Source organism: Salinicola salarius (assembly GCF_002179555.1).
GTDB classification, from domain to species: domain Bacteria; phylum Pseudomonadota; class Gammaproteobacteria; order Pseudomonadales; family Halomonadaceae; genus Salinicola; species Salinicola salarius_A.
This window is the reverse complement of the sequence record NZ_NHOU01000004.1, coordinates 56,037-112,949: the sequence shown is the minus strand read 5'-3', so window position 1 is coordinate 112,949 and position 56,913 is coordinate 56,037. Positions and strand designations below refer to the sequence as shown.

General features: G+C 63.4%; 49 protein-coding genes and 2 pseudogenes. 23 read left to right on the top strand and 28 right to left on the bottom strand.

Annotation, left to right across the window (positions count from 1 at the left end):
• Positions 1-123: 123 nt before the first annotated feature.
• From CCD76_RS04975 to CCD76_RS04935, 8 genes and pseudogenes are all read right to left on the bottom strand, one after another.
• The gene (locus tag CCD76_RS04975) at positions 124-900 is read right to left on the bottom strand and encodes a FadR/GntR family transcriptional regulator (protein ID WP_087718426.1); all 777 of its coding nucleotides are present in this window, start codon (positions 898-900) and stop codon (positions 124-126) included.
• Between the two features lie 615 nt (positions 901-1,515).
• A pseudogene (locus tag CCD76_RS04965) lies at positions 1,516-1,844 on the bottom strand (transposase); the annotation flags it as partial.
• Between the two features lie 153 nt (positions 1,845-1,997).
• Positions 1,998-3,320, bottom strand: coding sequence for an aspartate aminotransferase family protein (locus CCD76_RS04960; RefSeq protein WP_087718425.1), 1,323 nt, complete (start codon positions 3,318-3,320; stop codon positions 1,998-2,000).
• Between the two features lie 177 nt (positions 3,321-3,497).
• A pseudogene (locus tag CCD76_RS04955) lies at positions 3,498-4,732 on the bottom strand (ISL3 family transposase).
• A 125-nt stretch (positions 4,733-4,857) separates the two neighbouring features.
• Positions 4,858-5,325: a GNAT family N-acetyltransferase gene (locus CCD76_RS04950; protein WP_087718424.1), complete on the bottom strand. Its 468-nt coding sequence runs from the start codon at positions 5,323-5,325 to the stop codon at positions 4,858-4,860.
• An 87-nt stretch (positions 5,326-5,412) separates the two neighbouring features.
• The gene (locus CCD76_RS04945; RefSeq protein WP_087718423.1) at positions 5,413-5,754 is read right to left on the bottom strand and encodes a zinc ribbon domain-containing protein YjdM; all 342 of its coding nucleotides are present in this window, start codon (positions 5,752-5,754) and stop codon (positions 5,413-5,415) included.
• 61 nt (positions 5,755-5,815) lie between these two features.
• The gene (cobA, locus tag CCD76_RS04940) at positions 5,816-6,715 is read right to left on the bottom strand and encodes a uroporphyrinogen-III C-methyltransferase (protein WP_256961114.1); all 900 of its coding nucleotides are present in this window, start codon (positions 6,713-6,715) and stop codon (positions 5,816-5,818) included.
• Positions 6,702-9,680, bottom strand: a complete 2,979-nt coding sequence (locus CCD76_RS04935; protein ID WP_087718422.1) for a molybdopterin-dependent oxidoreductase — start codon at positions 9,678-9,680, stop codon at positions 6,702-6,704. Before CCD76_RS04935 ends, cobA begins: the two co-directional genes overlap by 14 nt.
• 739 nt (positions 9,681-10,419) lie before the next feature.
• On the opposite strand from CCD76_RS04935, the gene CCD76_RS04930 reads away from it, so the two are divergent.
• From CCD76_RS04930 to nirD, 3 genes are read left to right on the top strand one after another with little or no spacing between them, the layout of a single operon-like run.
• A complete protein-coding gene (locus tag CCD76_RS04930; protein ID WP_087718421.1) occupies positions 10,420-11,760 on the top strand; it encodes an NAD(P)/FAD-dependent oxidoreductase in 1,341 nt (446 codons plus the stop codon).
• Positions 11,757-14,321, top strand: a complete 2,565-nt coding sequence (gene nirB / locus CCD76_RS04925; protein WP_087718420.1) for a nitrite reductase large subunit NirB — start codon at positions 11,757-11,759, stop codon at positions 14,319-14,321. Before CCD76_RS04930 ends, nirB begins: the two co-directional genes overlap by 4 nt.
• Positions 14,318-14,734: a nitrite reductase small subunit NirD gene (gene nirD / locus CCD76_RS04920; protein ID WP_087718419.1), complete on the top strand. Its 417-nt coding sequence runs from the start codon at positions 14,318-14,320 to the stop codon at positions 14,732-14,734. Before nirB ends, nirD begins: the two co-directional genes overlap by 4 nt.
• A 188-nt stretch (positions 14,735-14,922) precedes the next feature.
• Here the strand turns inward: nirD and CCD76_RS04915 are convergent, their stop codons facing one another.
• Positions 14,923-15,744, bottom strand: coding sequence for an ion transporter (locus CCD76_RS04915; RefSeq protein ID WP_087718418.1), 822 nt, complete (start codon positions 15,742-15,744; stop codon positions 14,923-14,925).
• 163 nt (positions 15,745-15,907) lie between these two features.
• A complete protein-coding gene (locus CCD76_RS04910; protein ID WP_087718417.1) occupies positions 15,908-16,624 on the bottom strand; it encodes a DUF3581 family protein in 717 nt (238 codons plus the stop codon).
• 128 nt (positions 16,625-16,752) lie between these two features.
• Here CCD76_RS04910 and CCD76_RS04905 point away from each other — a divergent pair, with 128 nt between their 5' ends.
• Positions 16,753-17,268, top strand: a complete 516-nt coding sequence (locus CCD76_RS04905) for a YchJ family protein (RefSeq protein WP_087718416.1) — start codon at positions 16,753-16,755, stop codon at positions 17,266-17,268.
• A 161-nt stretch (positions 17,269-17,429) separates the two neighbouring features.
• Positions 17,430-18,719, top strand: a complete 1,290-nt coding sequence (locus tag CCD76_RS04900) for a mechanosensitive ion channel family protein (RefSeq protein WP_179208848.1) — start codon at positions 17,430-17,432, stop codon at positions 18,717-18,719.
• A 15-nt stretch (positions 18,720-18,734) separates the two neighbouring features.
• Here CCD76_RS04900 and pdxR read toward each other — a convergent pair whose 3' ends face one another.
• Positions 18,735-20,180 carry a MocR-like pyridoxine biosynthesis transcription factor PdxR gene (gene pdxR / locus CCD76_RS04895; RefSeq protein ID WP_087718510.1) on the bottom strand — a complete coding sequence of 482 codons (1,446 nt, stop codon included), beginning with the start codon at positions 20,178-20,180 and terminating at the stop codon, positions 18,735-18,737.
• Positions 20,181-20,335: 155 nt separating this feature from the next.
• Between pdxR and CCD76_RS04890 the strand changes: the two genes are divergently transcribed.
• From CCD76_RS04890 to trhO, 6 genes are all read left to right on the top strand, one after another.
• A complete protein-coding gene (locus CCD76_RS04890) occupies positions 20,336-20,782 on the top strand; it encodes a GNAT family N-acetyltransferase (RefSeq protein WP_087718414.1) in 447 nt (148 codons plus the stop codon).
• 4 nt (positions 20,783-20,786) lie between these two features.
• On the top strand, positions 20,787-21,536 hold the full coding sequence (locus tag CCD76_RS04885; RefSeq protein ID WP_087718413.1) for a GNAT family N-acetyltransferase: 750 nt from the start codon (positions 20,787-20,789) through the stop codon (positions 21,534-21,536).
• A 2-nt stretch (positions 21,537-21,538) separates the two neighbouring features.
• Entirely contained in the window at positions 21,539-22,189 is a 651-nt protein-coding gene (locus tag CCD76_RS04880; protein WP_087718412.1) for an FMN-binding negative transcriptional regulator, read from the top strand.
• Positions 22,190-22,202: 13 nt separating this feature from the next.
• On the top strand, positions 22,203-22,673 hold the full coding sequence (locus CCD76_RS04875; RefSeq protein ID WP_087718411.1) for an OsmC family protein: 471 nt from the start codon (positions 22,203-22,205) through the stop codon (positions 22,671-22,673).
• A gap of 10 nt (positions 22,674-22,683) precedes the next feature.
• Positions 22,684-23,655, top strand: coding sequence for an ornithine cyclodeaminase family protein (locus CCD76_RS04870; RefSeq protein ID WP_087718410.1), 972 nt, complete (start codon positions 22,684-22,686; stop codon positions 23,653-23,655).
• A gap of 153 nt (positions 23,656-23,808) precedes the next feature.
• On the top strand, positions 23,809-24,759 hold the full coding sequence (trhO, locus tag CCD76_RS04865) for an oxygen-dependent tRNA uridine(34) hydroxylase TrhO (protein ID WP_218776959.1): 951 nt from the start codon (positions 23,809-23,811) through the stop codon (positions 24,757-24,759).
• Between the two features lie 125 nt (positions 24,760-24,884).
• On the opposite strand, the gene CCD76_RS04860 is transcribed toward trhO, so the two are convergent.
• Together CCD76_RS04860 and glnE are read right to left on the bottom strand one after the other, a co-directional pair.
• Positions 24,885-25,502: a YrbL family protein gene (locus CCD76_RS04860; RefSeq protein WP_071229814.1), complete on the bottom strand. Its 618-nt coding sequence runs from the start codon at positions 25,500-25,502 to the stop codon at positions 24,885-24,887.
• Between the two features lie 68 nt (positions 25,503-25,570).
• Positions 25,571-28,534, bottom strand: coding sequence for a bifunctional [glutamate--ammonia ligase]-adenylyl-L-tyrosine phosphorylase/[glutamate--ammonia-ligase] adenylyltransferase (gene glnE / locus CCD76_RS04855; protein ID WP_087718409.1), 2,964 nt, complete (start codon positions 28,532-28,534; stop codon positions 25,571-25,573).
• A gap of 272 nt (positions 28,535-28,806) precedes the next feature.
• Here glnE and CCD76_RS04850 point away from each other — a divergent pair, with 272 nt between their 5' ends.
• The 4 genes from CCD76_RS04850 to katG all read left to right on the top strand — a co-directional run bounded on the left by CCD76_RS04850 (position 28,807) and on the right by katG (position 34,285).
• Positions 28,807-29,787: a Bug family tripartite tricarboxylate transporter substrate binding protein gene (locus tag CCD76_RS04850; RefSeq protein ID WP_087718408.1), complete on the top strand. Its 981-nt coding sequence runs from the start codon at positions 28,807-28,809 to the stop codon at positions 29,785-29,787.
• Between the two features lie 72 nt (positions 29,788-29,859).
• Positions 29,860-30,408 (top strand): tripartite tricarboxylate transporter TctB family protein, encoded by a 549-nt coding sequence (locus tag CCD76_RS04845; protein ID WP_157956986.1) that lies wholly within the window; start codon positions 29,860-29,862, stop codon positions 30,406-30,408.
• A 2-nt stretch (positions 30,409-30,410) separates the two neighbouring features.
• On the top strand, positions 30,411-31,940 hold the full coding sequence (locus CCD76_RS04840; protein ID WP_087718407.1) for a tripartite tricarboxylate transporter permease: 1,530 nt from the start codon (positions 30,411-30,413) through the stop codon (positions 31,938-31,940).
• Positions 31,941-32,125: 185 nt separating this feature from the next.
• On the top strand, positions 32,126-34,285 hold the full coding sequence (katG, locus tag CCD76_RS04835; RefSeq protein ID WP_087718406.1) for a catalase/peroxidase HPI: 2,160 nt from the start codon (positions 32,126-32,128) through the stop codon (positions 34,283-34,285).
• 71 nt (positions 34,286-34,356) lie between these two features.
• Here the strand turns inward: katG and CCD76_RS04830 are convergent, their stop codons facing one another.
• The gene (locus CCD76_RS04830; protein WP_087718405.1) at positions 34,357-35,655 is read right to left on the bottom strand and encodes a carbohydrate porin; all 1,299 of its coding nucleotides are present in this window, start codon (positions 35,653-35,655) and stop codon (positions 34,357-34,359) included.
• Between the two features lie 193 nt (positions 35,656-35,848).
• Here CCD76_RS04830 and CCD76_RS04825 point away from each other — a divergent pair, with 193 nt between their 5' ends.
• On the top strand, positions 35,849-36,814 hold the full coding sequence (locus CCD76_RS04825) for a GlxA family transcriptional regulator (protein WP_087718404.1): 966 nt from the start codon (positions 35,849-35,851) through the stop codon (positions 36,812-36,814).
• Positions 36,811-38,010, top strand: a complete 1,200-nt coding sequence (locus CCD76_RS04820; protein ID WP_256961111.1) for an MFS transporter — start codon at positions 36,811-36,813, stop codon at positions 38,008-38,010. The genes CCD76_RS04825 and CCD76_RS04820 overlap by 4 nt, the downstream gene beginning before the upstream one ends.
• An 18-nt stretch (positions 38,011-38,028) precedes the next feature.
• On the opposite strand, the gene CCD76_RS04815 is transcribed toward CCD76_RS04820, so the two are convergent.
• Together CCD76_RS04815 and CCD76_RS04810 are read right to left on the bottom strand one after the other, a co-directional pair.
• Complete coding sequence (locus CCD76_RS04815) at positions 38,029-39,540, bottom strand: sodium:solute symporter family protein (RefSeq protein WP_087718403.1); 1,512 nt, start codon at positions 39,538-39,540, stop codon at positions 38,029-38,031.
• 3 nt (positions 39,541-39,543) lie between these two features.
• Entirely contained in the window at positions 39,544-39,777 is a 234-nt protein-coding gene (locus CCD76_RS04810; protein WP_087718402.1) for a hypothetical protein, read from the bottom strand.
• 118 nt (positions 39,778-39,895) lie between these two features.
• On the opposite strand from CCD76_RS04810, the gene nadC reads away from it, so the two are divergent.
• From nadC to CCD76_RS04790, 4 genes are all read left to right on the top strand, one after another.
• Complete coding sequence (nadC, locus tag CCD76_RS04805; protein ID WP_218776958.1) at positions 39,896-40,792, top strand: carboxylating nicotinate-nucleotide diphosphorylase; 897 nt, start codon at positions 39,896-39,898, stop codon at positions 40,790-40,792.
• A 4-nt stretch (positions 40,793-40,796) separates the two neighbouring features.
• Positions 40,797-41,951 carry an SIR2 family protein gene (locus CCD76_RS04800; protein ID WP_179208847.1) on the top strand — a complete coding sequence of 385 codons (1,155 nt, stop codon included), beginning with the start codon at positions 40,797-40,799 and terminating at the stop codon, positions 41,949-41,951.
• 149 nt (positions 41,952-42,100) lie between these two features.
• Entirely contained in the window at positions 42,101-43,072 is a 972-nt protein-coding gene (locus tag CCD76_RS04795; protein ID WP_087718506.1) for an XdhC family protein, read from the top strand.
• Positions 43,062-43,676 (top strand): nucleotidyltransferase family protein, encoded by a 615-nt coding sequence (locus CCD76_RS04790; protein WP_087718400.1) that lies wholly within the window; start codon positions 43,062-43,064, stop codon positions 43,674-43,676. Before CCD76_RS04795 ends, CCD76_RS04790 begins: the two co-directional genes overlap by 11 nt.
• Positions 43,677-43,736: 60 nt before the next feature.
• Here CCD76_RS04790 and CCD76_RS04785 read toward each other — a convergent pair whose 3' ends face one another.
• A complete protein-coding gene (locus tag CCD76_RS04785) occupies positions 43,737-44,114 on the bottom strand; it encodes a diacylglycerol kinase (protein ID WP_087718399.1) in 378 nt (125 codons plus the stop codon).
• A complete protein-coding gene (locus CCD76_RS19985; protein WP_179208846.1) occupies positions 44,111-44,266 on the bottom strand; it encodes a hypothetical protein in 156 nt (51 codons plus the stop codon). Before CCD76_RS19985 ends, CCD76_RS04785 begins: the two co-directional genes overlap by 4 nt.
• A 116-nt stretch (positions 44,267-44,382) precedes the next feature.
• Between CCD76_RS19985 and pip the strand changes: the two genes are divergently transcribed.
• Positions 44,383-45,339, top strand: a complete 957-nt coding sequence (gene pip / locus CCD76_RS04780; RefSeq protein WP_087718398.1) for a prolyl aminopeptidase — start codon at positions 44,383-44,385, stop codon at positions 45,337-45,339.
• 40 nt (positions 45,340-45,379) lie between these two features.
• On the opposite strand, the gene CCD76_RS04775 is transcribed toward pip, so the two are convergent.
• The 7 genes from CCD76_RS04775 to CCD76_RS04745 form a co-directional block, all read right to left on the bottom strand.
• Positions 45,380-46,570 (bottom strand): M20 family metallopeptidase, encoded by a 1,191-nt coding sequence (locus CCD76_RS04775; protein ID WP_218776957.1) that lies wholly within the window; start codon positions 46,568-46,570, stop codon positions 45,380-45,382.
• Complete coding sequence (locus CCD76_RS04770) at positions 46,558-47,976, bottom strand: M20 family metallopeptidase (RefSeq protein WP_087718397.1); 1,419 nt, start codon at positions 47,974-47,976, stop codon at positions 46,558-46,560. Before CCD76_RS04770 ends, CCD76_RS04775 begins: the two co-directional genes overlap by 13 nt.
• Before the next feature lie 58 nt (positions 47,977-48,034).
• A complete protein-coding gene (locus tag CCD76_RS04765; RefSeq protein WP_087718396.1) occupies positions 48,035-49,063 on the bottom strand; it encodes an ABC transporter ATP-binding protein in 1,029 nt (342 codons plus the stop codon).
• A complete protein-coding gene (locus tag CCD76_RS04760; RefSeq protein WP_256961110.1) occupies positions 49,060-50,061 on the bottom strand; it encodes an ABC transporter ATP-binding protein in 1,002 nt (333 codons plus the stop codon). The genes CCD76_RS04765 and CCD76_RS04760 overlap by 4 nt, the downstream gene beginning before the upstream one ends.
• Positions 50,061-50,996: an ABC transporter permease gene (locus CCD76_RS04755; RefSeq protein ID WP_087718395.1), complete on the bottom strand. Its 936-nt coding sequence runs from the start codon at positions 50,994-50,996 to the stop codon at positions 50,061-50,063. Before CCD76_RS04755 ends, CCD76_RS04760 begins: the two co-directional genes overlap by 1 nt.
• Before the next feature lie 10 nt (positions 50,997-51,006).
• The gene (locus tag CCD76_RS04750) at positions 51,007-51,924 is read right to left on the bottom strand and encodes an ABC transporter permease (protein ID WP_087718394.1); all 918 of its coding nucleotides are present in this window, start codon (positions 51,922-51,924) and stop codon (positions 51,007-51,009) included.
• A 76-nt stretch (positions 51,925-52,000) separates the two neighbouring features.
• Entirely contained in the window at positions 52,001-53,521 is a 1,521-nt protein-coding gene (locus tag CCD76_RS04745; RefSeq protein ID WP_087718393.1) for an ABC transporter substrate-binding protein, read from the bottom strand.
• 248 nt (positions 53,522-53,769) lie between these two features.
• Here CCD76_RS04745 and CCD76_RS04740 point away from each other — a divergent pair, with 248 nt between their 5' ends.
• Positions 53,770-54,684 (top strand): LysR family transcriptional regulator, encoded by a 915-nt coding sequence (locus tag CCD76_RS04740; RefSeq protein ID WP_087718392.1) that lies wholly within the window; start codon positions 53,770-53,772, stop codon positions 54,682-54,684.
• A 6-nt stretch (positions 54,685-54,690) separates the two neighbouring features.
• Here the strand turns inward: CCD76_RS04740 and CCD76_RS04735 are convergent, their stop codons facing one another.
• From CCD76_RS04735 to CCD76_RS04725, 3 genes are all read right to left on the bottom strand, one after another.
• A complete protein-coding gene (locus CCD76_RS04735) occupies positions 54,691-54,897 on the bottom strand; it encodes an SEC-C metal-binding domain-containing protein (RefSeq protein WP_087718503.1) in 207 nt (68 codons plus the stop codon).
• 89 nt (positions 54,898-54,986) lie between these two features.
• Positions 54,987-55,295: a cupin domain-containing protein gene (locus CCD76_RS04730; protein ID WP_087718391.1), complete on the bottom strand. Its 309-nt coding sequence runs from the start codon at positions 55,293-55,295 to the stop codon at positions 54,987-54,989.
• 68 nt (positions 55,296-55,363) lie between these two features.
• Positions 55,364-56,524 carry a glycerophosphodiester phosphodiesterase gene (locus CCD76_RS04725; RefSeq protein WP_087718390.1) on the bottom strand — a complete coding sequence of 387 codons (1,161 nt, stop codon included), beginning with the start codon at positions 56,522-56,524 and terminating at the stop codon, positions 55,364-55,366.
• Positions 56,525-56,913: the final 389 nt, after the last annotated feature.

The following is a 56,913-nucleotide window of genomic DNA, read 5'->3' as shown; positions in this document are numbered from 1 at the left end:
ACCATGTGGCGTGGTGACAAAATCTGAACAGCCTCCTATATACAAATACTCATGGATTTTTTGCCACGTATTTCACGTAGCTACATTACGTTTTCATTGCTAATGAAACGGGTCTCCCCATATTCAATATAGTTCTCTGTCCAAAGCATCATTGACCAGAAACTGGTCAGCAACCACACCCTCCAGCGCCGTCAAATGGGTTTCGGCATCGCACATATGCTCGTTCATGATCTGCCGTACAAGCTGGCTATCCTCAGCCACAAGCGCATCGAGAAGTGCGACATGATAGTCAATATTGGCTTGATCAAATATAAAGCGTTCAGGTACGTAAGCTTTCTTCAGGATCACGAGATCCCTGAGAAAATCGTTTAAGAACTGGCCCATAAATCGCAAGAGAGGATTGGGGCAATATTCGGCCAGAGTATTATGAAAATCCAGCTCAAGTACGCGGTGCTGTCGCTGCAGTTCCTCACCTTCGTGTGGTAGGCGGCAACGCGCAATATTTTCCTTTAGATGACTGATGGCTTCATCATTGAGTCGCCCCACGACCGATGACGCGATCTCAACTTCTACGACGCGGCGTAACTGATAAACCTGACTACCGTCGACTCGCTGAAAATGCAGGAAATTGCGAAGTGCGCGTGAGACTGGCTCGCTGGTGGCTTCATTGATGATGGCGCCACCACCTGGGCCAGTCTTGAGTATGACAAGCCCCTCTACTTCGAGCGCATGCAGAGCCTCTCGAATCGTTGCTTTGGCGCACTCATAGCGCTCCATGAGGGCCTTTTCATTGGGTAGACGGTCACCTGGCTTTAGGTTCTCCCTGACAATCCAACGCTTGACGTCCTCGCAGATCAGGTCAGCGATTTTTTGCCGCTTGTTTGTGTACATCTGTACCATTTTTATGAACCTAATCTATAATAATAGTTATAATAAATTTATAGGCGCTCCTCCTCCAACCTGTCAAGAAAGAAATTGGTCTGAGCTTAAATTGAGGTCAGGCGTGATACGGCGGAAAAATGGTTAAGTGCCTGATCTGTAGGTTTTGCTCATCGCCCGCCTTGAGGTCTCTGCACGCCCCTCAGTGTCAGGATAAGTGTCGTGCCCTCTGATACCTGTTCCTATAAACCGACCAAGGGGCGAAAGGAGACACTCATTCCTCGTTACTCCGAGGAGCGTCGGCAAGCCGTGGTAGCCAAGCTGCTGCCTCCCCAGCAAGCCGTTGTCACCGCCCGTCCAGTTGCTCAGGGTGTAGGCGAGAAAATAGGCCATCTGGGTCAGAGCCAACGTCAGCATCACGAAGTAGATGCTCTTGCGGCGAATGCATAGCAGGCCGACTAGAAAGGCCAGCACGGCCCCTACGCTCAACGCTAGTAAAAGGGCGCTGACCAAGCCCAACTGCCAGTGGAGCATGCCCAATGCACTGCAACGCCGTTAGCGGTTGATATCCTTGCGATATTTGCAGAACCAATTCATCAGATGCTACAGGTGCCAAGAGACCAAACAGCGCTCGATTCAGGCCAGCGTGACCATGGCGTGGTAACTTTTCGCCAGCTTGTCGTAGCGAGTACAGAGTCGCCGCTTTTCCTTCATCCAGCCAAATAGACGCTCTATCACATTGCGATGCCGATAACGCGGGCGTTCGAACAGGCGTGGTATTCCTGGCTTGGGGATCTTGGCCGTCAGGCCGCCTCGGCTTCGCCCAAGGGCATGGTCTAACTGTTCCTGAGAGCCTTTTACCGCCACCAGCAGCAGAGCGAGTTGCTCGAATCAAAATGGAATTGCAACCAAGTATCAAGGCCCATATAGCTATCTTCTCGAAGCTTCAGGTGAAGGCGTGACAGGTGTAGTGCGGCTTCGACATCTTTCGTAAGCGCATGCTGCTACCTAATTTGAAGCCGGATCGGGCTTTCCCGACCCGGCATTATTGATGGCTGATGCTAACGAGTGCTTTGATATCAGGATGGGAGGAAGCCCACTAAGCCCTGACTCATAGCTTATCTTCTGAGATTGCCGAGGGAGTCATTGATGATAGACAAGCCTTGCTCTGCTTCTTGGGCGGTAATCACGCAAGGCGGCACAACGTGAATTCGATTGGCAACGACAAAGGGCAGTAATCCACTCTCCACCATGGCAGCTTTGAGCTGCCCCACTGCCTTAGCGTTTAGTGGCTGCCTGCTTTCGCGGTCCTCTACCAGTTCAATTGCCTGGAAAACGCCCATCCCACGTACTTCGCCTACGATATCGTGACGTTCGGCAATTTGTTTTAAACCAGGTGCCAAGACATTAGCGCCAATATGTGCTGCGTTGTCGACGATGCTTTCTTCTTCCATCGCATCAAGCGTTGCACATATGGCTGCCATCGCCAGTGGATGGCCGGAATAGGTTAGCCCGCCGAAGAAAAAGTTTTCCTCAAAATGACGCGAGGTCTTTTCAGAGACGATGACACCGCCAGCCGGGACATAACCCGAATTTACGCCTTTAGCGAATGTAATCAGGTCGGGCACCACGTCAAAGTGATCCAATGCCAGCCATTTTCCGGTGCGGCCAAATCCTGCCATGACTTCATCGAAGACAAGTACGATGCCGAATTCATCAGCAAGGGCTCTTACGCCATCCAGGTAGCCCTTGGGCGGAACCAGAATACCTGCGGTGCCCGGGATCGTTTCCAGCAGGATGGCAGCTATGGAACCGGCACCTTCAGACTCAATGGTCCGGCGTAAGTGCTGTAGGGCGCGCGCTCCCTCTTCCTCTTCACTCTGTGCCCAGAAATCACTGCGATAGAGGAAGGGGTTAAAGAAATGAACGTGACCACGGGCATACTCGTTGGGTACGCGGCGGAAGTCGCCCGTCGCTGCAATGGCTGAGCCCGTACCGCCATGATACGAGCGGTAAGCCGACAGCACCTTTGTCCGGCCAGTAACGGCACGCGCCATGCGAATAGCGTTCTCATTCGCATCTGCACCGCCGTTGGTGAAGAAGACCTTATCGAAGCCTGCCGGTGCGCGAGCAAGTATCTTTTCAGCAGCCAGGCCGCGAGCGTAGTTGGCATGCGAAGGGGCCACCGTAGCCAACTCGTCTAGCTGTGCCTTGATGCCAGCAATTACTTTCGGGTGCTGGTGGCCAATATTGGTGTTGATCAGTTGGCTTGAAAAGTCGAGATATTCCCGCCCTTCATAATCCCACAGCCGACAGCCACTGCCGCTCTTGATAACTAGTGGGTCCAGCGAGCCCTGTGCAGACCAAGAGTGAAATACGCCTTTCCGGTCTAGCTGCTTGATATGCTGATTACTAAGCGTTTCTTTAGAAAAAATTGTCATTTCCGCCACCTCATGTTTCTAGCGCAGTGTGCATTGGTTAGCTGTTCAGGACGGCTGTGAGTCCAGCATGCCATCAGCGAAAGGGTGAACAGTTTTGCTATAGATGGTCAGTGTATGGTGGCCTCTGGGTGGCAATAAATTGGTTTATGCTTTTCTTGGCGTAACCGTTTGCTTAACTTACTGACTGATAAAAAAAGGTTCATCGCACTTTGCCGGGAACGCGGCCCGGATCTTCAGGAAGAAGTACGCCGTGTCGCGGTACCCATAGGCCATTCGTTTGATGACCTTGATCCGGTTGTTCATGCCCTCAAGTACACTGGTGTTCAGCCGATGTCGAGCGCTGGAGACGATCCCTTCCAGGTAAGGCTCCAGCTTCCTGGCGAAGTGCACCAGGGCATCAATACCACTGCTGCGTGCCATGCCGGCCCACTCCTGCCAGGCACCGCGCGCGGCAGCCTCGTCGTCGGCAAACCAGAGCATCTTGAGCTGGTCCTTGAGCAGATACGCGGTGCTCAATGACGCATTGGCTGCCAACAGTTCTTCCAGCTTGACCGCCTGTTCGGGCTTAAGGTTGTCGGCGTTGCGCAGCAACAGCCAGCGGCTGCCCTTGATCACCTTGCGGGCCACCTTGTCGTCGCGTAGCTGATTGGCCTGGTTAACACGTACTCGGTCCACCACCTCACGCCCATATTTAGCCACGACATGGAAGCGGTCATAGACCACTGCCGCGTTGGGGCTCTGGGCCTTCACCTCGAGATCGAAGGCCGAGTTCATGTCCATGGCGACGGCTTCGATCTGCTTTCGGGCTGCGCCTAACCATTCGAAGAACGGACGGATCGACTCCCGCGAGCGGCCCTCGCCGACCCACACGACCTGTTGGGTATCGGCACAAGCGATCACCGTGGCATAGCGATGCCCCTTGTGCAGGGCAAACTCGTCCATCATCAGCCGACGCAGCCGAGTGGCGTCCGGAACGGGAAGAGTGCGCTGCAGGCGCTGCTTATCGATGGTCTTCACGGTATGCCAGTGCAGACCGACGAGGTCAGCTACGTGGCGGATAGGCAGCAAGTCCACCAAGCGCTCTACCCACTGGTGTAGCGTGTCGGTCACGCCAGGCCGGCCCGGCAGCCAATCGATCCGCTCACGTGTCGGCCCGCAGATAGGGCAGCGCAGGCGTCGAACGGGCACCTCCAACTCGATCCGATAGATCAGCAGCGGGGCCTCTCGGACGCGTTGGCGATGCATGTCATGCACCAGGAAGCAGGCCTGATCACAGCCACTGCACACCGGGATCACACCGGGATCACGCCGGGATCCGGCTCGAGGCGGACGAATAGGGTCTGGGGATTGAGGAACGCATGATAAGTTGGCGTGAAGCCTTTCCAGAACAGACGGAGCGGGTTAGCATCCATACAACGGCGGTATCCGTGAGCAGACGTTTATGGTGAACATCAGCTTATTCGGATTTACCGCCGTTTCTCTATCTGCTTATCCCTCAGATCTGCGTGCTTCACGCTGATCTGCGAAGAACCTTTTTTCAGAGGTTTCGGTGCATCAGCGTGACGCGCTCGCCACGATAGGTCAGAGACTCGGAGGGCACCCAACCCAGCCGCGCGTAGAGCGCCATCTGGTCCGGTGTGTAGAGATGAAGTCGTCGAAAACCTGCTTCCCGGGCCTCCGCTTCCACCGTCGCCACCAGTGCCGAGGCGATACCGCGGCCGCGCCAGGCCGGCAGGACGAAAACGGAGGCGAGCCAAGGCCCCATGGCGGGCCGAAGGCTCATGTCGCTGACCGTCAGGCTCGCGGTAGCCATCGGCTTGCCGTCGCTCATGGCCACGAATACTGAAGGCACACCTTTGGCACCGCAGTCGCTGCGGGTTTCGTCCCGCCATTCCTCGAACGTCGTGTGCGGGTGGAGTCCGCCCCAGGCGTCGAAGGTCCAGCGCGACACCGTTTCGATGCCGAGCGTGTCATCGCGATTCAGCCGCGCGATCTTCCAAGCCATTGTGGTCCCCCGCCCTGTGATGACGAACCTGAGCCGGACGACGGCGAAAAGCAGCCCGATGGTTCCACTGCAAGGCCTGACGTCGGCTCAGGCCTTCTTGACGAATTCGGATTTCAGCTTCATGGCCCCGACACCATCGACCTTGCAGTCGATATCGTGATCACCATCGACCAGGCGGATGTTCTTGACCTTGGTCCCTACCTTGACGACCTGCGACGACCCCTTGATCTTCAGGTCCTTGATCACGGTGACGCTGTCACCATCGGCCAGCGGCGTGCCATGGGCGTCGGTCACGACGCTTGCGTGTCCTTCGTCGACCGCCGCTTCTGCTTCGGACCACTCATGGCCGCATTCGGGGCAGACGACAAGCTGGCTGTCGGCGTAGGTATATTCGGACCCGCATTGCGGGCAAGGCGGTAATTGGCTCACGCGTAGACTCCTGGCGTTCGGAAAGCCGCGAAGTCTACGCCGCCCGCCTCGAACTGCCCAGTCAAACCGGGCGTTCGAGGCTCAAGAGCCGGTCAGCGGTGGAGGGGATCATCTCGACGACGCTGCCGACCACGATCAGGCACGGCGACGGCATCGGATTGGCGGCAAGCGTTCGCGGCATGTCCGCCAACGTGCCTACCAGCGTCTGCTGCTGCGGTAGCGAGGCGTTGGCGATCAGCATGATGGGCCAGTCGGACGGCAGCCCGGCGCCGATCAGCCCTTCGCAGATGGTCTCGACACGACTCAACCCCATGTAGAACACCAAGGTCTCGTCACGCCGGGCCAGCGAGTGCCAGTCGAGGGAGACATCGTCCCGGCATGCCTGCGCGGTAATGAAGCGAACCTGCTGGGCGTGAGCGCGGTCGGTCAGCGGCAGCCCCATGGCAGCAACGGCGCCGGACGCGGCGGTAATCCCGGGCACGATATCGGGGGTGATGCCGGCCTCGGCCAGCGCTGCCAGCTCCTCGCCCATGCGCCCGAAGATTCCGGGATCGCCACCTTTCAGACGCACCACCCGCTTTCCTTCGGCGGCGAGCCGCACCAATAGCGTGCCGATCTCCGCCTGGGGCACGCTGTGGTTGCCACGCGCCTTGCCGACGTAGTAGCGCTCGCAGCCCCGGGGCAGCAAGGCTAGAATGTCGGGGCCGACGAGCCGGTCATAGACCACGGCGTGTGCGGCCTCGATTCGTCGCAGGGCTCGCACGGTCAGCAGATCCGCCGCGCCGGGTCCGGCGCCGACCAGCGAGACCCGGCCGGTGTCGCCAGCCGGGCCGACGACGTTTCTCGTCGGTCTCGTGGTCACGATTCGGTTTCGAGCCGTCTGATAGAGCCGAGCCATCCAGCCGGCCGTCTCCAGCCTCTTCTCGCGCGTATTGCCTTGCGTTGCATCATAGGCTGGCATCGGCCATCTCCTCTTGGATCTCTTCTTCGAGCAGGGCTTTCAGCTCGGGTTGGCAGGAACCGCATTGAGTACCGCAGGCGAGACGGGCACCCAGCGCCTCGAGGCTGGTATCGCCGGCACGGATGGCGGCAATGATCGAGTGCTGTCCGACCTGATGACAGCTGCAGACGATCGGGCCGTCGCTGCGCGCGCCACTGGCACAGCCGGCCAGGATGCGACGCCGCGTCTCTCGATCGAGCACCTGGTCGCCTTCGCTGGCGAAGCAGTCGTCCAGCCAGCGCAACGACGGCAGCCCTTCCGGTGGCCCGACCATCAACCACCAGCGCAGCCGACCGTTATCGATACCGCTGGCGCGCAACCGTCCGCGCGCTTCGTCGTGACTCCACTGCGAGACCGCCCCGGGAAGATGGGACTCGGCCCACGCCAGCCAGTCGCGTCCCGCGGCATCCGGTTGACCGCCAAGCTGCCAGCGCAGGGCGTGGTCGAGAGGAATCCGCGCCCAGTAGGCGTAGTCTTCGCGCCCACTCTCTATGGCGGGCGCGATAGTGGGCGCGATCTCGGCCGCGATGTCGGCGGCGACGATCAATGTCGCTTCCCAGGAGATCGGCAGCGGACGAAGGCTGACTGCAGCCTGCTTCGATTCAGGCTGCCCGGAGATCGGATCGACGACCGCCGCCACCAGGCCGTTGACCTTGGCCTGGCCGCTGAAGGCGTCGTTCCAGTGCATCGGCGCGAACAGCTCTCCCGGCCGCTGGGACTTGGCGATTCTGGCCCGGCCGCGATAGAGACCATCGGCCCCCGCCAGCTCGACCAGCTGCTGGTCGACGACGCCGAGGCGTTCGGCATCCAGCGGGTGAATGTCGACGAAGGGCTCGCCGCGATGATTCATCAGGCGGGAGGCACGCGCCGTCCGCGTCATGGTATGCCATTGATCCCGAACCCGACCGGTGTTCAGGCGCAGCGGCCTCTCCCCGGTCAGCTTCTGGCGTACCGCCTGCGGACGAACCGGCAACAGCCGAGCACGGCCATCGGGCGTCGCGAAGCGGCCGTTCTCGAATAGCCGTGGCGTGCCCGCGGGGGCCGCGGCGGTCACCGGCCATTGAACCGGTGCCAGGCCGTCGTAGCCGGCACGATCCAGCCCCGCCAGCCCCGAAATGTCGAACGGCCGCCAAATGGCGCCGTCGCTTTCGCTACCCTCGCCTTCGACCGCGTTCTCGAAACCGGAGAGCCGGGCATGTTCGTCGAAGATCTCGAAGGGATCGACATAGGGAAATGCCTCGGCAAAGCCGAGACGTGCGGCGACCTGGGTCATGATCCACCAGTCGTGACGCGCCTCGCCAGGCGGCGGCAGCAACCCGCGCTGGCGGGAAATGCAGCGCTCGGAATTGGTGACGGTGCCATCCTTTTCCGACCAGCCAGTGGCCGGCAGCACGATGTCCGCGACCTCCAGGATCTCGGCATTCGCCATACAGTCGGAAACGATCACCAGCGGACACGCCGCCAGGATGCGCTTGATGCGATTGGCCTCGGGCAGGCTGACCACCGGGTTCGTCGCCATGATCCAGACCGCCCGGATCTCCCCTCGCTCGATGGCGTCGAACAGCTCGGTGGCCTTGAAACCCGGCGCACCGGGCAAGGTCGGCGTCAGCGTCTCGGTGCGCCAGAACCGGGTGACCCGATCGATGGCTCCCGGCGTGTGGTAGTCCATGTGCGCCGCGAGCTGGTTGGCCAGACCTCCGACCTCGCGCCCGCCCATGGCATTGGGCTGGCCGGTGATCGAAAACGGCCCTGCGCCCGGCAGCCCGATCTTGCCGCCCGCCAGGTGGCAGTTGATGATCGCCTGGCACTTGTCGGTGCCGCTGCTCGACTGGTTGATGCCCTGGGAATAGAGCGTCACCACGTGCAGTTGCGTGGCGAACCAGTAGAAGAAGGTCTCCAGCCGCTCGGCGTCGACATCGCAGTCGCGAGCGACCGCCTCGATGCCGACATCGTCTTCGCAGGCAGCCTGCATCGTCTCTTCGAAGCCTCGGGTATGGCGTTCGAGATAGATCCGGTCGACCCGGCCAGCGGCGTGCATCCAGGCCAGCAGTCCGTTGAACAGCCGGGCATCGCTGCCGGGCGCAATACCGAGATAGAGGTCGGCGATTTCACAGCTGTCCGTCACCCGGGGGTCGATCACCACGATGCGCATCAGCGGGTTGCGCTGCTTGGCGGCCTTCAGCCGCTGATAGATCACCGGATGATTCCAGGCCAGGTTGGAGCCGACCAGCACGACCAGTTCCGCGCACTCCAGATCCTCATAACAGCAAGGCACTGCGTCGGCGCCGAAAGATCGCTTGTAGGCGGCCACCGCCGAGGCCATGCACAGCCGCGAATTGGTATCGACATGAGGCGTCCCCAGGAAGCCCTTGAACAGCTTGTTGGCGACGTAATAATCCTCGGTCAGCAGCTGTCCGGAGAGATAGGCTGCCACCGACTCCCGGCCATGCTCGCGCTGCGTGGATGCCAGCCGCGACGCGACGCACTGCAGCGCCTCTTCCCAGCCCACCGCTTCGCCATCGACGACGGGATGCGACAGGCGCCCCCGCTCGCCCATCGTCTCGTGCAACGCACTGCCCTTGACGCAGAGACGCCCCTGGTTGGCCGGGTGCGCGGGGTCCCCGGCGACATCGGTCAGCGTACCGTTCTCGACCGCCGCGACAACGCCACAACCGACGCCGCAATACGGGCAGGTAGTGGTGCCCTTGTAAGGCGGGCAGGTAGTGGTGCCCTTGTAAGGCGGGCAGGTCGTGGTGCCCTTGTAAGGCGGGCAGGTCGTGGTGCCCTTGTAAGACGGGCAGGTCGTGGTGCTCTCGGAAGAGAGGCTGGTGGCGGTGCGCTCGAAAGAGGAGCCGGTGTCGCCGAACGATTCGCGGGGCGTCGTCCGCCGAGGCTGTGGATCGGTCGTGCTGTACGGATTGGGCATGAACGCCTCCCTGAAACGCAAAGAGGCCTGACTTCACGCTGAACGTGAGGTCAGGCCTCTTTGCCTGCTGCCGCGTGATCCTGCCGGTATCCGCGGTGCGTTGTGGTCATTGCCGTTGTTGCGTGCCGGAGCGCTGCTCGTTGCCGGCGTTGGCAACTGGCACGCCTGGGTAAAGGATCAGAGCAATAAGCAGGCCACCGGCCGCTTTTTCCTTTTTCGACAACCTTCTGCCGCCACACCCACCCCGCGCCTCGCAGTCGAGAGACCCGATCTCGGGTCGTTCATGCCAACCTTTGGTGCGAAAGCGCGCAACGTTGCACCGGTGTTGCGCAAGCCAGCGCCCATCCACCCTCTTCCTGCCCGCTTTCGATAGCGCTCGTTGCTACCAAGCCACTGAATCGATTTGAAGATCGGTGAACTGGCATGGCCTTCGCTTGAGTTCCACCATCGGCGACCAATGGCGGTCGCGATCGCCAGGCTGGCGCTGCATCGAGGCAGCGTCGCGCCAGATAGCCATGGCACGCCCCGGTAGGCTGACGATGCCGCTTCATTCGTCGGCTCTCGGGCGTCGCATCGATATTCAGGCACATCGATATTCAGGCAAAGGCGCCTGATGCCGCGGAGTTCAATACTCCGTGTCATCAGGCGCCTTTTTGCGTTGCGCCGCCGTTTTTCCAGGCATCTCTTCCGAACTCGGAAAACGTCTGCGCTTGAAAACGTCGCTTGACGGGGGATCAACATGAGCAGCACCGCCCTTTCTCTATCCAAAGCACCAGCCAATGCTCCATCCAAAGCACCAGCCGATGCGCCATCCAAAGCACCACCCGATGCCGGAGAACATCTGGTGATCATCGGCAATGGCATGGCCGGACACCGGCTGCTGCAGGCGCTACAGGACCGTCCGACCCGGCCGATTCACATCACCACGATCGGCGAGGAGGCTTCACCGGCCTACAACCGGATCCTGCTGTCGCCGTGGCTGGCCGGCGAGATCGAACGCGACTCCCTCGATACCCGGCTGAGCGACGAGATGTCCGCCAGCGTCGAGTGGCGGCTGGGCGAGCGCGTGGTGACGATCGACCGTACCCATCGACGTGTCCATACCGACATCGGCGACCCGGTTCACTACGACCGTCTCGTCATTGCCACCGGTTCACGCCCCACGCTGCCGGCTATTCCCGGCATCGAGCTGGGTAACGTCGGCGGCTTTCGCAATCTCGACGATGTCGACTGGCTGATCGCCCGATCATCGGGCAGCCGGGCGGTGGTCGTCGGCGGCGGGCTGCTGGGGCTGGAAGCGGCGGAGGGCCTGCGCAAGCGTGGCCTGGCGGTCACGCTTTTGCAGCGCGGCGATCGACTGATGAACCGCCAGCTCGATGTCACCGCCGCCACCTGGTTGCGTGACACGCTCGAACGGCGCGGGCTGACGATAGAGACCCATGCGAGCCTGTCCGGCTGTGACGCCGACGCCCAGGGCAACGTCCAGGCCGTGCGACTGACCGACGGCCGCCGACTGGCCGCCGACTGCGTGGTGGTGGCCGCCGGCATCACGCCCAACGCCGAGCTCGGCCGCCTGGCCCGTCTCGATGTCGGCGCCGGCATCTGCGTCGATGCCACCTTGACTACCCGCGATCCCCGGATTCATGCCATCGGTGAATGCTGCGAATTCGACGGCACCACAGTGGGCCTGGTCGAGCCGATCTGGCAGCAGGTCGAGACCTTGGCGGATCTCCTCGGCGGCCAGACGCCGCAACCCTACAGCGACAGCGCCTGCGCCACGCGGCTGAAAGTCGCCGGCATCTCTCTCTACGCGTTCGGCCCCGTCGAGGCGGAACCCGACGACGACATCCTGACCTACGCCGACCCGGAAGGCGGCGATTATCGCCGCCTGCTGCTTCGCAACGACCGACTGATCGGCGCCGTGCTCTACGGCGATACCGGCGATGGTCCGGCGCTGTTTCAGCTGTCCCGAGCCGGTGCGGATCTCGGCCACCATCGCGATCTGCTGCTGTTCGGCGCGAGCGATGTCGCGCAACGCCTGACCGAAGACACTCAACACTCACTGGAGGAAGCGGCATGACCTTCGAAGCCGACACCCCGACCCCGCCCCGCAAGCCTCGCCTGATCGTGATCGGCAATGGCATGGTCGGCCACTACTGTCTGGAGCAGCTGGTCGAACGCCAGGCGCATCAGCACTACGCCATCACCGTCTTCGGCGAGGAACGCCACCGCGCCTACGATCGCGTGCATCTATCAGACTACTTCACCGGCAGCGATGCCGATGCCCTGGCCCTGGGCGAAGCGGACTTCTGCGCCAGACATGGCATCGACCTTCGCCTGGGAGAAGCCGTCAGCGCCATCGACCGTGAATCCCGCCTCGTCGTCACCGAACGTGGCGGCCACGCTTTCGACCAGTTGATCCTGGCGACCGGCTCCTGCCCCTTCGTGCCGCCGATTCCGGGTAACGACCGCCCCAACTGTTTCGTCTACCGTACTCTGGACGATCTCGATGCGATCCGCGCCGCGGCCGAAACGGCTTCCAGTGGCGTGGTCGTCGGTGGCGGCCTGCTGGGGCTGGAGGCCGCCAATGCCCTGCGCGGCCTGAATCTCGACACCGCCGTGGTGGAGTTCGCGCCGCGCCTGATGCCGATGCAGGTCGACACCGAAGGCGGCGATCTGCTGCGCGAAAAGATCGAGCAGTTGGGGGTTCAGGTACTGACGGGCCGGGCCACTCAGCGTATCGAGGACGGCCAGGACCACCAGCACCGCATGGTTTTCCAGGATGAGAAAGTGTGGGAAACCGACCTGATCGTGTTCTCCGCCGGCATCCGCCCCCAGGATCGGCTGGCCCGGGATTGCGGGCTGGAGATCGGCGAGCGCGGCGGCGTGGTGGTGGACGACAACTGCCGCACCAGCGATCCGAACATTCTGGCCATCGGCGAAGTGGCGCTATGGCAGGACAGCATCTTCGGCCTGGTGGGCCCCGGCTACCAGATGGCCAAGGCCGCCGTCGACACCCTGGTCGAGGGCGAACTCACCTTCCAGGGCGCCGACATGAGCACCAAGCTGAAGCTGCTCGGCGTCGATGTCGGCTCGATCGGCGATGCGCATGGCGACCGCACCCCCGGGGCTCGCATGTACCGCTATCTGGATCAGATCAAGCAGGAATACCGCAAGCTGGTGGTCTCCAGCGATGGCAAGAAGCTGGTCGGTGCCATGCTGGTAGGCGACAACAGCTACTACGATACCCTGTTGCAGTACTACAGCAACGGCCTGGAACTGCCCAAGGATCCGGCCGCGCTGATCCTCCCCAGCACCGAAGGCGCGCCGACGCTGGGTGCCGATGCCCTGCCCGAGACAGCGACCATCTGCTCGTGTCACAACGTCTCCAAAGGGGCGGTCTGTCAGGCGGTCGAGGCCGGCTGCACGGATCTCGGCACGCTCAAGGCCGACACCAAGGCCAGCACCGGTTGCGGCGGTTGTACGGCACTACTCAAGCAAGTGTTCGAACACGAGCTGGAAAGCCGTGGCGTCGAAGTCGACCGCAGCCTGTGCGAGCACTTCGCCTACACCCGCCAGGAGCTCTACGGCCTCATCCGGGTCGAAGGCATTCAAAGCTTCGAGGCGCTCCACGCGCGTCACGGTAAAGGCCGGATGGGCTGCGACATCTGCAAGCCGGCCGTCGCCTCGATCCTCGCCTCGTGCTGGAACGCGCCGATCACGAACCCATCGCTGGTGCCGCTGCAGGACACCAACGACACCTTCATGGCCAACATGCAGAAGAACGGCACCTATTCGGTGGTTCCGCGCATTCCCGGTGGCGAGATCACCCCGGACAAGCTGATCGCCATCGGCGCGGTAGCCAAGAAGTACGATCTCTACACCAAGATTACCGGCGGCCAGCGTATCGATCTGTTCGGCGCCCAGTTGCATGAATTGCCGGACATCTGGAGCGAGCTGATCGCCGCCGGCTTCGAGACCGGCCACGCCTACGGCAAATCCACCCGCACGGTGAAATCCTGCGTCGGCAACACCTGGTGCCGCTACGGCGTCCAGGACAGCGTCGCCATGGCACTGACCATCGAGAATCGCTACAAGGGGCTGCGTTCGCCGCACAAGCTGAAGTTCGCCGTCTCCGGTTGCACGCGGGAATGTGCCGAAGCCCAGAGCAAGGACGTCGGCGTGATCGCCACCGAGCACGGCTGGAATCTCTACGTCTGCGGCAATGGCGGCATGCGCCCGCGCCATGCGGAGCTGTTCGCCACCGATCTCGACGACACCGAGCTGCTGCGCATCATCGACCGGCTGCTGATGTTCTATATCCGCACCGCCGATCGACTTCAGCGCACCTCGGTATGGCGCGAGAACCTGGAAGGCGGACTCGACTATCTCAAGGCGGTGATTCTCGAGGATAGCCTGGGGCTGGGTGACGAGCTCGAAGCCCAGATGCAGCACGTGGTCGATCAGTACGAGTGCGAATGGGCCGGGGCGCTGAAGGATCCGGAAAAGCTCAAGCGCTTCCGCACTTTCGTCAACGACAAGCGCAGCGATCCCGACATCATCGCCGTCAGCGAGCGCGACCAGCCGAGACCTGCGCGCCCCGAAGAGATTGCCGCACTGGCGGTGGAGGTAACGTCATGAGCGAACTCATCCTGGAAAACGAGGCAGCACGGTCTGCCTCTTCTTCACGCCCCGTTCGCCTGTGCAGCCGGGCGGACCTGGTTGCCGGCTCCGGCATCGTCGCCTGGCATGAAGGGCATCAGATAGCGCTTTTCTATTTACCTTGTCGGCCCGGAGCCGCTGACGGGGCCGATGAGCCCGAGATTTACGCCCTGGACAACCGCGACCCGTTTTCCGGTGCCAACGTGATCGGCCGGGGCATCGTCGGCGATCTCAAGGGCGAGCTGGTGGTCGCCTCGCCTATCTACAAACAGCATTTTCGGCTGACGGATGGCCAGTGTCTCGAGGATGCCACGCGGCGCTTGCGTACCTGGTCCGTCGGGTGGGACGGCGATAACGTGGTGCTTCACATCCCCGTCGGGGCGGATTCGTGATGACGTAACTGGAAAACGATGCGCGAAATCAGGACAAAAAAAGCCCGCGCAAGAGGGGGGATGCGCGGGCGAGGCGGGGTGTTACTAGGAGACGCGACTCGAACGACTGCTAATCGAAGTATCTACATTCGATGGAAATTATATTAGCACCCTTATATTTCCCTGGCAATGCAATATCGTCATCGCGCTCATCGTTTCGCTTTATCGTCCTCTCGGTCACGATCCTCGTGCTCGCGCGTCTGGCGTTCGGCCAACTCCCGACGATGATCGCGCAGCTCCTGGCGCAGCGATTCGATCTCGACCTGAAGCTCGCTCACCTGCTCGATCATGTGGCGCATCATGCGCCGGTTCGCCTTGTGCTGGCGGGATTCCGACTCTTCCTGATCTTCGACGAAAAGCGAGCTCACGTAAGCCGCGAAACTACCGAACAGCCCGACCCCGCAGACCATCAGCAACACGGCGACGATGCGCCCCAGCGTCGTGATCGGATAGTAATCCCCGTAGCCGACCGTGGTAACGGTCACGATCGCCCACCACAACGCTTCTTCCGCCGTATTGATAGGGCTGTCCGGATTGGGCGTTTCCACCATCAATACCGTCATCGCTCCGAAGACCACCAGCAGCACGGTCGCCGTCGCCGCCGACGCCAATACGCCTTCGGCCCGGTTACGAAACAGCAGTTGCCAGATCAACTCCAGCGACCGCAGCGCCCGGAGCACACGAATGACCTGAACGACACGGGCCAGACGCGCAGCCTGAAACCAGCCGGCAGGAATGCTTGCCAGCAGATCCAGCCACCCCCAGCGCATATAGCGCCATTTATTGGGTGCGCGGTAGAACCGCTGGCAGAAATCGATGAAGAAGAAAAAGCAGACGATGTAGTCCAGATAATCGAATAACTGGAGGATATCGGCAGGCAGATCGAGAAAAAGCTCGGCCAGCATGGCTCCCAGCACGTAGAACGAGAGCGCCAGGATAAAAAACTGAAAAGGGGTGACATGTTCCTTCATGGCAAGTCCCGTTCACCTGTGCGCCCCGATCCCGTCAGCCCTCTGGCCGCGACAGGATGAACGGCATTATCCGCAAATGGGCCGATGTGACGCGAATCGCCCGCTCAACGTCCGCCGAGTATCACGCGCCCCCGACGCATCAGCTCACACGAGTCGCGTGCGATCAGGCCGAACAGGGGTTGGCCAGTTTCAGCTGGGTGAAATTGGTCACGAACGTATCCATCTTTTCCGCGTCGTAGTCCTGGAGACCACTGATCACCAGTTTCTTGGAGCCGATGCCCACGTCACGGCCACGGCAGCTCATGCGGAATTCAAGATGAGCCTCTCCGCGCTTGCCCTTGACGTCCAGATTGGCGCCGGCGAAATCCAGATCCAGATCACACGGGTCGTGATCCTCGAGCGTGAATCCCATGCTGTCGTAGATCACCAGCGGGCGCTGGGGATTGAACATGACACCCTTCTCTTCGAGCAGAGGCTTGAGATAATGCGGAAAGTTGCGGCCCGAGAAGGCCACGTAGCGACGGGTGAAAGTCTCGACGGTGCCCGGGTCATGAATCGTCCAGCCGCTGCGCTTGACGCTCAGATACTGTTTACCGCTCTGGTCGACGACGCTGACGGTGCCGGTCTCTTCCTCTTCGACGAAGCTCAACGAGACGCTGTCCCCCACCATGCCGCAGAAGTGGAACGTCATGTGCTGAGACAGCCCGTAACGGGACAGCACCAGCGCGAACAGCAGGTCGCCGGGCACGCAGAAACGCCGCGCGCAAGGGTCATGGATCGGGTTGTAATCTCCCGCGATCTGACGCGCAAACTGACTGGCCTGCTCTGCGGTGATACAGATGCGGTCCGCGTCGGTAGAATGGAACTCGTCGAGAAACATAAGTGGTCGACCCACGTATCGAATGACTTGGCGTTGGGGATTCCAGGCGCCGCACTTTTACCACATGTTAGGGCAAATCGCAGCGCACCATTAACATTTAGAGACAAACGATAGCGTAGTTTACCCAAATGAATGTTCCAACCACAGCCTCTGAAGACATCGAGACTCGACCGTGCCCCTGCGGAAACGGCCTGTCCTACCGCCACTGCTGCGGGATCTACCATCGCGGGGAAGCGCCCGCGCCAACGGCGGAAGCGCTCATGCGCTCACGCTACACCGCCTTTGCGCTGGGCGGGCTCGGCGACTATCTCATCAGGACCTGGGACACCGACGCCATCGATCCGGCTCTGACGGCAGAGCAGCTGGACCGCCAGGAGCAGCAATGGCTGGGGCTCGAGATTCTCGATGCCCATGAAAACGGCGCCAGGGCAACGGTCGAGTTCAAGGCACACTGCCGCCCGTTCGGTGCAGGGCCAGCGGCAACGCCGCAGGTGCTTCACGAGCGTTCGCGCTTTCGCCGACGTCAGGGCGTCTGGCGGTATGTCGACGGCATCATCGATCCGCCTACCGCTGCCACCGCCTCGCGTAACGCGCCCTGCCCCTGCGGAAGCGGCAAGAAAGCCAAGCGCTGCTGCCTGCGCTGAACCGATCGCAGGCACGCCGAATCGAGTCACCCTGTGGAATATGCCCCTTCGTCCCGCTACGCTTTTATCGAATCGACGCGCCGGATACTCATCGACACACTAAGCTCGATCTCTGTTGCAGCGTCGAAACGCTTCGATTTCCGGACATGAAAAGCAGGTGCATGAATATTTCTGATAGCGCCACGAATCTTCTCTCCCGCTTCCAGACCGAACTCGGCCAATGGCTCCATATTCCGGGCTGGATCGTGCTGCCCGCGCTGATACTGCTGATCGCGGTCATCGTCGACATCGCCCTGCACTTCGTTCTCAACCGGATGGAGCGACGCCTGCGCAACTCGCCGCGGCGCTGGGACGACCCTATCCTTCATGGACTGCGTCTTCCCCTACGCTGGTGGGTCTGGGTCACCGCGCTGATGGTCGGCCTCGGCGTGATCGGCAACCATTTCGAGATCGAGCGGCTGAACATCGTGCTGTCCCGGGTCGGGGCATTGATTACGCTGCTCCTGGTCGCCTGGGGCGGCATCCGACTTTTCCGACGGCTGGAGCAGCGCCTGGTCTTTCCGCCGGGCAACTGCCATGCCAAGCCGGTGGATCCCACCTCGGCATCGGCCCTGACCAAGATCGTCGGTGCCATCCTGATCGTCACGCTGATATTGATCGGGCTGCAGATCCTGGGCGTGTCGATGTCGAGCATTCTGGCCATGGGTGGCTTCGGTGGGCTGGTGATCGGCTTCGCCGCGCGGGATGTCATCGCCAATTTCTTCGGTGGCATGGTGGTCCATCTGGACAAGCCGTTCGTGGTCGGCGACTGGATCCGCTCGCCCGAGCGCCAGATCGAGGGCATCGTCGAGGATATCGGCTGGCGCCTCACCACCGTCCGAACCTTCGCCGGGCCACCGCTCTACGTGCCCAACGCCTGGTTCAGCCAGATCTCCGTGGAGACCCCGACCCGAATGGTCAGCCGTCGCCTGTGGGAAACCATCAGCCTCCGCTACCAGGACATCGGCGCCATCGAGAATGTCGCCCGGGATATTCGCAACCTGCTGCTGGAGCACGAGGAAATCAATCAGGACGAGCTGATCACGGTCAACTTCTCCACCTACGGCCAGTACTCGCTGGATATCATTGTCTACGCCTTCACCCACGAGACGGATTGGCAGCGTTTCCACGAGATCAAGCAGGACATTCTGTTGAAGATCCGCGACATCATCGACTCCCACGGCGCGGAGCTGGCCATTCCGGCATCCCGGGTCTATTTCCCCGAGGGCATTCGCCATCAGGAGCCCGAGCGCGACCACCCCGATGACGAGGAACGAGACGCCACGTCACGCAGCGACCGTGACACCGCCTCGTCGCGGACCGAGCGCCGTTCGCCCGATGACCAACGCCGCCATTCGAATCCGGGCCCCCGTCAAACAGAAGACCCGCAGGACGACGACAGCGACGCCTGAATCGGCCGCCCGCGCTCAGCGCCCGTGGCGAATGCTCAGCTGGCACCAGCTATCGCTCAGCCAGCGTCCGGCCGACGCGATCTCGGCTTCGGTGGCGCCAGCGTAGCCCAGCACCAGACCTGGCCGGCCGGGCGGCTGCAGGAAATAGCGCGATAGCGGCGACAGCAGAATCCCGGCCTCCCGCCCCCGCGAGACCAGCTCGGTCTCGAGCTCGAAGCTATCCAGCTCGGCAACCAGGTGCATCCCCGCCTGCCCCGCCGAGAGCACCAGCCCGCGCGCGACCGCCGGGGCCAGCGCTCGTCGCAGCTGCGCCTGACGCTGGCGATAGAGCCCACGCATTTTCGCGACGTGGCGCACGAAATGCCCTTCGGCAATGAACGCTGCCACCGCGGCCTGCGCCACGTACTGCCCTTCCCGGTGAAGCCGAGCATTGGCTCGCTTGAAGGCATCGACCAGCGCTTCCGGCAGCACCAGATAGCCGAGCCGCAATCCCGGGTAGAGTACCTTGCTGAAAGTGCCGACGTAGATGACCGGGGCATCGTCGACGAGCCCCTGCAGCGACGCGATCGGCGCACTGGCATAGCGAAACTCGCTGTCGTAATCGTCCTCGACGATCCAGGCCCCATGACGCCGAGCCGCTTCCAGCAGCGCCATCCGGCGCGGCAAGGTCATCGTCACGCCGCTGGGATATTGATGTGAGGGCGTGACATAGATCAGCCGCGGCGGTGGCGTCTCCCGTGGCACGCGCTCCACGTTCGCCCCATCCTCGTCGACGGCCAGCGGCACGGTATCCAGACCGGCCGCCACGAAGCAGGACTGAGCCCCGCCGTAGCCAGGCTCTTCCACCCACACGGCCTCAGCAGCATCGGCCAGCAACCGGGCGACCAGCTCGAAGCCCTGCTGGGCGCCCTGGGTGATCAGGATCTGCCCGGGCCGGCAACGCACCGATCGCGATAACTGCAGATAGTCGCACAGCGCTTCTCGCAATGCCGGGACACCGCCCTGATGCTGGTAGTCGTGCCATTCGAGCGGCGCCCGCTGGCGATGTCGGCGCAACAACCGCTGCCAGCGTTCACGAGGGAACCGGTCCAGTGCGGGCACGCCCGGCGCGAAGGCCGTGTAGCGATCGCTCAGCACACCGCTGAAATCGAGAATGCGCCGGCCCCGAGCGGAAAGCGACGGCGCCGCAATACCGGATGCCGATACCGTCGCCGTCAGGACTTCCGGTCGCCACTCGGCGACGAAGACTCCCGCGCCTCGGCGAGTCTCCACGAATCCTTCGGCGGCGAGCCGGTCGATGGCGCCCAGCACGGTATTGCGACCCAGCCCGAGTTCGCATGCCAGCTGGCGAGAGGAAGGTAGCGCCGTGCCGGCACCAAGCTTGCCCTCCTGAATCCAGTCTCTTAGCGACTGATAGAGTCGCTGGGTCAAGGTCGCCGCGGATGGCAACGCGAGTTGCATGGTCAGCGCTTCGACGATCCACAGCCGGTGGTCCTGAGATGGCGGCACTGGTTCCCTCACTATTGCATCAACTGGCCCTTATCGAGGAACCAGCATGAGGCCAAACTGGCCTCACGTCACGCTCGTCACCCCGTTCGCTCGCCAGGGAGCCCGCCATGCCTAACATTCGTGCCGCCATCCCCGAGGATATCGACAGTCTCGTTGCACTGATCGATGGCTATCGCCAGTTCTATCGGCAACCCAGCGACCCGGAAGGCGCTCGGCATTTCCTGGCCCAACGCTTCGAACGGGACGACTCGCATCTGCTGATCGCGCTGGATGAGAGCGGCGCGGCGATCGGCTTCGTGCAGCTGTTTCCCGTGCCCTCCACCACCTCGCTCGGGACACGCTGGATCCTCAACGATCTCTTCGTCGTACCCGAAGCTCGTCGCAACGGCATCGGCAGCGCGCTATTGCAAGCTGCCCGGGCACTGGCAGTCGAGCACGGCGTGCCACAGCTGATGTTGCGCACCCAGACCGACAACGTGACCGCCCAGTCTCGCTACCAGGCGCTCGGCTGGCAGCGCGACGAGGCGTTTTATACCTACCTATTGAGCGTGTGATGCCATGACTCCGTTCATCAACGAATATGGCCAGCCCGTCGGCCCGGATATCGACGGCTGGCAGCCGCCGCTGGCACCTCGAGCCGAAACCCTGGAGGGCCGTTTCTGCCGCCTCGAACCGCTGGATGCCTCGGCTCACTCGCCCGCGCTCTGGCGAGCCTGGCAGTCGTCAGACCCCGATATCGCCGGCGATCGTGACGGCAAGGCACGCTGGACCTATCTTGGCGGACGCGGATTCGACGACGAAGCCGGCTGTCGACGCTGGCTCGCGACGATGACCGCGAGCGATGATCCGCACTGCTACGCCATCATCGATCCGGCGGACGATCGGGCCGTCGGCATGGCGACTTATCTACGCATCGTGCCGGTCGACGGCAGCATCGAGATCGGCCACCTGAATTTCTCGCCGCGCATGGCGCGCACGCCGATCTCCAGCGAGGCGCTGATGCTGCTGATTAGCCACGCCTTCGAACTCGGTTACCGCCGGGTGGAGTGGAAGTGCGATGCGTTGAACGCGCCATCGCGGCGCGCCGCAGAGCGCCTGGGCTTTCGCTTCGAAGGGATATTTCGTCAGCATCGCGTGGTCAACGGCCGCAACCGCGACACCGCCTGGTTCTCGATCATCGACGCTGAATGGCCAGCGATCCGCGAGTGCCATCGTCGCTGGCTGACACCGAACAACTTCGATGCCGACGGCCGCCAGCACCAATCGCTTTCGAAGATGACCGCCGAACTGACAAAGCCGGAGTGTTGATCATGTACCAGCCAAACCAGTTCCGTCTCGATGATCCGGACGCCTTGAAGCAGGCCATCGATCAGGCACCGTTTGCCACGCTGGTCACGCAGAGCGAGAAAGGTGAGTTTACCGCCGACCATCTGCCGCTGCTGTTCGAGGCTGCCGACGGCGGGCCATCGCCGGGTACGCTGCGCGGGCATATCGCGCGCGCCAACCCGTTGGCTCCGGGCCGCTTGGATTGCCAGACCCTGGATTGTCAGGCCCTGGCGATCTTCCACGGCCCGCAGGCGTATATCACGCCGAGCTGGTATCCCGCCAAGCGCGAACACGGCAAGGTCGTGCCGACCTGGAACTATCAGGTGGTGCATGCCCACGGCCGGCTGCGCCTGATCGACGACGCGGACTGGCTGAAAAAGCTCGTCACGGAACTGACCAACCGTTTCGAGCGAGACCGGGAAACACCTTGGGCGGTCAATGACGCACCAGCGGATTTCATCGACAAGATGTGCCGTGCCATCATCGGCGTCGAACTGACCATCGAGCGCCTGGAAGGCAAGCGCAAGGCCAGCCAGCACAAGCCGATGGAAGAGCGCGAGGCGATTCTGCGAGGACTGCGCGACGAGTCCGGTTACGATGACGCAGACTCGCTCTGCTTGAGCGGAATCGACTAGAGGAGGAACAGCCATGTCCGAATATTCCGCCTGCGTCCACTGGCAGCGACACCCCGACGAAACCTTCACCGACAACCGTTACAGCCGCGGCCATGAGTGGTGCTTCGATGGGGGTGTCAACGTACCGGCATCGTCATCGCCCCACGTGGTTCCGCTGCCCTACTCCATCGAGTCCCATGTCGATCCCGAGGAGGCATTCGTCGCCTCGCTGGCCAGCTGTCACATGCTGGTGTTCCTGAGTATCGCCGCCAAACGACGCTTTGCCGTGGACCGTTACGAAGACCAGGCCGTCGGCATAATGGAAAAGAATCCTGAAGGAAGACTCTCAATTACGCGAGTGACGCTGCGGCCGGCCGTGACGTTTTCTGGCGAGCGTCGGCCGACACGCGAGCAGCTCGAAACGATGCACCACCAGGCCCATCGCGACTGCTTCATCGCCAATTCGGTCAAGACCGATGTCGTGACCGAGATCGTCGACCCCTGAGATACCTGAAATGACCCAACTCATCACCTATAACGAAGCACGCAATCATCTCTCCTGGTCCGATGCAGTCGAGGCCCTGAAACAGGGTCACCGCGCCGCCCGGCCGGAAATCGGCGATACCTTCCTGGGGCCGGCCGACAGGACGCTGCTCAACCGTTCGAGTTTCATCCCCGGCCTTGGCTACGGCGCCAAGGCAGTCACCGTCTTCGACGGCAACGCCGCCCGCGGGCTGGATACCGTACAGGGCGCGATGCTCTACTTCTCGCCCGACGACGGCCAGTTGAAAGCGATCATCGAGAGCCGGCTCGTCACCGAAATCAAGACCGCCAGCGATTCGTTGCTGGGCGCGCTCCTGCTGGCACGGCCGGACAGTCGTCATCTGCTGGTCTGCGGTGCTGGAACGGTCGCGGCGAGCCTGATCGATGCCTACACCACCCTCTTCCCCGATCTGGCGCGTATCAGCATCTGGAACCGCACCCACGACAAAGCCGTGGCGCTGGCCGAGACCTGTGCCAAGCGCGGCCTGAACGTCACCGCCGTGACCGATCTGGAAGCGACCGCCCGCTCGGCGGACATCATCTCCAGCGCCACCATGGCACGCGCGCCGCTGATTCTGGGAGAGTGGATACAGCCCGGCACCCATGTCGACCTCATCGGCGCCTACAAGGCGGACATGCGCGAGGCGGATGACGAATTGCTGCAAACCAGCCGGCTGTTCGTCGATAGCCGGGAGACCACAATTCATCACATCGGCGAGCTGAAGATCCCCATTGCCGAAGGTGCCATTGCCGAAAGCGACGTGATCGCGGATTTCTACGATCTTCTGGCTGGCGGCTCTCGCGATGGCGGTTCTCTTGATGACGGCTCTCTCGGAAAACAACCGGGCCGAACCAGCGACAGCGATATCACGGTGTTCAAGAATGGCGGCGGCGCCCATCTCGATCTGATGATCGCACGCTATATCGCCGAGACCGTTCAGTAACGCAAGACGACACTCGGCGCCGTTCGCGCTGCGGCAGTCGGTCACTGGACGCTCGCGCTCAGCGGCGTAAAATGCGCGACGTTCATCGGGGCATCGGCAGCCCCTTACCTCACCCGGTCCGCCCTTTGCGAGAGCGACAACCAGGAGTCCTGCATGTCAATCAGCGATCAACCGATCGTCGTCGCGGCGTTGTACCAGTTCGTCACGCTCGATGATTTCGAAGCCCTGCGCGAGCCGCTGCTCGACGAAATGAAGCGTCTCGACGTCAAGGGCACTCTGCTGCTCGCTTTCGAGGGCATCAACGGCACCGTTTCCGGCACGCGCGCAAGCATCGATGCCCTGCTCGGGTGGCTCAAGCGCGATACCCGCTTCGCCGCACTCGAGCACAAGGAGTCCTACTGCGAGGAACATCCGTTCTATCGCACCAAGGTCAAGCTCAAGCGCGAGATCGTCACCATGGGCGTGCCGGATATCGATCCCAACCGGCGCGTCGGCACCTACGTCGAGCCGGAGCAGTGGAACGCGTTGATCGACGACCCGGAAGTGCTGGTGATCGACACCCGCAACGACTACGAAGTGGCGATCGGCAGTTTCGAGGGCGCCATCGATCCCAGGACCAAGTCGTTTCGCGAGTTCCCCGATTACGTCAAGCAGCACTACGATCCCGCCCGGCACAAGAAGGTGGCGATGTTCTGTACCGGCGGGATTCGCTGCGAGAAGGCCTCGAGCTTCATGCTCAACGAAGGGTTCGAGGAGGTCTTCCACCTCAAGGGCGGCATCCTGAGCTATCTGGAAAAGGTTCCCGAGGCCGAAACCCGCTGGCGCGGTGACTGCTTCGTGTTCGACAACCGGGTCACCGTTCGTCATGACTTGAGCGAGGGCGCCTACGAGCAGTGCCACGCCTGCCGCATGCCGATCTCGGTCGAAGACCAGGCGTCGGAGCAGTATTCGCCGGGCATCAGTTGCCCCCACTGCTGGGATTCGCTACCGGAGAAGACCCGCGCCAGCGCCCGCGAGCGCCAGAAACAGATCGAACTGGCCCGAGCCCGCAACGAGCCGCATCCGATCGGCCGCAACCCGCGCGAGACCACCACGGAGCATTGATCGGCTCCGCCAACGAAAACGGCCTCTCGGATCGATCGAGAGGCCGTTTTCGTTTATCGATGGGCTTTCGTCGCAGGCCTTCCATCGACGCCTGCTCTTCTATCGGTGTCTGCTGCATCGCGGGCTCATTGCACGCTACGCAGCAGTTCCTCTCTTTCCGCTTCCGGCAGCAGCCCGGAGGCCGTCAGCTTGGTGAAGAACCGCTTCATGCGGCGATCGATCTTCTGACGCGCAAACCACGGCCAGATATTGGCCAGCGGCATGAAATCGGGGTTGGAAACGCCATCGATCAGCCACAACCGCTGAGTGCCGTCTGCCAGACGCTGACAGACGATATTACGGTCATTGATGTCGGACGGCACGATCCAGTTGTCGCGCAGGTAAAGATAAAGCCGCTGCAGCTCGTCGGAGAAGGCCTGGGTCTCGAGCCAGGCCGTCTCGTCTCGCTGACGGTATTGCCGAATGGTGGAAGAGACCTGGCCATCGGCATCGCTGATCAAGTCGAAGACCAGACCCTCGCCCTGGTCCGTCGCCACCGTCCCGTAGTACGCCGGCACATGGCGCCAATCGACCATGCCGCGGCGCAACAGGTTCTCGAAGTAGACCTTCTCGCGCTCGTTCTGCTGGCTACCGCGCTCGGGAAAGCGCGGCACCTTGATACAGCATCCGGGGCGTTCCGGATGCCGGAAGATGGCCCGATCGTTGCCGTGGGCAATTTCGTTGGCAGAAACAAGTCGATACATTGCGGGCCACTCCGAGCCGCCATTGAGACGTCATGCCTCTATAATGATAACTTAATCAAACGCTGTTCTCATTGATCGTTCGCCTCGCGTTCGGCGGCCGGTTCCATCCAGCGTCGCCACAGCGCCAGGATATGCTCGCGGTGATCGGCGAATGCCTCGGCAGATACCAGACTGCCCCGCTTGGCCAGCGCCGCGCGGTGGCTCGCATCGCGATAGGCGAGATACGCCGCCTGCAGTTTCCGCGCATCCTGTTCGGGGAGCTTGCCGCTCTCGGCCAGCGCATCCATCAGCCGCATGTTGTCGGTGACCTCGAGCAGTGCCGGCGTCCGGGCCGACAGCGCCAGCACCGCATACTGGTTCATGAACTCGATATCCACCAGGCCGCCGGCATCCTGCTTGAGATGGAACTGGCCGGCCTCGCGCGCCTCGCCGCCGCTGCCGAGATGCTCCCGCATCTTCAGGCGCATCTTGACGACTTCGTGGCGGAGCTCGTCGCCGTCGCGCTCCCGCGCCAGCACTTCCCGGCGAACGGCCTCGAAGCGTTCCTTCAGCGTGCCGTCGCCCGCCACGGCACGCGCGCGCACCAGCGCCTGGTGTTCCCAGATCCAGGCCTCGTTGCGCTGGTACTCGGCAAAGGCGTCCAGCGACGACACCAGCAACCCGGCGTTCCCCGAAGGGCGCAGCCGCATGTCGACTTCGTAGAGCGTGCCGCTGGGCGTGGTCGCAGTGAGCAGATGGATGATGCGCTGCCCCAACCGGGTGAAGAACACCAGGTTATCGATCGACTTGGCGCCGTCGGTCACGCCCCGAGGCGCGGCATCGTAGAGGAATACCAGATCGAGATCGGAACCGTACCCCAGCTCGATGCCGCCCAGCTTGCCATAGCCGACGATCAAAAAGGCCGCCTGACCGGCCGAGTCTCTGGCGCTGGGGTGTCCGTACCGTGCGGTCAGCGAACGCCACGCCATCTGCAGCACGCTATCCAGCACCACCTCGGCGATCGCGGTCAGATAGTCGCTGACCTTCATCAACACGCGCCCGCCGGCAATGTCGGAAGCGGCAACGCGCAGCACCTGGGTCTGCTTGAAGACCCGCATCGCCTCCAGCCAGCCCTCCTCGTCGTCTTCGGGAATCCGCGCCAGCGTCTGGCGCAGCTCGTCCGCGAGGCGCTGCTTGTCAGCGGGCGAATAAAGCGTCGCGGGGGTCAGCAGTTCGTCGAGCAGAATGGGGTGGCGCGCCAGCTGTTCGGCGATCCAGGGGCTGGCCGCGCACAGCCGGATCAGCGACGGCAGAACCTGCGGGTTCTCGCGCAGCAGCGAAAGATAGGCGGTGCGTCGCAACACCGCCTCGATCAGCGGCAGCACCCGCTCCAGGGCGGTAGTGGGCGCCTCGTTCTCGGCGGCGGCCTCCAGCAGCATCGGCATGACGGCCTCGAGGCGCTCGTAGCCGATACGCTGCATCGATTGCACGCCGCGGGAGTCGCGAAAGGTCTTGAGGCGTCGCAGCGCCTCGGGCAGCTCGTAACCCGCCGCCGCCATCAACCGCTCGGCTTCGGTATCATCCATCTCCCCCTGCCACAGCTGCCGCCAGGCGGTGTCATCCTGGGGCGAGTCGTCGTCGGATGCCGGCGACTCGTCGTCCGGATCGGCGACCACGGCATCGAAATGGCGTCGAACCCGCTCGCGGCAGGCCGAAAGCGCGTCTTTCAAGGCAGCCCAGTCCGGCAGTCGCATCGCCATCGCCAACCTCGCCTGGTTCTCGGTGTCGTCGGGCAACTGCTGCGTCTGGCGATCCTGCTGTGCCTGCAGCGCGTGCTCCAGATCCCGCAGGAAGACGTAATCTTCGCGCAGCTCGTCGACCACCGGCTGCGGCAGCAGTTCGAGCGTGACCAGGCGCGCCATGGCCTCCCGCAGCGAGGTGACCTGAAGCTCGGTATCCCGGCCGCCGCGGATCAGCTGGAACGCCTGGACCACGAATTCGACCTCGCGGATCCCGCCGCGCCCCAGCTTGATGTTGTCGTCCCGCCCTAGCCGCTTGACCTCGCGGTGAATCATCGCCTTCATCTCGCGCAGCGATTCGATCGCGCCGAAATCCAGATACTTGCGATAGATGAAGGGCCTGAGTTCATCGAGCAGTTCATGCCCGGCATCGAGATCGCCCGCGACCGGGCGCGCCTTGAGCATGGCGTAACGCTCCCACTCGCGCCCCTGATCCTGATAGTAGCTGGTGAAGGTGTTGAAGCTGCCGACCAGCGGCCCGCCGTCGCCCAACGGTCGCAGGCGCATGTCGACCCGGAAGGCGAAGCCGTCGGCGGTGATCTCATCCAGCGCGGCGATCAGCTTTTGCCCCAGTTTGGTGAAGTACTGCTGATGGTCATACTCGCGCTCCCCGCCCCGGGTCGTGCCTTTCTCCGGAAACGCGAAAATCAGATCGATATCCGAGGAGAGGTTGAGTTCGCCGGCGCCGAGCTTGCCCATTCCCAGCACGATCAGGCGTTGAGGCGAGCCGTCACGGCGCGGTGCAGGGCTGCCCCACCGGGGCGCGAGATGCGTCTCGAGCCAACCCAGCGCGCCTTCGAGGCAGACCTCGGCGAGTTCCGAAACCTTGGCGGCGGTCTGCCACATCTCGGCACCGTTGAGGTCCCGCCACACGATGCCGAGCATCCGCGCCTGACGAAAACGGCGCAGCGCCCTGTGGAGCGATGCTTCGTCGTCCGCTTCTGCCAGCGCCTGGTGCAGCGCGTCTTCGATCTGCGCCCGATTCGGCGCTGCCTCGAGCTCGCCACTGTCGATCAGGCCGGGAAGCAGCGCCGGCCGCGTCACCAGCGCGTCCAGCGCGAAGTCCGACAGCAGGACCAGCCGGGCAAGCTCGCGCCGACGCACATCGCTCAGGGAGAGCCAGGCGTCGGTGACGGCCGGATCGGCACCGGCGGCGTCCAGCCCTTCGTCCAGGCGCTGTCTGGCCTCAGCCCAAGCTCCCGCAAGCGTGGCGGGACTATCGATCTCGGCGAACCAGGGTTCGGGTAACGGCATCGGGTGCTCCAGACGGCTGTTGTCGGGGTCTTGACTGGTGAATGCCCCGCCAGCATAGCGAAGCCCCGTGTCAGGCCCAAGCGATGCAGATCGTGCCCGCGCCTAAGTCGCAGATTATCGATGATGTCACACCAAGGTTGTATTACATCGTACGAATAAAACGGCTACAAAGGCACAAGCCAATTCGTCGGGTCCAGCGGGCGTTAGCTCGAACGAGAGAACGCCGCCCGTGGATCCACTCTCGAACTGCACCATCAAGCAAGGGATACGCCATGAAGCTCAAGAAGACACTCCTCGGCATCGCCTGCCTCGCATCGTTGGCGGCCGGCGCCGCCCAGGCCGATTTCCCGAACCGGGATATCCGCGTCATCGTGCCGGCAGCCGCCGGCGGCGGTACCGATGCCATCGTCCGCAAGGTTTCCAATATCGCCGAAGAGTCGCTGCCCGTCTCGATGTATGTCGAGAACGTGGAAGGCGGCATGACGGCAACCGGCCTGCTCCAGTTGATGAAGGCGCGTCCGGATGGGCAGACCGTCGCCGCGATCACCTACGACAGCATCATCACGATCCCGTGGAAGAACATGCTGCCGGGATTCAACATGGACAAGATGCGCATGATCGCCCGCATCACCAGCGAAGCCGACGCGATCACCGTGCCGGAAAACTCCCCCTACAAGACACTGGATGACCTGATCGCCGCCGCCAAGAAAGAACCCGGCAGCATTCGCATCGGCATTCAGAACATGGGCGCCAGGACCCACTTGACCCTGCTGCAACTTCAGGATCTGACCGGCGCCGAGTTCAAGATCGTCTCCTACGACAACAGCGCGGCGTCGCAGAAGGAAGCGTTGCTCAACGGCGAGGTCGACGCCGTGGTTACCAGCCTCGGCGACCTGGCGCCGCTGATCGAATCCGGTCAGGCCCGCGGCCTGGTCGAGTTCTCCGACACCCAGAACGAAGGCTTCCCCAACGTGCCGCCGGTCACCGAGACCGATACCGGCCTGGACCTGCAGATGGGCAGCTTCATCGTCATGGTGGCACCGGCGCGTACCCCGGACGATGTGATCGAGAAGCTGGAAGCCACCTACCACAAGGCTTACGAGAGCGACGAGTTCCAGCAGTGGCTGAAGAAGATCGGCGTCACGCCCGCCTGGCTGGGCGCCGACGACGTGACCGAATGGGCGAACGACACCCAGCAGCAGCTCTTCGACACCATGGATGAACTGGTCGACAAGGGCGTGCTGGAGAAATAAGTCTCCGATCATTCTCATCCACGCTGCGCCATGCCCCTCGCATGGCGCCTTGTCGTCTACACAGGTGCCTTCATGACATCTAAACCCTCATCTCGACAGTCGACCCAGCGCTCGAGTCTGGGCGGTGAGTTTTTCGTGCCGGCGGCGCTGGCGCTCATCACCCTCGTCTACCTGATCTCGGCGATCCAGCTCGGCCCGCCAATGAAGGGCGGCAACATGACCGCGTCCTTCTTTCCCATCGCCACCGCCATCCTCATGCTGATCGCGCTGGCCTGCGCCATGGTTCATGCGCTACGCGGCAAGGCCAAGGCGCCCGAGGAAGAGGCCGCCGCCAACGCCGAGAGCAGCGACGATGCCCCGCGCCGCAGGCAGTATGTCGGCCTCTCCCTCGGCGCGATCGGCGTCGTCGTGCTGACGGCGGGATACCTGCTGGCGTTCGACCTGATCGGCTATTTCGTCGCCACTTTCGTCTACGTGCTGCTGCTGACCGGCCTGTTCAGTGGCGGCTTCCGGGAGAAATGGCTGACCAAGCTGATCGCCGCCATCGTCATTACCGTCGCCGGCTACCTGCTGTTCGAGGTCGTCTTCCAGGTCCGCCTGCCCACGCTCTGGAGTCAATGATCATGGATTCGATTTCCGGTCTGCTGGGCGGTTTCGCCGCCCTCGCCAATCCTGAAACCCTGCTCTACATGATCGGCGGTTTTCTGATCGGCACCTTCTTCGGCGCGGTGCCGGGCCTGACCTCGGTGCTGGCCATCGCCCTGCTGCTGCCGCTCACCTACAGCCTCGACGTGACCACGGCGCTGGTCGCCTGCGCCAGCATCTTCATGGCAGGCATGTGCAGCGGCAGCATCACCGCCACGACCATCAACATTCCCGGTGCGCCGTCGTCGATGATGACCGCGCTGGAAGGCTACCCGATGCAGCAGCGCGGCGAAGGCGCCAAGGCGCTCGGTCACGCCGCACTGGGCTCGATGATCGGCGGTTCGCTGGGCGCGCTGCTGCTGATGGTCATGGCGCCGCTGGCGGCCGACGTCGCCCTGCTGATCCGCACGCCGGGCAAGTTCTCGCTGATCGCCTTTGCACTGATCGTGATCATCATTTCCCAGCGTGGGTCGATCACCAAGGGCATGATCGCCACGCTGTTCGGCGTCATGATCGCCACCATCGGCATCGACGTGGTGCAGCCGCTGGCCCGCTTCACCTTCGGCACCAGCGTGCTGGTCCAGGGCATCGACATGATGCCGTTGATCATCGGCACCTTCGCCATCAGTGAACTGCTGATCCAGGCCGATAGCCGCAGCAGCCGAACCGTCGATCCCAGCATGATCCAGGCGGCCAAGGTGCGCCGTCGCGATTTCATTCCGCCGCTGTCGGAAGTTCGGGAAATCGGCGTGATGCGCTACCTGAAGAGCGCGGTCATCGGCTACGCGGTGGGTATCCTGCCCGGCGCCGGCGGCTCCATGGCGGCTTTCGTCTCCTATGCGGAGTCGATGCGCTCTTCCAAGCACCCCGAGCGTTACGGCAAGGGCAATCCGGAAGGCATCGCGGCGGCGGAATGCGCCAACAACTCGATGTGCGGCGGCGCCTTCGTGCCGATGCTGACGTTCGGCATCCCCGGCGATCCAACCACCGCGATCGTGCTCGGCGTGCTGGTCATCAACGGTCTGCAGCCCGGCCCGCAGTTCATGACCCAGCAGCTCGATCTGATCGCGCCGATGTTCGCCTCGCTGTTCGTCAGTGCGCTGATCCTGATTCCGCTGACGCTCTACCTGCTCGGCCCCTACTTCCTCAAGATCGTGTCGATTCGCCGCGACGTGCTCTACTCGAGCATCGCCATCGTCGCGCTGGTGGGCAGCTACGTGGCGACCTACTCCACGTTCCAGATGGCGCTGGCGCTGGTGTTCGGCGTGCTGGCCTACTTCCTGCGCAAGCAGAAGTATCCCACCGTCTGCCTGCTGCTGGGCTTCGTGCTCGGCCCGAGCCTGGAGGAGTATTGCCGTCGCGCGCTCTCCATCAATGACGGCAACCCGTCGATCTTCTTCACCAGCCCGGATAGCCTGTTCTTCATCGCCCTGACGGTGGTGTTCTTCTACTTCATGGTGATCCGCAAGCCCAAGGACAACAGCCTGGGTACGCCTCCCGCAAGTTGAGCCACGACCGCCAGGCCCGCCGACAGCCGGCGGGCCCGGTATTAAATAGTAAAAAATTATCAGAAACCTATCTTCATTCAATTTAACAAATCGTAAATCTCTCCGTAGTCTGCCTTTCCAGCCTCCGGTGGCGCTCGGCCGTGCCGGCTCGGCCACTGGATTCATAAGAAGATGAGGATAGAGAGATGTCGAACGAAACCGAAGCGAAGTGTCCGTTTTCCGGCAAGGCCAGTACGACCGTCGCCGGCAGCGGCACCACCAATCAGGACTGGTGGCCGAACCAGTTGCGCGTGGACCTGCTGAACCAGCATTCCGAGCGCTCCAACCCGCTGGGTGAGCAGTTCAACTATCGCGAAGAATTCCAGAAACTCGACTACTCCGAACTGAAGGCCGACCTCAAGGCGGTACTGACCGACTCGCAGGAGTGGTGGCCGGCCGACTGGGGCTCCTATATCGGCCTGTTCATTCGCATGGCCTGGCATAGTGCCGGCACCTATCGCCTCGTCGATGGCCGCGGCGGCGCCGGTCGTGGCCAGCAGCGCTTCGCTCCGCTCAACTCCTGGCCGGACAACGTCAGCCTGGACAAGGCCCGCCGCCTGTTGTGGCCGATCAAGCAGAAGTACGGCCAGAAGATCTCCTGGGCCGACCTCATCGTCCTCGCCGGCAACGTGGCGCTGGAATCCTCCGGCTTCCGCACCTTCGGTTTCGCCGCCGGCCGCGAGGACGTGTGGGAACCGGACATGGACGTCAACTGGGGCGACGAGAAGACCTGGCTGGCGCACCGTGACCCGGAAACCCTGGCCAACAATCCGCTGGCCGCCACCGAGATGGGCCTGATCTACGTCAACCCGGAAGGCCCGAACGCCAGTGGCGACCCGCTCTCGGCGGCCCCGGCCATCCGCGCCACCTTCGGCAACATGGCGATGAACGACGAGGAGATCGTCGCCCTGATCGCCGGCGGCCATACCCTCGGCAAGACCCACGGTGCCGGTCCGGCGGACAAGGTCGGTGCGGACCCCGAAGCCGCATCGCTGGAACAGCAGGGCCTGGGCTGGACCAGCAGCCATGGCAGCGGTGTGGGCGCCGACGCCATTACCTCCGGCCTGGAAGTGGTTTGGAGCCAGACCCCGACCCAGTGGAGCAATTACTTCTTCGAGAACCTGTTCAAGTACGAATGGGTGCAGACCCGCAGCCCGGCCGGCGCCATCCAGTACGAGGCCAAGGACGCACCGGAGATCATCCCCGACCCGTTCGATCCGTCGAAGAAGCGCAAGCCGACCATGCTGGTCACCGACCTCACGCTGCGCTTCGATCCCGAGTTCGAGAAGATCTCGCGTCGCTTCCTCAACGATCCGCAGGCCTTCGCCGACGCTTTCGCCCGCGCCTGGTTCAAGCTGACTCACCGCGACATGGGTCCGAAGGCTCGCTACTTCGGCCCGGAAGTGCCGCAGGAAGACCTGATCTGGCAAGACCCGCTGCCGGCTCCGATCCACGCGCCAAGCGCGGCGGACGTCGCCGAGTTGAAAGCGCAGATCGCCGATTCCGGCCTGTCGGTCTCCGAACTCGTCTCCACCGCATGGGCCTCGGCCTCCACCTTCCGTGGTGGTGACAAGCGCGGTGGCGCCAACGGCGCACGCCTGGCCCTGGCACCGCAGAAGGATTGGGAAGTCAACCGAATCGCGGTCTCGGTCCTGCCCAAGCTTCGGGAAATCCAGGTGACGTCCGGCAAGGCTTCGCTGGCCGACGTGATCGTGCTGGCCGGCAATGTCGGCGTCGAGCAGGCCGCCAAGGCGGCGGGCGTGGAGATCGAGGTACCGTTCGCACCGGGCCGTGTCGACGCCACCCAGGAGCAGACCGATGTCGCCTCCTTCGCGGTGATGGAGCCGCGGGCAGACGGCTTCCGCAACTACAAGCGCGGCCGGCAGGGCGCGCCCACCGAGTCGATGCTGGTCGACAAGGCGCAGCAGTTGACCCTGACCGCTCCGGAGATGACCGTACTGGTCGGTGGCCTTCGCGTCCTCGGCGCCAACCACGATGGCGCAAGCCATGGCGTGTTCACCGACAAGGTCGGCGTGCTCAGCAACGACTTCTTCGTCAACCTGCTGGACATGGGCATCGTATGGACAGCGGTGGACGGCGAGGCCGAACTGTTCGAGGGCAAGGATCGCAAGAGCGGCGAGTTGAAGTACACCGCCACCCGCAACGATCTGGTGTTCGGTTCACACTCGGTACTGCGCGCGCTGGCCGAGGTCTACGCCAGCAGCGATGCCAAGGAGAAGTTCGTCAAGGACTTCGTTGCCGCCTGGACCAAGGTGATGAACCTGGACCGCTTCGACCTGGCATAGGTCGATCCGTATCGGCAAAACGCCCAAGAAACGGCGGCCCTAGGGCCGCCGTTTTCTTGTGCCCGCTTCGCTCAGAAACTCGCCTTGAGCGTGGTGCCGGCAACCCAGGCATTGTCGACGGAATCCACCGCCGATGGATTGACCACGTACTGCAGGTTGGGTCGTAGCGTCAGGTAGTTGGTGAGGTTGAAGCTGTAATAGATTTCGGCATCGTACTCGTGACCCTGGCGCGGCAACGGCGAGAGGGTATTGCCGGGCATGGCGTTGTAGTAGTCGATGTAATCGTTGACGTCGTCGTTGACGTGCAGATAAGCCAGCCCGATGCCGGCGTCGTCCTGCGGGCGGGCGTCGAAGGGGCCGGCGTAGGTCGCGCCGATCGAGACATAGCGGTCGATGCCGGCGGTATCTCCATGGTTGGCGTTGCCCATGCTGAACAGCGTCAGGCCTCGGTCCGAATTGCCGTCGCGGGTGGTCACCTGCTGCTGAACCACGTAGTAGAGGCCGGCGTTGGTGGTGCTGCTGGCGGGCCGATCGCCGTAGGCGCGACTGTCGACGTCGTTGTAGTAATAACCCACCTTGTAGGCGCCCGGCAGGCCGTTCAACGTCGGCGTGAAGCCCAGCTCGACCGGATAGAGCGTGCCATCGCTGCCACTGGTGCGCAGATCGAAGCCGTTGTCGTTTTCCAGGTTGCTGTCGTTGACGTCGAAGGCGCCGAACTGGAGATACCACTCTGGCGTGAAGTCGGCACGCACCACCGCGGCCCATTGCGCGATCGGCCAGTTATAGATGTTGTTGCCCCGGTTGCCGGGCTGCCCGCTACCGAACGCCAGGTTCTGGAAGTTGCTATCGATGGTGGCGAAGTCGTCGCCGAACGGGATTCGTCCCAGCTTGACCGCCAAGGCATCGTCGAAGAAGCGCTGGCGATACCAGAACTGCGTCAGCCGCGTCACCGGCCCGCGCCCCTGCACTTCCTGCACCGAAGAACCGCCGACGGTCGCATCGGGATCGCTCATGCGGTCGTTGACGCTATGCCCGTTACGGTTGGTCACCGTGACCTGGAACTCGGCGTCGGGAATCCCCACGAGACGGTCGAGATCGAAATTGGCACCGACCGCGAACTGATCCGCGTACTTCGTCACGTGGCTGTCGCGGTAGCCGCCATCGAGAATGGTCGCCGCTTCACCCACGTAGTCGAAGTTGAAAGAGACTCCGGCTTCTTCCAGCGCCGTGCGCTCGCCACCCCAGTCACCAAACATGTAGGGGGAATCCGGTGAAAACGCGGAATAGGCCTGAGCCGAACCCGCCAGAAACAAGCTACCCATAAGCATCAATGGCAATCCACCGACACGGCGAGAAATTGAAGGTGACATGGCGTTCTCCAACTTAGTTAGTAGAATAAACTTTAAGAATAATCCGCAAATCCTCTCCATGGAAAGCACCGGAAAACATCCAAAAGTTGTAAAGTCGACTAAAGAATGAGGTGTCGTTTTTGGTGGGATCGATGTCATTGCCGACATCCCGCAGCGGCTTCAGACTGTGACGACGCTTTCCGGATGCCGCTAGATGACGCACACCATCGACCTTTTCGCCTACACCGACTGCCAATTGCTGGATGTCAGTGGCCCCTGGCAGGTTTTCGCCAGCGCCAACGACGAAGCTGCGGCACCGCTTTATCGACTGCGCCTGCTGGCCGCAACCGCAGGCCCGATACGCACCAATAGTGGCATGTCCCTGATAGCCACCCATGCCCTGGCCGAGACCACGCCGGGCGATACCCTGCTGATTGCCGGCGGCCATGGCGTCCATGCGCTGGGCGACACCATCGTCCAGGCGTTGGGTGAACGCGCGCGCTCGACGCCCCGAGTCGGCTCGGTCTGCACCGGCGCCTTTGCCCTGGCCCGGGCCGGTCTGCTCGAAGGCAGACGCGCCACCACTCACTGGCGCCAGGCGCAGCGGCTCGCCGCTGAATTCCCCGGAATACGAGTCAGCGCCGAGGCGCTCTATCTGGAGAGTGGCGGCATCCATACCAGCGCAGGCGTCACGGCCGGCATCGACCTGGCGCTCGCGCTGGTGGCCCGTGACCATGGCGATGCGCTGGCCGGCCGCGTCGCCCGCGAACTGGTGATGTTTCTGCATCGCCCCGGCGACCAGGCACAGTTCAGCGAAGGCCTGCGTTGCCAGCTCGCCAGCCAGGGACGCCTGCGTCGGCTGATCGACGAGGTACTGACGAATCCATTGCAGGCATGGGACAGCGAGACCCTCGCCGCCCGAATGGCAGTGACACCCCGCCACTTCCAGCGCCTCTTCCGCCAGCAGTTGCAGATGACGCCGGGGGAGTTCCTCACCCGCCTGCGGCTCGAATCGGCGCGTCGATCGCTGGCGGAGAGCGATGCCTCGCTGTCGCGCATTGCCGAACATTGCCGGTTGGGCAGCAGCGAACAACTCAGACGCCTGTTCCAGCGCCACTATGGCCTTGCACCCAGTGTCTACCGTGCGCGTTTCGGTCATCGACAACCGGAGGTCTCATGACATCACCAGTATCGGCTCGCCTGCCGGTTGCCGTGTGGGGGCTGGCACTGTGCCAGGCGCTACTGGTCAGCGGCAATGTGCTGCTGATCGCCTCGTCGCCATTGATCGGAGCGGCACTCTCCCCCTCCGCCGACTGGAGCACGCTGCCGGTGGCCGCACAGCTGTTGGGATTGACCGCGGCAACCCTGCCGGCCGGCTGGCTCACCGCGCGCCTTGGTCGCAAACGCACCTTTCTGATCGGCAACCTGGTCGGGCTGGCAGGCATCGTTGGCTGCCTGTTGGCGTTGATCGACGAACACTTCTGGCTATTCAACCTCGGCACCTTCGCCATCGGTATGAGCATCGGCGTCGGCATGCTCTACCGCTTCGCCGCGGTGGGCGCCGCCGACATTCGCCAGCGTGACAGCGCCATCAGCCTGGTAATGGCCGGCGGTATCGTCGCCGCCCTACTCGGCCCGTGGATGGCCCGGCGATTACAAAATATCTTCGAGGTTCCCTTCCTGGGCAGTTTCTTCGGCCTGGCGGGCCTTTATCTCGCAGCCCTGATAATCCTACAGGCCCTTGTGCTGCCCGACCCCAACGATCGAGACGCGCCCCGTCCCGCCCGTTCCCTGCACTTGCTGCTGCGGCAACCGCAATCGCTGGCGGCGATAGCCAGTGCCGCGCTGGGCTATGCCGTCATGAATCTGGCGATGACCGCCACCCCGCTGGCGATGTCGCAGGCCGGCCACGCCTTCGGCGAGGTCGCCAGCGTGATCCAATGGCACATGCTGGCGATGTTCGCGCCCTCCTTTTTCACCGGACGCCTGACCCGGCGTTTCGGTCACGCCAACATGATCGCGGCGGGCGCCGTGTGCCTGCTCGGCAGCGCCCTGTGTGCCTGGCTGACGCCCCAGCTCTGGGCCTTCGGCGCCGGTCTGCTGCTGCTGGGCCTGGGCTGGAACTTCACCTTCCTGCCGGCCAGCGCCTGGCTGACGACCACCTATCGTCCCGCGGAGGCGCCGCGGGTCCAGGCGGTCAACGACTGCATCGTGTTCTCGCTGACCTGCCTGTCGGCCCTGCTGGCCGGCCCGTTGAATGCCTGGTTGGGCTGGCAGGCGCTGAATCTGGTATTGATTCCGGCCATCGCTGTACTGCTGGCGATCGCGGTGGCGATGCGCCGACGCCCCGGGGGCACACTGACCGCCCAGCAGTAACGAGGCACGGCACCTCCGTCAAGCGAGCGGCGAACGCTCGACGCTGGCGGCCCCGGAATCCGGCCCGGCAGTGCCAGCGGTGGTCATGAACGCCTCGGCCGTCTCGCGCGAGGTGCGAGTCGCCAGGCTGACCGCCACGAACAGCACCACCGCGATCGGCAACGCCCAGATGCCGGGGGGCAGGCCGAGCGGTTTGGCGCCACTCACGTAGAGCGCAATGACGACCAGGCCACCGATGACGATGCTCGCCAGCGCGCCGGCCGCCGTACCGCGCTTCCAGTAGAAGGCGCCGATGATTGCCGGCACGATCACCACCAGGCCGGTCGATGCCGCCACCGACAACACCGCGATCAGGTTGAGCTGCAGTTCGGCGAAGACGAACGCCAGGATCGCGATGACCGGCAGTACCCACTTGCCGACCTTGAGCTGGCGGGATTCGCTGGCCTGGGCCGCGACGTTGGCGTAGACGTCACGCGAGAGCATCGACGACAGCGTCAGCATGATCGAGTCGATGGTCGACACCGCCGCCGCCAGAATGCCCACCATCACGATCACGCCCAGCACCGGCGGCACGTGCTCGGAGGCCAGCAGCGTCGGCGTCGCCAGATCCGACTTGGCCAGATCGGGGAAGGCCACCAGCGCCGAGAAGCCCCACAGCACCGATACCACGGTGTAGATGAAGCCGAAGATCAGAAAGCCGATCAGCATCTGGCGCATCGACCGGAGCGACGCCGGCATGAACAGCCGCTGGCTCACCTGAGGGTTGGAAAGGCTGAAGAAGAACCACGGAATCGTCAGCCCCAGAAACGTCGTGAAGCTGAACAGCCCCGGCCCGGGTACGGTGAGAGAGGCTGGATGCTGCGTGGCGAGCGTGTCGAACAGCACCGAGAAGCCGCCAAGCGAGTGCACCACCAGCAGCGCGACCAGCGTCGAGGCCACGATCATGAACAGCGCCTGCAGCGAGTCCGTCCACATCACCGAACGAATCCCGGCAATATAGGAGAACAGGATCGCCAGGATCGTCGCCACCACCACGCCGGTGGTGAACGAGATCGACCCGCCGCTCATCCCCGCCAGCAGATAGCCGACACCGGCCAGTTGCACCGCCGCGTAGGGAATCAGGAACAGGCAGCTCGCCGCCGCGGTCGCCACGGCGACCTTCTTGTCACCGTAGCGGTGACCCAGCATTTCGCTGGGGGTGACGTAACCGAAGCGCTTGCCCACTGCCCAGAACTTGGGGCCAAAGATCGCCACCAGCGACACGCCGGCGAAATAGACGATCTCGAAGCCGAACGCCCCGACGCCGCCGGCGTAGGTCAGCCCCGCCAGCCCCACCATCATGAAGGCGCTGTAGGTCGTCGCGCTGTAGCTCAGCGCGGAAACGAAGCCCTTCATCTGACGGTTACCCAGGAAGTAACCCGACATATCAACGCCGGCGCCGTTGGTGATCTTGCCTCGAGAGAGAAATGCCACTCCCAGGCCCACGACCAGGTAGATGATGACTGCACTCCAGATCAGTCCGATGGTCATCGCCTATTGCTCCCCGTCGTCATGCAATTCGTCATTTCGAGATAAGACGTCACGCGCGGGCCCGGCCTGAAACGTACGGGTAATCATGATGTTGGCGACGATAACCAGTATCCCGATGACACACCAGAACAGAAAACTGCCGTACCAGGCATGCACCTGGTCCAGTAGACCGTAAGGCACCACATAGCAGAGCAGAACCAGGGCCCACACCCCCCATACCCAGCGCCGAGCGCTCATTGGCGATTCCTCATATTATGATCGTTGCAATGTTCCCCTGTCGGCAGCGAGACCTTCACTGCAGAGCCGATGATAACGCGATAGTCTCGACGACGATGAAACCGCAATGGAATTTTCGATGAGCGCAACACACCTCTCTCCGGCGTCGACCGTCTGGTCGATGGATCCCATGGCACTCGACGCGCGCCTGCGCGAGTTCCTGACCGAGGATATCGGCCACGTTGACCTGACCGCGACGCTGATGGTCGATGCAGCGCAGACGGGCCAGTTCGAGATGCGCGCGCGAGAACCGATGACCATCGCCGGACTCTCGGTCGCGGCGCGCGCTTTCTCGCTCTACGATTCGAGTATCGATATCGAGCTACGGGTCGCGGATGGCCAGGCAGTACCCGAAGGCACCACGCTGATGCACCTGCAAGGCCCGGCTCGCAGCCTGCTGACGGTGGAGCGCACCGCACTCAACCTGATCCAGCATCTATCGGGTATCGCCACGCTCACCGCGCAATATGTCGAGCGAATCGCCGGCACCGGGGCGCAGCTGGTCGATACCCGCAAGACGACGCTTGGCCTGCGCGCGCTGGAAAAACACGCCGTCGCGTGCGGCGGCGGGCGCAACCATCGTCTCGGCCTGGACAGTGGCGTCATGCTCAAAGACAACCACATCGCGGTCTGCGGGAGCATCAGCGCCGCCGTGGCGCGAGCGAGATCCCGGGTGCCGGTGCTGACGCGCATCGAGGTGGAGTGCGACCGGCTGGATCAGGTGGAAGAAGCTCTGGCGGCCGGCGCGGACGTGATCATGCTCGACAACATGCCGGTCGAGACGATGCGCCGGGCGGTCGAGCTGGTGGACGGCCGCGTGCCGCTGGAAGCCTCCGGCGGCGTGCGCCTGGAGACGATTCGCGATATCGCCGAAACCGGCGTCGATTTCATCTCGGTCGGTCGTATCACCCAGTCGGCACCGGCAGTCGACATCGGTCTCGATGACGTGGATGCCCCGTCTATGCAGGCGAGTTGATTCGATGTCCTCCACCGACATCAACAATGCCGCCACGGTCGAGGCGTTCGAAACACTGATGACCGGGCTGCTGGATCAGGACTTCGACCTGCGCAAGCCACCCGTGGTCACCTTCTGGTGCGGGGCGGGATTCTCCAAGGCGTGGGACCCGCGCTCGCCCACGGACGGCGAGCTGTTCGCCATCGATCTCGACGACATCCGTGACTTCCCCAACCTCCAGCACGTGATGCACGTCATCGGCTGGGAGGACTACCGCCACCTGGACTTCGAGCGCTTCAAGAACCTGCGCTACGTCCTCGACATGCAGGTGCGCTATCCCGATATCCGCAATCGCTACTTCGACGATCAGAACCTGCGGCTGAGCATCCATGAACTGCGCACGCTGGTCATGCGCCGCTTCAGCGCCGCCTGCGATATCCACAACGTCGACGACGACACGCTACGCTTCACCTCGTCCTACGACAGCGAAGGCCAGCGCGCAATCATGCAGTTCTTCGCCTCGCTGGAAGATCGCGCCGGCCGGGCCGGCCTCGACGAGAACTGGCCGCTCTACCATTTCCTGACCACCAACTACGACTTCACCATCGAGACCATTCTCGAGCATGTCTATCGCCAGCAAGCACCGGTATTTGGAAGGCTCTATCGCGGCATCACGCCGCAGCGCATCTGCGGCGGCTCGATCTGGGAGCACCTGCCGCGAACCGTCGACCGCAACGTGATCAAGATCAACGGCGGGTTCGAGATCCTGCCCACGGCCCAGGGGTTCGACTTCGAGTACCGGCGCCGCAGCGATGCGGAGATTCGTCAGGAGCCGCCCCTGCTGATCCTGCCCTCCCAGGTTCAGGACTACGACGAGCCCTACTTCCACCAGGTGTTTCCCAAGGCCGTGCGCCTGCTGCGGGAAACCGACGTGCTGGTGATCGTCGGCTACAGCATGCCGCAGGAAGACTCGCTGGTGCGCTTCATCCTGCGCCAGCTGGCCGAAAGCCCCAACGACGCCAAGGGCAAGCACGTGTTCGTCATCGACACCAAGAACCACACCACCATCAAGTCACGTCTCGAAGAGATGTTTTTCTACCTTCCGCGCACCGGCTGGCCACGCGAGCACTACTACAGCGGGCGCTTCGAGGATTTCTGTGAAAAAGTCATGGCCGCATGATCCAGAATCTGCGGAATGCTTGCCCGATCCTACGAAACGGTCATGGTAGTCGCGAACCTCTCTCTTCCTGTCGTCGGTATCGATTACTCTACACAGCATCGATTCACCACCGCGTCAGGATATTTCACTGACCCCAACAGATGACGCCCATGCAACATCTCGACCTTCAAGTCATCGATGCCGCCCTCGAATGGGCCAATGCCGGCGAACCGATCTGGCTCTGCAGCGTGCTGGCGACATTCGGCTCGTCGCCGCGCGAGCCGGGCTCGATGCTGGTCGCCAAAGCGGACGGCACGCATGTCGGCTCGCTTTCCGGCGGCTGCATCGAAGAGGACTTTCTCGGCAGGATCGCCGAAGGCCATTTCGACGCTGCGCTATCGGTCGTGCGTTACGGCGAGGGCGCCGACGAATCGCCGCAGGTATCGCTGCCCTGCGGCGGAATTCTCGACGTGCTGGTGGAGCGACTGACGCCGGATGCCGAGACGCTGACGCACCTGGAAGTGCTTCACGCCACCTTGCTGGGCCAGCGCTCGCTGGTACGGCGGATCGATCTGGAGAGCGGCCGCAAGCGCTTCGTCGAGGCCGGCGAGAATGGTCCGCGCGTCGAGCGCGACGGCCAGATCATCCAGCTTCGCGTCGGCCCGGCGCTACGTCTGATCATCGCCGGCATTTCACCGGTATCGCGTTTCTGCGCCGAATTCGCCCGCGCGCTGGGATTCGAAGTGATCGTCTGCGATCCCAGAGAGGAAGCCAGACGCGATTTCCGGATCGAAGGCGTCGAGGTGCAGTCGGTGTTGCCGTCACTGTTCATCGGTTCCGGCGCCACCCACGCCGCTACCGCTATCGTCGCCCTGACCCACGATCCACGGATCGACGACCTGGCAATGATCGAGGCGGTACGCACGCCGGCGTTCTATATCGGCGTGATGGGATCGAAACGCACGTCCGAGAAGCGCGCCGAGCGGCTGAAGCGCTCCGGCGGCCTGGATGACGAGGCTATCTCAAGAATCCACATGCCGATCGGGCTCCATCTCGACAGCAAGACGCCCGCGGAGATCGCCCTCGCCGTGGTCGCCGACATCCTGCGCGTGCGTCGCGGCAAGCCACGCCATGAGCTGTGAATTTCGGGGCAAGGAGCGGTCGCCCGAAATCGTCGCGCTGATCATGGCCGCCGGCGTCTCCCGCCGGTTCGGCAGCGACAAGCGCCGGGCCAGGCTGGACGACGGGCGAACCCTGCTGGAGACGACGCTGGCAACCGCCTCGCAGGTCTATCCGCGATGCTGGCTGGTCATCCGCCCGGAGGATGACTTGGGCGAAGCCCTGGTGGCCTACAACGATCTCCTCCGCATGGCGGCCCCGCATGCGGGCAACGGGCTGGGAGGCAGCCTCGGCGACGCATTTCGAGAGTTGATCTCACAGCAGGACAACGCTGTCGCCGCCGCCGTGATTCTGGCCGACATGCCGTGGTTGAACGCCGCCACCTGTTCACGACTCAACCGGCACGCCGGCCCGGCACGCATCGTCATGCCGCACCACCAAGGGAAACGTGGCCATCCGGTGCTGTTCGGGCGTGATCTGTGGCCGGCGCTGGCCGAACTGAAGGAAGGGGAAGGCGCCAGAGGCGTCGTGCAGGCAAATCGCCAAGCCGTTCATATCATCGATGTCGACGATGCAGGCATCTGGCGGGACGTCGATACCCCAAGGGATCTTGAAGCACCGGTTTGAGCTGAACCGGAAGGCGTCGATTGGTATCGAACTCGCGGGGCGGGCGGTGGGCCTGGGAATTCAGCCGACGAACTTGTCCCACGCCAACAACCCCCAGGTCACCGCCGCCATGCCCAGGGCCAGCATCACCGCCGCAGAACCGATATCCTTGGCGCGCCCGGAAAGCTCGTGATGCTCCGGGCCGATGCGATCGACGACCGTCTCCACCGCACTGTTGAGCAGCTCGACGATCAACACAAAGACGCAGCTGCCGACCAGTACCAGCCATTCGACGGGGTTCTCGCCGATCCACCAAGCCAACGGCACCAGAATGACGCAGAGCGCTACCTCCTGGCGAAAGGCAGCCTCGTTGCGAAAGGCGGCAACCAGCCCCTTCAACGAGTAGCCCGTGGAGTGAAACAGATGGCGAAAACCGGTATCGCCGGAACGTGATTTCATGGACTCTCTGATTCGACCGCGCTGGCGATCGCCCCCTCGGCAACGAAACGATAGCTCGGCACCGGTCTCGGCGCGCCGAAGCCAATTGAATGGCGACGATGGTAGCAGAGCCGCATGACGACATCACCGACCTCGCATCGAGTCGGCGCCATGCCTGGTTCCTGCCCTACGCGGCCTTTATGCTGGTTTCTCGTCAGTGCAACGTTTTTGTCAGCGCGACGCTTCTTGTCAGTGCCACGACAACGCCCTATTTCCAACAAGGTCAACCATGTCTGAATCCAACCCGCTCTATCCGCCTATCGAACCTCACGCCTACGGTCATCTGGATACCGGCGACGGCCATCAGGTCTACTGGGAGCGCTGCGGCAACCCGGACGGCAAGCCGGTGGTCTTTCTCCACGGCGGCCCCGGCGGCGGCTGCAAACCGATCCATCGCCAACTGTTCGACCCGGCGCGCTACGACATCCTGCTGTTCGATCAGCGTGGCTGCGGCCGCTCGACGCCGCACGCGAGCCTCGATAACAACACCACCTGGCATCTGATCGAGGATATGGAACGCCTGCGCGAGATGATCGGTGCCGAACGGTGGCAGGTCTTCGGCGGGTCCTGGGGCTCGACGCTGGCCCTCGCTTACGCCGAGCGGCATCCCGAGCGCGTCAGCGAACTCGTGCTGCGCGGCATCTTCACCATGCGCCAGCAGGAGCTCGACTGGTTCTACAAGCACGGCGCGCGCAACATGTTCCCCGAAAAGTGGGAGCGGCTGGTGTCGATTCTTCCCGAGGAACAGCGCGACGATATCATTCCCGCCTTTCACGAACTGCTCAAAGGCGATGACATCGAGCGCCAGCTCCAAGCCGCCCGGCGCTGGAGCGTCTGGGAAGGCGAGACCTCGAAGCTGATCCCCGTCGATGCCACCGCCTCGCATGCCGCCGACCATTTCGCCCTGGCCTTCGCACGGATCGAGAATCACTACTTCATCAACAAGGGGTTCTTCGAGTTCGACGACCAGCTGCTACGCCAGGCCGACCGCCTCGCCGGCATCCCCGGGGTGATCGTTCACGGCCGCTACGACATGGTCTGCCCGCTTCAGAATGCCTGGGATCTGTCGAAGGCGTGGCCCGACGCGACGCTCGAGATCATCGAGGCTGCCGGCCACGCCTTCAGCGAACCCGAAACCCTGGCCGCCCTGATACGGGCGACCGACCGCTTCGCCGATCATCGCTGATTCATCTTCCGCCGGCTTCCGTAGGCTGTCCCGGCGCGTCTCAGCGTGACGCGTCGGCGGCGAGATCCAGAATCGTCGCGGCCACCGCCTGCGCCCGCGGCACGAAGGTGTCCAGGCGGCAATACTCGTCGTCGGTGTGCATCTTGGCGCCAACCGGACCGGTGCCGCATAGCGTGGGGATACCCAGACTCGCCGTGGTGCCAGCGTCCGAACAGCCGCCGGTGAATTCGCCCTCGACGCTGAAGCCGAGCTTCTCGGCCTGCGCCCGATAGCGCGCGAACAGCGCCTCGCTCATGGCCGGCTCCATCGGCAGGAAGCCGGAGGTCTGGCGGATCGTCGCCTGCGTTCCAGGGACTTCTTCCTCGGCGATGATCGCCTCGATCGCCGCCAGCAGCTCGACACGCTGCTGATTGGTGACGAAGCGCGTATCCAGCTGGGCCGTCGCCGAGGGAGCCACGGTATTGCGCGAGACGCCGCCCTCGATCAGACCGACATTGGTGGTCACGCCGCTGTCGTAGTCGGTCAAGGCATGCAGCTTGACGATCTTGCGCGCCAGCGTCTCGATGGCACTGGCGCCGTCGGCGTGGCTGACGCCGGAGTGTGCAGCCACACCGGTCACCTCGATCTGGAAGGCGGCGCCGCCCTTGCGCCCGGTCACCACGTTGCCACTGATTCGCCCCGGCTCCGCGTTGAGCACGGCTCGCGCACCACTGGCCGCCTCGCGAATGAAGGCGGTACCGTCGCGGGAGCCGATCTCCTCGTCCGCGGTGAACAGCGCACGCACCGGGAACGGCAATGGCGCCAGCCGCTTGAGTGCCCGCAGCACGAAGACATTCATCACCAGCCCGGCTTTCATGTCGGCGACGCCGGGGCCGAACGCGGTATCGCCCTCGCGGGTGAAGCCCCGCTCGGCGACCGTCCCCGTCGGGAACACCGTATCGCGATGCCCCATCATCAGCACATGGACGTTGGCGTCGTCGCTGCCGTCGCCCTCCAGCCGCGCTTCGAGAATATCGCCGGCGTCCGGCCGCGGCGTGCGTGTGACGGCAATTCCGTCGGCCTGAAGCCAGCCCACGATGACGTCCGCCACCGCATCGGTGCCGGCCTTGTCGTAGCTGTTGGAATCGATATCGACCAGTGTCTTCAGGCACTCGATCATCTCCGCCTGCTGGCTGGCGAGCCACTCGCAGGCCGTGGCCATCATCGTCTCCGCGTCGGTCAGCGATGCCATTTCTCACGCTCCTTCACTATGTCGCGGCCCTGCTCGGCCAGATCCCACCATAACCCGGCCATGATACCCAGGCCTTCCCGCACGATGCTCGCCAGCGCGTGCTCGTCGGGGGCGTGCTGGGAACAGGCGGGATAGGAGTGCGGCACCCACAGCGTCGGCAGACCGAGCGTCTCGGCGAAGATATCGTTGGGCAGCGAGCCGCCCAGGTTGGGCAGCAGCGTCGGTGTCTTGCCGCTGGATTCCCGCATCGATGCCAGTGCCCAATTGACCCAAGGATCCGTCGGATCGAGCCGCGTCGCGTTCATCTGCGACATGCGCGCGCTGCTGACTTCGATATCCTCGAAGCCGTGGGCGTCGAGGTGCTGGCGCAGGTGATCGAGGAAGCGTTCACGATCGCTGCCGACGACGAAGCGCAGCTGGCAGTGTGCGTAGGCCTCGCCGGGAATGGCGTTGACAGGCGCCTCCGGGTTGCCGGCCTTGATCGCCAGCAGCTCCAGGGTGTTCCAGGCGAACAGCCGTTCCGGCGGCAACAGGCCCGGCTCGCCCCAGTTCGGGTCGATCGGGGGGTCGCCCGGCGTCGCGCCGACTTCCAGGGAAGCAACGGCCTCCTTCACGGCAGCAGGAATGGCCGGCGGCCGCAGACCGTCGATCAGGATTCTGCCGTGGGCGTCGACCAGCGTCGACCAGGCGTTGGCGAGCCGCGTCGCCGGATTGGAGAGCACCCCGCCCCAGTTGCCGGAGTGGTGAGCACCGTCGCGGGCACGCAGGCGCAGGTCGAAATTGAACGAGCCGCGGGAGCCGAGGAAGAGCGTCGGTGAATCCGCCGACAGGCGCGGGCCGTCGGAAGCGATGAACAGATCCGCCGCCAAGCGATCACGATGAGCTTCGCAGACGGCCTTCAAGCCTGGCGAGCCGGTCTCCTCCCCCATCTCCAGAACCAACTTGACGTTGTAGCCCAGCGTGCCGCCGCGCGCGGCGATGACGCTCTCCAGCGCCGCGAAATTGAGGGTGTGCTGGCCCTTGTTGTCGGCGGTGCCGCGACCATACCAGCGCTCGCCTTCGACCACGATCCGCCACGGCGAAAGCCCTTCGCGCCACTGCCCGTCGTAACCCCGCACCACATCGCCGTGACCGTAGGTCAGCAGCGTCAGCGTCGCCTCGGCCTCGATGCGCTCGGCCAGCAGGAACGGCCCGAATCCGTCGACCGGGTTGTCGACGATCTCCCAGGTGAAGCCCAGCTTCTCGATATCGGGAATCACGAAATAGGTCAGATAGCGCCGCAGCTCGTCGTCGCGCCCGGCCTCCTGGCTTTCGCTGCGTACCGCGACGCGGGCCTCGAGCTGGCGCAGGAAATCGCCGCTGTCGAAGGCTTGCCAGGCGTGTTGCAGCGCTTGTGATCGCGCCATGAATCTCTCCTCGTTGACTAGGAACACTCGTTGAACTGGTGATCGCCGTGGGGGCGGTTCAAGCCAGATGGCAGGCCACCCGGGCGTTATCGCCCCGAATATCTTCCAGCCGCGGCCGTTGCTGCCGGCAGGTCGCCTGCGCCTTGGGGCAGCGCGGATGGAAGGCACAGCCGGCGGGCGGATCGCTAGGGTCCGGCGTGGCGTCGCCCAGCCCGATATCCGGCACGCCCAGCCCCGGCTCCGGGGTCAGTGCGGAATCCAGCAGCGCCCGGGTATAAGGGTGACGTGGCGAGCCGAAGATCTGCTCCCGCGTGCCCTCCTCGACGATGCGGCCCAGATACATCACCGCGACCCGGTCGACCAGATGCTCGACCACGGCCAGATCATGGCTGATGAACAGGTAGGTCAGCCCGAACTCGGCCTTGAGATCGAGCAGCAGATTGAGGATCTGCGCCTGGACCGAGACGTCCAGCGCCGAGGTCGGCTCGTCGCAGATCACGATGTCCGGACGCATGACCAGCGCGCGGGCGATCGCCACGCGCTGACGCTGCCCGCCGGAAAGCTGGCCGGGAAACTGCTCGGCGGCGCGCCGGGGCAGACCCACCACATCCAGGGTTTCGGCGACATGCGCCGCCTGCTCGCGAGGCGTGCCAATGCCATGCACCCGCAGCGGCAAGCCGACGATCTGGGCGATTCGCTTACGCGGATTGAGCGAAGAGTATGGATCCTGGAAGATCGGCTGAATGTGGCGGGCCAACGCCTTCTGATCGGCGCCCCGTACCGGCCTGCCATCGACCAGCACGTCGCCGTCGCTCGGCGTCGTCAGCCCCAGCAGCATCTTGGCCAGCGTGCTCTTGCCGCAGCCCGACTCGCCAACGAGCCCCATGACCTGGCCGCGCGGAATCCGCAGCGAAACATTGCTGACCGCACCGAGCGTGCGTCCGCGCTTGAACAGGCCCCCGCCCAGGGTGAAGGTTTTCGAGAGCCCGCAAAGCTCCAGCGCCGGGGTGACGGCACGGGATACCGAAGCGGAGTCCGACGGCAACGGGCGGGATTCGGCTACCTCGGTGATGGGTTGTGCGTTCATGAAATGGTCTCCGGTGGACGCGGTGCCGGTACCGGCCGGTCGGCATAGTGACAGCGGGCGCGATGATCGCCGGACAGGGACATCAACGGCGGGGTCCGCTCACAGGTCGGCTGCGCCTGCGGGCAGCGATTGCGAAAGGCGCACCCCTCGACGTGCCCGACCAGGCTGGGCACGACGCCCGGGATCGCCTGCAGCCGACTGCCGGGCGGCGTCTTGCCCGGCGCGGGAATGCAGCTCAACAGCCCGCGGGTGTAGGGATGAGCCGGATTGGCATAGAGTGCCGGCGTGGGTGCCGATTCGATCACCTCGCCGGCGTACATCACCGCCACCCGATCGGCGATGCGCGCCACGACCCCAAGGTCGTGAGTGATGAAGATCACCGCAGTGCCGAACTCCTGCTGCAGCTCCCGCAGCAGACGCAGGATCTGTGCCTGGATCGTCACGTCGAGCGCGGTGGTCGGCTCGTCGGCGATGATCAGGTCCGGCTCGCACATCAGCGCCATGGCGATCATCACGCGCTGGCGCAGCCCGCCGGAGAGCTGATGCGGATACTGGTTCAAACGGTCTTTCGCGGCGCTGATGCCGACGCGCTCGAGCAGATAGATCGCCCGCTCGCGCGCCTCCTGCCGGCTGACGCCGCGATGACGGATCAGCCCTTCGCAGAGCTGGTTGCCCAGGGTGTAGGCAGGGTTGAGCGCGGTCATCGGCTCCTGGAAGATCATCGACATTCGTGCCCCCCGCAGATCGCTGCGGCGACGCTCGGAAAGCATGGTCAGGTCGATGCCGTCGAACTGCAGGCGATCGGCCGTGAGCCTGGCCTTGCGAGGCAGCAGCCCCATCAGGGCCAGCGAGGTCATCGACTTGCCGCAGCCGGACTCCCCCACCAGACAGAGCATCTCGCCACGCTCGACATGAAAATCGATCCCGCGCACGGCGTGCAGCGTCCCGGCCTCTACCGGCAGGTCGACGCGCAGGTTGTTCACTTCGAGTAATGGCATCAGTTGCGCCCTCCCGGTGCATTGAGGTCCCGTAACCCATCGCCGAGCAGGTTGATCGCCAGTACCAGCACGAACAGCGCAATACCGGGAATCGCGATGACCCAGGGCTGGAAGAACATGTAGGCCTTGCCCTCGGCGACCATCAGCCCCCAGGACGGCAGCGGCGGCTGAACGCCCATGCCGAGAAACGACAGCGTCGCCTCGAGCAGGATCGCGTGAGCCATTTCCAGGGTCATCACCACGATCAGGGAGCCGGCGATGTTGGGCAGCACCTCGCGCAGCAGGATGTAGGGCAGCGAACAGCCCAGCGTGCGCGCAGCAAAGACGTACTCGGCATCGCGCACCTGCTGGGTGACCGAGCGCGAGACGACCGCGAAGCGGTCCCACAGCAGCAGCCCCAGCAGCAGTATCACCGTGGTCAAGGAGCCACCGGTCAGCGAGGCCAGCGCCAATGCCACCAGCACCACCGGCATCGCCAGCCGCGTGGTGATGATGTAGCTGATGACCGCATCCACGCGCCCGCCGAAGTAGCCGGCCAGCACGCCCAGCGTGGTGCCGATGACGCCGGAGATCAGCGCGACCACCAGCCCGATGGTCAGCGAAATGCGGGTGCCGAAGAGCAGCCGGCTCAAGGTGTCGCGTCCCAGTTTGTCGGTGCCCAGTACATGCTCCCAGGAACCCTCGTCATGCCAGACCGGCGGAACCATGCGATTGGCGATGTCCTGGTGATACGGATCATGCGGCGCCAGCAGCGGCGCGAAGATGGCGATCAGGATCGCCAGCCCGACCACGATCAGGCCGATCGCCAGGCCACGATGGCCGAACAGTCGCCGCGTCACTCGCGACCAGGCCGGTGGCTGCAGCGAAATTTCGCCGAGGCCAGTGCCAGGCGTCGAGGCTGAAGAAGCGGTTGGCGAAACGCTCGAAGTCGTCATGTCGTTCTCCTCAGCGGGTGCGAATGCGGGGATCGAGCGCGGCGTTGGCGACGTCCGCCAGCAATGTCAGCACGATGTAGAACAGCGCGATGATCAGCACCACGGCCTGCACCACGGGATAGTCGTTGCGCGAGATGGCGTCCCAGGCCAGCTGCCCCAGGCCGTTGAGCGAGAAGACCGATTCGATGACCACCGAACCGCCGAGCATGAAGCCGAGCTCGACGGCAGCCAGCGCGACCACCGGGATGATCGCGTTGCGCAGCGCGTGCTTGAAGATCACCGACCCGGTGCGCAGCCCCTTGGCGCGTGCCGTGCGGATATAGTCGGACTCGAGTACCTCGAGCATGCCGGTACGCGTCAGCCGCATCATCGCGGGTGTGGCGTAGTAGCCCAGCGCTATCGCCGGAAGCACGAAATGCTGCCAGCCGTCGCTGCCCGCCGCCGGCAGCCATTGCAGCGTCACCGCGAAGACCACGATCAGTGTCAGGCCGAACCAGAAGCTCGGCATCGCCTGCCCGACCACCGCGAACAGCAGTGCCAGCCGATCGATCCAGGTATCGCGCTTGAGCGCCGCCAGCACGCCCAGCGGAATCGAGATGCCTACCGCCAGCGCCAGCGCGAGACCGCCCAGCGTCAGCGTGACCGGCATGCGATCCACGATCAGGTCGACCACCGTGCTCTGGTAGTAATAGGAGCGGCCAAAGTCGAAGGTCAGCGCATCACCCAACCAATCCAGGTACTGGCTGACGATCGGCCGATCGAGGCCGTAATCCACCCGGATCTGCTCCACCTGTTCGGCGGTGGCCTCTGGCCCGGCGATCGAGGTCGCCAGGTCGCCGGAGAGATGCAGCAGCATGAAACTGACGATCGAGATGGTCAGCGCCACACTGATCGCAACCAGGATCCGGCGAACGATAAAAGTGCCCATGGAACCTCCTCACGCCACGCGGCCTCCTCCTCGTCGAGTCGAGGCCGCGCGGACGGGTTGCGGATATCGGAAAGCGTTACTTCCAGCTGGCCTCGGCAAAACGGGGCAGCTCATCCGGATAGGGCGTGAAGTTCAGATCCGAGGTGTAGGCATAGTAGGTGGAGTAGGAGAACAGCGGTGCCCAGTAGGCCTGCTCCGAGATCCGCTGGAGCGCCTTGCGGTAGTTTTCCTTGCGCATCTCGGGATCGACGGAAGTGTCGGCGGTGTGAAGCCACTGCTGGACCTGCTCGTCCTGCCAGTGGTCGTCGGCGCCGCCGCCGAAATAGACGCTGGTGAACGCGGAAACGTCGTTGACCGAATAGGAACCCCAGGTCTTGAACGACATGTCGGTGTTGCCACCGCGCTGCTGTTCGAGCAGTGCCGGCGAGGTCATGAAGCGAAGATTGACATCGATACCGATGTCGCGCAGATCGCCGATCATCGCCTCGGCGTAGTCCCGTTCGCGATAGGCGTAGAGGTCCAGCTCGAAGCCGTCGCCGTAGCCGGCATCCGCCAGCAACTGGCGCGCCTTGTCGGGGTCATAGGCATACTCGACCACATCCTGGGTCTCGCAGCCGAACTGGGCGGGAAAACAGGGTGCATAGAGCGGGCGACTGCCGCCCCGCACCAGATTGTCCGCCATGCCCTGTCGGTTGATCGCATGGTTGATCGCCTGACGTACCTCGAGATGGCTCAAGGGCGAATTCTCGCGCCTGGCGGCATCGAAGGAGATATATGCGACACGCATGGTCTCGCCGCTGTCCACGGTCAGGTTGGGCATGCTCTGCATCTGCTCGGCCTGATCCGCCGGCACACGCCAGATCCAGTCGACCTGTCCGGTCATCAACTGCGCCACGCGAGAGTCCTGATCGGGAATCACCTTGAACTCGAGCTTGCCGATATGCGGCTTGCCGATCGGGCTGTCGGCAAAGTAGTCGTCGTTGCGGGTCAGCTTGACGCCCTCGCCCGGCGTCACTTCGGTAATCCGATAGGGGCCGGTACCGATCGGCTTCTTGCTGAAACCTTCGAGACCGACTTCCTGGAAGTACTGGTCCGGGAAAACCGGAAGCGGCCCGGAGAGATACTCCAGCGCCGCCGGGAAAGGCCCGTTGAGATGGAAGCGAACATGGGTATCGTCGATCTTCTCCACGCTCTCGATCCAGTCGACGTTCTGGCGCGTGACCACCTTCGAGTCCGGCGACACCACGTAGTTGAAGGTGAAGACGACGTCGTCGGCATTGAACGGCTCGCCGTTCTGGAACGAGACGCCCTGGCGCAGCGTCATCTCCAGCGTGGTGTCATCGACCCACTGCCAATCGGTAGCGAGCATCGGCTCGTAGTCGTTGGTCTCGGGGTTGCGGTAGACCAGCGTATCCCACGCCAGGTGCGAGATGATCACCCCTTCCCGCAGGTTGTTGTGATAGGGGCTGATGTTCTCGGGTTCGCTGTCGGAAGCGTAGACCAGCGTATCGTTGGCCTTGTTGGCCAGCGCAGGCAGCGACAGGCAGCACAGCGCCGTGCCGGCCACGATATGGCGAAGCGTCAGGTTAGAGCGCATATCAACCTCGTTCTTGTGTTGTTGGACGAGAGTCTGTTATCGGACGAGAGCCCGGCGTATCACCGGCAGCGTCTTCCCCAGCGGCCCTGTCGTTGTGTTGTTGAACCGCCTTCGGGTCGACGCCTTTTCACTCGACGCTATCGAACGCCTATCCATGCCACAAGTACAATGTTTAGAATCAACCATTGCCATTTCGGCAAACTTTAATAAAAACAATGGGGAGCATTTCATGTCCGGTATTCGTGGAGATGAATAGCCGCGCGCTGCAGGAAACCGCCCTGCGCTATTTCCTGACGGTGGTCAAAAGCGGTTCGATCAGCGAGGCCTCGGTTCGGCTCAATGTCGCCGCCTCGGCGATCAGCCGGCAGATCGCACGTCTCGAACACGAGCTCGGTACCCAGCTGTTCGAACGGCGCGCCAGAGGCATGGTGCCGAGTGCCGCCGGGGAGCTGCTGGCTGCACATGCCAGGCGAATGCAACTGGAAACCGAACGCGTGGCCAGCGAAATTCAGGCCCTGCAGGGGCTCGAACGCGGCACGGTGCGCCTGGCCTGTTCGGAAGGGTTCGCGGTCGATTTCATCCCGCTGACGATCATCGAGTTTCGACGCCGTTATCAGGGCATCCAGTTTCGGCTCAGCGTGAGTTCGCCGGCCGAAGTGACGCGCAAGGTGCGCGAGGGAGAAGCGGATATCGGCTTGACCTTCAGTCTGGCGCCCGAGCGCGACATCCAGGTGGCGTCACGCCAGCGTTCGCGCATTCAGGCACTGATGGCCCACGACCATCCGCTGGCCGGTCGACGACAGGTAACGCTGGCGCAGCTGCAGCCGCATCCGGTCGCCCTGCCGCCGCCCGAAACCACGCTGCGCCAGCTGTTCGATATCTGCTGCAGTCAACAGAACCTGATCTTCGAATCGATCTTCACCAGCAACTACACCGAGGCGCTGGTGAATTTCGCCATGCTGGGTGGCGGCATTGCACTGGCCGGCGAAATCTCGATTCGGCATCGGCTACTACACGATCGGCTGGTGGCGGTGCCCATCCGCGATGGGGGGATGGATGCCCGCCACGTGGAGCTGCAGACACTGGCCAACCGTACGCTACCGGCGGCGACCGAGGCGTTTCTCGAACACCTCAAGGCGATGATGGAAGCCGGCAAGCCATGACGGCCTTCAACCGGCGTGACACTTCTTGAATTTCCTGCCGCTGCCGCAGGGACAAGGGTCGTTGCGCCCCACGTCCTTGAAGGCGTTGCGCACCGGGGCCTGCGGTTCGTGGTGGTGATGCTGGCAGTGCGGACCGTGGACGTGGCCAGGGGCGTCGTGGCTGTGGTCGTGATCATGCTGACAGTCCGGGCCGTGGACGTGAGATTGAGTCATCTGGCGATACCGTAACGAAGGGAGGATAACCGGAGCGAGATTATCCTCCACGGATCGTGGCGGCGCCATCGCCTTGCGGCCCGCGAGCGCTACTTGAGCTCGATCTCGACGAACACGAACTCGGCATCGTTGGCGTTGACCACGTTATGTTCGGCGCCCTTGTCCCGATAGTAGGAAACCCCCGCTTCCAGCACCGAGAACGTGTGGCCGTCCAGCGTCTCGAGCTCGAGCTTGCCGGTGCTCTGGGGTACCACGACATAGTCGTGCTCATGCGCATGCCAGCCGGTTTCGGCACCCGGCGGGAAGCGCCATTCGGTGACCCGAACCCGGTCGTTGTCGACCTGGACTTTCGATTGGGCCTGCGGGCGGGGCTGGGACTGGGGCCGTGAAGCATCCATGATTCAAATCCTCGAGTAGACAATCAATGTTCGGCACCGGCGCGGTGCCGGAGACGTCGCGACGGCGCTCAGTAGCCGTAACGCTTCAGAATGGCGTCCTGATCCTGAGACGGCTGCCCGTAGAACTCCAGCAGCTGCTCCGGCCGGTTGGTGAAGAAGCCGTCGACGCCGCGCTGCCGATAACGCTCGAAGTCCGCCGGCTCGTCCACCGTATAGAGATGCACCAGCATGCCATCGTCATGGGCCATGCCGATCATCCACGGCTCGGCCAGATCCATGTAGCTGAACTGGCTGCTGAACGCGCCGTCATGCTCGGATTGCACCGCCGAGGGCCCGACACCGATGGCGCCATGATCCTTGGCGAAATCGAGCCAGGATCGATATGCCTCGGGTGACGCGACCTGCTGGCGCGCATAATAGTCGGCCGTGCTCTCGTCGTCGCCCTGCGGCTTGCCCGGCGCAGCCTCGATGCCGCCCTCGCCCAGCCACAGCAGCAGCACACGCGGCACTTGCGGCATGGCCTCTTCCAGCGCCTGCAGGCTGGCCTTCGAGAAGGTCTGCATCACCACGCGACCCGGCGTATCGCCAACCCTGACGGCGCCCTGTTCGGCGGCGGGTCGAGATTTCGTTGCCTTGCCGAGCCAGCCCCGCGCCTCGAGCTTGTCACGCAAGTCCTGCTCGATTCCGGGAAACTGCTCGGGCACCTTGGTTTCGATATAGAGCCCGGGGTGATTCCGACCGTCTTCGGCGATGTCGATCACTTCGTCCAGAGTCAGGATCTCGAGACTCGAATAACTGTCGCGGGCACGATCCGGATAGGCGGCATTGAACCAGCTGCCGGCGTCGAGCCGTTTGAGCTCGTCCAGGGTGAAGCTCGATACCGGCGCGTCGGCTCGGTCAGGGAATACCTCGGCGACGTTGGTGTTGCGCCCCAGCGAGTTGTCGTGAACCGCCACCAGCACGCCATCCTGGGTTCGCTGCAGGTCCAGCTCCAGATAGTCGACGCCCAGATCCCGCGCCAGCAGGTAGGCCGGTCGGGTCGACTCCGGCGCCTGGTAGGAGGCGCCGCGGTGGGCGATCACCGCGTCACAGGGTATCGGGATTTTGGTACATAGCGTCGAGCCCTGGGGCTCGCCATCGCCGGCGGTATCGGCGGCCTGGGCCACGCCGATCGGCAGTATCAGGCTGACACCACAGGCCAGTAGCCAGTGACGTGTCGCAATGGTCATCGTTATCTCCTTCGTTCATCCGTTATCGGGCTCTTCCTGCCGGATACAAGGTTGACGCTACCCGATGACACGCTGGCGACCAAGTCAGGTCCAGGGCGTCGATTTCACCGGCGCTCTCGAAACCCGGGCGTTGTGGCCGAACGGCGTATGTTGATCCAGCATAGCCAGCGCCGGACGCAGTGACATCCCACCGTCGCCCCAGTCAGTCCTTACTTCGCCTGGAGCCCTTGTCATTGGTGCCGAGCCATTTCCCCTTCCGAGTCAGACGAGTCGCCGGATCAATTCTCGATAGTCGCGGTTGCGGGATGGCGGCGGCGGCACACATGCGTTAAGCTGCGTTCCCATTGCCGTTACCTGTCTGACCGTCGTCACGCGAAGCTGAAAGAGTT

What these genes read in the sequence shown, in the direction of transcription:
- CCD76_RS04975 (WP_087718426.1), bottom strand. Translation starts at nt 900, where the DNA reads ATGGTACAGATGTACACAAACAAGCGGCAAAAAATCGCTGACCTGATC.
- CCD76_RS04960 (WP_087718425.1), bottom strand. Translation starts at nt 3,320, where the DNA reads ATGACAATTTTTTCTAAAGAAACGCTTAGTAATCAGCATATCAAGCAG.
- CCD76_RS04950 (WP_087718424.1), bottom strand. Translation starts at nt 5,325, where the DNA reads ATGGCTTGGAAGATCGCGCGGCTGAATCGCGATGACACGCTCGGCATC.
- cobA (WP_256961114.1), bottom strand. Translation starts at nt 6,715, where the DNA reads ATGCCAGCCTATGATGCAACGCAAGGCAATACGCGCGAGAAGAGGCTG.
- CCD76_RS04935 (WP_087718422.1), bottom strand. Translation starts at nt 9,680, where the DNA reads ATGCCCAATCCGTACAGCACGACCGATCCACAGCCTCGGCGGACGACG.
- CCD76_RS04930 (WP_087718421.1), top strand. Translation starts at nt 10,420, where the DNA reads ATGAGCAGCACCGCCCTTTCTCTATCCAAAGCACCAGCCAATGCTCCA.
- nirB (WP_087718420.1), top strand. Translation starts at nt 11,757, where the DNA reads ATGACCTTCGAAGCCGACACCCCGACCCCGCCCCGCAAGCCTCGCCTG.
- nirD (WP_087718419.1), top strand. Translation starts at nt 14,318, where the DNA reads ATGAGCGAACTCATCCTGGAAAACGAGGCAGCACGGTCTGCCTCTTCT.
- CCD76_RS04915 (WP_087718418.1), bottom strand. Translation starts at nt 15,744, where the DNA reads ATGAAGGAACATGTCACCCCTTTTCAGTTTTTTATCCTGGCGCTCTCG.
- CCD76_RS04910 (WP_087718417.1), bottom strand. Translation starts at nt 16,624, where the DNA reads ATGTTTCTCGACGAGTTCCATTCTACCGACGCGGACCGCATCTGTATC.
- CCD76_RS04905 (WP_087718416.1), top strand. Translation starts at nt 16,753, where the DNA reads ATGAATGTTCCAACCACAGCCTCTGAAGACATCGAGACTCGACCGTGC.
- CCD76_RS04900 (WP_179208848.1), top strand. Translation starts at nt 17,430, where the DNA reads ATGAATATTTCTGATAGCGCCACGAATCTTCTCTCCCGCTTCCAGACC.
- pdxR (WP_087718510.1), bottom strand. Translation starts at nt 20,180, where the DNA reads ATGCAACTCGCGTTGCCATCCGCGGCGACCTTGACCCAGCGACTCTAT.
- CCD76_RS04890 (WP_087718414.1), top strand. Translation starts at nt 20,336, where the DNA reads ATGCCTAACATTCGTGCCGCCATCCCCGAGGATATCGACAGTCTCGTT.
- CCD76_RS04885 (WP_087718413.1), top strand. Translation starts at nt 20,787, where the DNA reads ATGACTCCGTTCATCAACGAATATGGCCAGCCCGTCGGCCCGGATATC.
- CCD76_RS04880 (WP_087718412.1), top strand. Translation starts at nt 21,539, where the DNA reads ATGTACCAGCCAAACCAGTTCCGTCTCGATGATCCGGACGCCTTGAAG.
- CCD76_RS04875 (WP_087718411.1), top strand. Translation starts at nt 22,203, where the DNA reads ATGTCCGAATATTCCGCCTGCGTCCACTGGCAGCGACACCCCGACGAA.
- CCD76_RS04870 (WP_087718410.1), top strand. Translation starts at nt 22,684, where the DNA reads ATGACCCAACTCATCACCTATAACGAAGCACGCAATCATCTCTCCTGG.
- trhO (WP_218776959.1), top strand. Translation starts at nt 23,809, where the DNA reads ATGTCAATCAGCGATCAACCGATCGTCGTCGCGGCGTTGTACCAGTTC.
- CCD76_RS04860 (WP_071229814.1), bottom strand. Translation starts at nt 25,502, where the DNA reads ATGTATCGACTTGTTTCTGCCAACGAAATTGCCCACGGCAACGATCGG.
- glnE (WP_087718409.1), bottom strand. Translation starts at nt 28,534, where the DNA reads ATGCCGTTACCCGAACCCTGGTTCGCCGAGATCGATAGTCCCGCCACG.
- CCD76_RS04850 (WP_087718408.1), top strand. Translation starts at nt 28,807, where the DNA reads ATGAAGCTCAAGAAGACACTCCTCGGCATCGCCTGCCTCGCATCGTTG.
- CCD76_RS04845 (WP_157956986.1), top strand. Translation starts at nt 29,860, where the DNA reads ATGACATCTAAACCCTCATCTCGACAGTCGACCCAGCGCTCGAGTCTG.
- CCD76_RS04840 (WP_087718407.1), top strand. Translation starts at nt 30,411, where the DNA reads ATGGATTCGATTTCCGGTCTGCTGGGCGGTTTCGCCGCCCTCGCCAAT.
- katG (WP_087718406.1), top strand. Translation starts at nt 32,126, where the DNA reads ATGTCGAACGAAACCGAAGCGAAGTGTCCGTTTTCCGGCAAGGCCAGT.
- CCD76_RS04830 (WP_087718405.1), bottom strand. Translation starts at nt 35,655, where the DNA reads ATGTCACCTTCAATTTCTCGCCGTGTCGGTGGATTGCCATTGATGCTT.
- CCD76_RS04825 (WP_087718404.1), top strand. Translation starts at nt 35,849, where the DNA reads ATGACGCACACCATCGACCTTTTCGCCTACACCGACTGCCAATTGCTG.
- CCD76_RS04820 (WP_256961111.1), top strand. Translation starts at nt 36,811, where the DNA reads ATGACATCACCAGTATCGGCTCGCCTGCCGGTTGCCGTGTGGGGGCTG.
- CCD76_RS04815 (WP_087718403.1), bottom strand. Translation starts at nt 39,540, where the DNA reads ATGACCATCGGACTGATCTGGAGTGCAGTCATCATCTACCTGGTCGTG.
- CCD76_RS04810 (WP_087718402.1), bottom strand. Translation starts at nt 39,777, where the DNA reads ATGAGCGCTCGGCGCTGGGTATGGGGGGTGTGGGCCCTGGTTCTGCTC.
- nadC (WP_218776958.1), top strand. Translation starts at nt 39,896, where the DNA reads ATGAGCGCAACACACCTCTCTCCGGCGTCGACCGTCTGGTCGATGGAT.
- CCD76_RS04800 (WP_179208847.1), top strand. Translation starts at nt 40,797, where the DNA reads ATGTCCTCCACCGACATCAACAATGCCGCCACGGTCGAGGCGTTCGAA.
- CCD76_RS04795 (WP_087718506.1), top strand. Translation starts at nt 42,101, where the DNA reads ATGCAACATCTCGACCTTCAAGTCATCGATGCCGCCCTCGAATGGGCC.
- CCD76_RS04790 (WP_087718400.1), top strand. Translation starts at nt 43,062, where the DNA reads ATGAGCTGTGAATTTCGGGGCAAGGAGCGGTCGCCCGAAATCGTCGCG.
- CCD76_RS04785 (WP_087718399.1), bottom strand. Translation starts at nt 44,114, where the DNA reads ATGAAATCACGTTCCGGCGATACCGGTTTTCGCCATCTGTTTCACTCC.
- CCD76_RS19985 (WP_179208846.1), bottom strand. Translation starts at nt 44,266, where the DNA reads ATGGCGCCGACTCGATGCGAGGTCGGTGATGTCGTCATGCGGCTCTGC.
- pip (WP_087718398.1), top strand. Translation starts at nt 44,383, where the DNA reads ATGTCTGAATCCAACCCGCTCTATCCGCCTATCGAACCTCACGCCTAC.
- CCD76_RS04775 (WP_218776957.1), bottom strand. Translation starts at nt 46,570, where the DNA reads ATGGCATCGCTGACCGACGCGGAGACGATGATGGCCACGGCCTGCGAG.
- CCD76_RS04770 (WP_087718397.1), bottom strand. Translation starts at nt 47,976, where the DNA reads ATGGCGCGATCACAAGCGCTGCAACACGCCTGGCAAGCCTTCGACAGC.
- CCD76_RS04765 (WP_087718396.1), bottom strand. Translation starts at nt 49,063, where the DNA reads ATGAACGCACAACCCATCACCGAGGTAGCCGAATCCCGCCCGTTGCCG.
- CCD76_RS04760 (WP_256961110.1), bottom strand. Translation starts at nt 50,061, where the DNA reads ATGCCATTACTCGAAGTGAACAACCTGCGCGTCGACCTGCCGGTAGAG.
- CCD76_RS04755 (WP_087718395.1), bottom strand. Translation starts at nt 50,996, where the DNA reads ATGACGACTTCGAGCGTTTCGCCAACCGCTTCTTCAGCCTCGACGCCT.
- CCD76_RS04750 (WP_087718394.1), bottom strand. Translation starts at nt 51,924, where the DNA reads ATGGGCACTTTTATCGTTCGCCGGATCCTGGTTGCGATCAGTGTGGCG.
- CCD76_RS04745 (WP_087718393.1), bottom strand. Translation starts at nt 53,521, where the DNA reads ATGCGCTCTAACCTGACGCTTCGCCATATCGTGGCCGGCACGGCGCTG.
- CCD76_RS04740 (WP_087718392.1), top strand. Translation starts at nt 53,770, where the DNA reads ATGAATAGCCGCGCGCTGCAGGAAACCGCCCTGCGCTATTTCCTGACG.
- CCD76_RS04735 (WP_087718503.1), bottom strand. Translation starts at nt 54,897, where the DNA reads ATGACTCAATCTCACGTCCACGGCCCGGACTGTCAGCATGATCACGAC.
- CCD76_RS04730 (WP_087718391.1), bottom strand. Translation starts at nt 55,295, where the DNA reads ATGGATGCTTCACGGCCCCAGTCCCAGCCCCGCCCGCAGGCCCAATCG.
- CCD76_RS04725 (WP_087718390.1), bottom strand. Translation starts at nt 56,524, where the DNA reads ATGACCATTGCGACACGTCACTGGCTACTGGCCTGTGGTGTCAGCCTG.